General features: G+C 72.5%; 51 protein-coding genes and 1 pseudogene (1 of these 52 cut by a window edge). 24 read left to right on the top strand and 28 right to left on the bottom strand.

What is annotated here, in order from left to right:
• The 3 genes from ACZ6ZR_RS14405 to ACZ6ZR_RS14395 all read left to right on the top strand — a co-directional run.
• Positions 1-495: the final stretch of an LCP family protein gene (locus ACZ6ZR_RS14405; RefSeq protein WP_465642400.1), read on the top strand. 786 nt of this gene lie to the left of the window's left edge; 495 of the gene's 1281 nt are visible here — the last part of the coding sequence; its start codon lies off the left edge, out of view; it ends in the stop codon at positions 493-495.
• A gap of 135 nt (positions 496-630) precedes the next feature.
• Positions 631-2283, top strand: a complete 1653-nt coding sequence (locus ACZ6ZR_RS14400; protein ID WP_465642399.1) for an LCP family protein — start codon at positions 631-633, stop codon at positions 2281-2283.
• 134 nt (positions 2284-2417) lie between these two features.
• Entirely contained in the window at positions 2418-3968 is a 1551-nt protein-coding gene (locus ACZ6ZR_RS14395; RefSeq protein ID WP_465642398.1) for an LCP family protein, read from the top strand.
• Here ACZ6ZR_RS14395 and ACZ6ZR_RS14390 read toward each other — a convergent pair.
• Positions 3956-4567, bottom strand: coding sequence for an acyltransferase (locus ACZ6ZR_RS14390; protein ID WP_465642397.1), 612 nt, complete (start codon positions 4565-4567; stop codon positions 3956-3958). The genes ACZ6ZR_RS14395 and ACZ6ZR_RS14390 overlap by 13 nt on opposite strands.
• Positions 4568-4738: 171 nt before the next feature.
• On the opposite strand from ACZ6ZR_RS14390, the gene ACZ6ZR_RS14385 reads away from it, so the two are divergent.
• Positions 4739-6202: an LCP family protein gene (locus tag ACZ6ZR_RS14385; protein WP_465642396.1), complete on the top strand. Its 1464-nt coding sequence runs from the start codon at positions 4739-4741 to the stop codon at positions 6200-6202.
• Positions 6203-6334: 132 nt separating this feature from the next.
• Here ACZ6ZR_RS14385 and ACZ6ZR_RS14380 read toward each other — a convergent pair whose 3' ends face one another.
• From ACZ6ZR_RS14380 to ACZ6ZR_RS14365, 4 genes are all read right to left on the bottom strand, one after another.
• Positions 6335-8116 carry a hypothetical protein gene (locus ACZ6ZR_RS14380; RefSeq protein WP_465642395.1) on the bottom strand — a complete coding sequence of 594 codons (1782 nt, stop codon included), beginning with the start codon at positions 8114-8116 and terminating at the stop codon, positions 6335-6337.
• Between the two features lie 59 nt (positions 8117-8175).
• A complete protein-coding gene (locus ACZ6ZR_RS14375; protein WP_465642394.1) occupies positions 8176-8634 on the bottom strand; it encodes a serine O-acetyltransferase in 459 nt (152 codons plus the stop codon).
• A gap of 64 nt (positions 8635-8698) precedes the next feature.
• Entirely contained in the window at positions 8699-9664 is a 966-nt protein-coding gene (locus ACZ6ZR_RS14370) for an LCP family protein (protein WP_465642393.1), read from the bottom strand.
• 73 nt (positions 9665-9737) lie between these two features.
• A complete protein-coding gene (locus ACZ6ZR_RS14365) occupies positions 9738-11156 on the bottom strand; it encodes an LCP family protein (protein ID WP_465642392.1) in 1419 nt (472 codons plus the stop codon).
• Positions 11157-11328: 172 nt separating this feature from the next.
• Here ACZ6ZR_RS14365 and ACZ6ZR_RS14360 point away from each other — a divergent pair, with 172 nt between their 5' ends.
• The 4 genes from ACZ6ZR_RS14360 (at position 11329) to ACZ6ZR_RS14345 (ending at position 15627) form a co-directional block, all read left to right on the top strand.
• Positions 11329-11415 carry a putative leader peptide gene (locus tag ACZ6ZR_RS14360; protein WP_465642421.1) on the top strand — a complete coding sequence of 29 codons (87 nt, stop codon included), beginning with the start codon at positions 11329-11331 and terminating at the stop codon, positions 11413-11415.
• An 83-nt stretch (positions 11416-11498) separates the two neighbouring features.
• The gene (gene ssuE / locus ACZ6ZR_RS14355; RefSeq protein ID WP_465642391.1) at positions 11499-12056 is read left to right on the top strand and encodes an NADPH-dependent FMN reductase; all 558 of its coding nucleotides are present in this window, start codon (positions 11499-11501) and stop codon (positions 12054-12056) included.
• A gap of 257 nt (positions 12057-12313) precedes the next feature.
• Positions 12314-13045 (top strand): ABC transporter ATP-binding protein, encoded by a 732-nt coding sequence (locus ACZ6ZR_RS14350; RefSeq protein WP_465642420.1) that lies wholly within the window; start codon positions 12314-12316, stop codon positions 13043-13045.
• A 17-nt stretch (positions 13046-13062) separates the two neighbouring features.
• Positions 13063-15627: an ABC transporter permease gene (locus ACZ6ZR_RS14345; RefSeq protein ID WP_465642390.1), complete on the top strand. Its 2565-nt coding sequence runs from the start codon at positions 13063-13065 to the stop codon at positions 15625-15627.
• 60 nt (positions 15628-15687) lie between these two features.
• Here the strand turns inward: ACZ6ZR_RS14345 and ACZ6ZR_RS14340 are convergent, their stop codons facing one another.
• Complete coding sequence (locus tag ACZ6ZR_RS14340) at positions 15688-16251, bottom strand: EF-hand domain-containing protein (protein WP_465642389.1); 564 nt, start codon at positions 16249-16251, stop codon at positions 15688-15690.
• Between the two features lie 137 nt (positions 16252-16388).
• On the opposite strand from ACZ6ZR_RS14340, the gene ACZ6ZR_RS14335 reads away from it, so the two are divergent.
• Complete coding sequence (locus ACZ6ZR_RS14335) at positions 16389-17420, top strand: hypothetical protein (protein WP_465642388.1); 1032 nt, start codon at positions 16389-16391, stop codon at positions 17418-17420.
• Positions 17421-17461: 41 nt separating this feature from the next.
• Positions 17462-18007, top strand: a complete 546-nt coding sequence (locus ACZ6ZR_RS14330) for a Uma2 family endonuclease (protein WP_465642387.1) — start codon at positions 17462-17464, stop codon at positions 18005-18007.
• Between the two features lie 7 nt (positions 18008-18014).
• Here ACZ6ZR_RS14330 and ACZ6ZR_RS14325 read toward each other — a convergent pair whose 3' ends face one another.
• A complete protein-coding gene (locus ACZ6ZR_RS14325; RefSeq protein ID WP_465642386.1) occupies positions 18015-18887 on the bottom strand; it encodes a DMT family transporter in 873 nt (290 codons plus the stop codon).
• Positions 18888-19325: 438 nt separating this feature from the next.
• The gene (locus ACZ6ZR_RS14320) at positions 19326-20108 is read right to left on the bottom strand and encodes an XRE family transcriptional regulator (protein ID WP_465642385.1); all 783 of its coding nucleotides are present in this window, start codon (positions 20106-20108) and stop codon (positions 19326-19328) included.
• Between the two features lie 160 nt (positions 20109-20268).
• Between ACZ6ZR_RS14320 and ACZ6ZR_RS14315 the strand changes: the two genes are divergently transcribed.
• The 3 genes from ACZ6ZR_RS14315 to ACZ6ZR_RS14305 all read left to right on the top strand — a co-directional run bounded on the left by ACZ6ZR_RS14315 (position 20269) and on the right by ACZ6ZR_RS14305 (position 22320).
• On the top strand, positions 20269-20523 hold the full coding sequence (locus ACZ6ZR_RS14315; protein WP_465642384.1) for a hypothetical protein: 255 nt from the start codon (positions 20269-20271) through the stop codon (positions 20521-20523).
• A 583-nt stretch (positions 20524-21106) separates the two neighbouring features.
• A complete protein-coding gene (locus tag ACZ6ZR_RS14310; protein ID WP_465642383.1) occupies positions 21107-21562 on the top strand; it encodes a glycine-rich domain-containing protein in 456 nt (151 codons plus the stop codon).
• 74 nt (positions 21563-21636) lie between these two features.
• Positions 21637-22320 carry a class I SAM-dependent methyltransferase gene (locus ACZ6ZR_RS14305; protein WP_465642382.1) on the top strand — a complete coding sequence of 228 codons (684 nt, stop codon included), beginning with the start codon at positions 21637-21639 and terminating at the stop codon, positions 22318-22320.
• Here the strand turns inward: ACZ6ZR_RS14305 and ACZ6ZR_RS14300 are convergent.
• Complete coding sequence (locus ACZ6ZR_RS14300) at positions 22215-22754, bottom strand: hypothetical protein (RefSeq protein WP_465642381.1); 540 nt, start codon at positions 22752-22754, stop codon at positions 22215-22217. The two genes, ACZ6ZR_RS14305 and ACZ6ZR_RS14300, sit on opposite strands and share 106 nt — an antisense overlap.
• Positions 22755-22837: 83 nt before the next feature.
• Between ACZ6ZR_RS14300 and ACZ6ZR_RS14295 the strand changes: the two genes are divergently transcribed.
• Positions 22838-23158: a tyrosine-type recombinase/integrase gene (locus tag ACZ6ZR_RS14295; RefSeq protein WP_465642419.1), complete on the top strand. Its 321-nt coding sequence runs from the start codon at positions 22838-22840 to the stop codon at positions 23156-23158.
• Positions 23159-23355: 197 nt separating this feature from the next.
• On the opposite strand, the gene ACZ6ZR_RS14290 is transcribed toward ACZ6ZR_RS14295, so the two are convergent.
• Both ACZ6ZR_RS14290 and ACZ6ZR_RS14285 read right to left on the bottom strand, forming a co-directional pair.
• The gene (locus ACZ6ZR_RS14290; protein ID WP_465642380.1) at positions 23356-24519 is read right to left on the bottom strand and encodes an acyl-CoA dehydrogenase family protein; all 1164 of its coding nucleotides are present in this window, start codon (positions 24517-24519) and stop codon (positions 23356-23358) included.
• 102 nt (positions 24520-24621) lie between these two features.
• Positions 24622-25725 (bottom strand): LCP family protein, encoded by a 1104-nt coding sequence (locus ACZ6ZR_RS14285; RefSeq protein ID WP_465642379.1) that lies wholly within the window; start codon positions 25723-25725, stop codon positions 24622-24624.
• A gap of 139 nt (positions 25726-25864) precedes the next feature.
• Here ACZ6ZR_RS14285 and ACZ6ZR_RS14280 point away from each other — a divergent pair, with 139 nt between their 5' ends.
• Entirely contained in the window at positions 25865-27208 is a 1344-nt protein-coding gene (locus tag ACZ6ZR_RS14280; RefSeq protein WP_465642378.1) for a UDP-glucose dehydrogenase family protein, read from the top strand.
• Positions 27209-27237: 29 nt separating this feature from the next.
• The gene (locus ACZ6ZR_RS14275) at positions 27238-27639 is read left to right on the top strand and encodes a CoA-binding protein (protein ID WP_465642377.1); all 402 of its coding nucleotides are present in this window, start codon (positions 27238-27240) and stop codon (positions 27637-27639) included.
• An 11-nt stretch (positions 27640-27650) separates the two neighbouring features.
• Here ACZ6ZR_RS14275 and ACZ6ZR_RS14270 read toward each other — a convergent pair whose 3' ends face one another.
• Positions 27651-28463, bottom strand: a complete 813-nt coding sequence (locus tag ACZ6ZR_RS14270) for a DUF1028 domain-containing protein (RefSeq protein WP_465642376.1) — start codon at positions 28461-28463, stop codon at positions 27651-27653.
• Positions 28464-28673: 210 nt separating this feature from the next.
• Positions 28674-29873, bottom strand: a complete 1200-nt coding sequence (locus tag ACZ6ZR_RS14265) for a dipeptidase (protein WP_465642375.1) — start codon at positions 29871-29873, stop codon at positions 28674-28676.
• Positions 29874-30064: 191 nt separating this feature from the next.
• Between ACZ6ZR_RS14265 and ACZ6ZR_RS14260 the strand changes: the two genes are divergently transcribed.
• From ACZ6ZR_RS14260 to ACZ6ZR_RS14250, 3 genes are all read left to right on the top strand, one after another.
• Positions 30065-31306 (top strand): MFS transporter, encoded by a 1242-nt coding sequence (locus ACZ6ZR_RS14260; RefSeq protein WP_465642418.1) that lies wholly within the window; start codon positions 30065-30067, stop codon positions 31304-31306.
• 48 nt (positions 31307-31354) lie between these two features.
• A complete protein-coding gene (locus ACZ6ZR_RS14255; RefSeq protein ID WP_465642374.1) occupies positions 31355-32023 on the top strand; it encodes a response regulator in 669 nt (222 codons plus the stop codon).
• A gap of 262 nt (positions 32024-32285) precedes the next feature.
• Positions 32286-33602: a sensor histidine kinase gene (locus ACZ6ZR_RS14250; protein WP_465642373.1), complete on the top strand. Its 1317-nt coding sequence runs from the start codon at positions 32286-32288 to the stop codon at positions 33600-33602.
• On the opposite strand, the gene ACZ6ZR_RS14245 is transcribed toward ACZ6ZR_RS14250, so the two are convergent.
• The 3 genes from ACZ6ZR_RS14245 to ACZ6ZR_RS14235 are packed head-to-tail and all read right to left on the bottom strand — an operon-like array spanning position 33584 to position 36213.
• Positions 33584-34513 (bottom strand): TAXI family TRAP transporter solute-binding subunit, encoded by a 930-nt coding sequence (locus ACZ6ZR_RS14245; protein ID WP_465642372.1) that lies wholly within the window; start codon positions 34511-34513, stop codon positions 33584-33586. The two genes, ACZ6ZR_RS14250 and ACZ6ZR_RS14245, sit on opposite strands and share 19 nt — an antisense overlap.
• A 21-nt stretch (positions 34514-34534) precedes the next feature.
• The gene (gene purE, locus ACZ6ZR_RS14240) at positions 34535-35059 is read right to left on the bottom strand and encodes a 5-(carboxyamino)imidazole ribonucleotide mutase (RefSeq protein ID WP_396296634.1); all 525 of its coding nucleotides are present in this window, start codon (positions 35057-35059) and stop codon (positions 34535-34537) included.
• Positions 35056-36213: a 5-(carboxyamino)imidazole ribonucleotide synthase gene (locus tag ACZ6ZR_RS14235; protein ID WP_465642371.1), complete on the bottom strand. Its 1158-nt coding sequence runs from the start codon at positions 36211-36213 to the stop codon at positions 35056-35058. Before ACZ6ZR_RS14235 ends, purE begins: the two co-directional genes overlap by 4 nt.
• A gap of 203 nt (positions 36214-36416) precedes the next feature.
• On the opposite strand from ACZ6ZR_RS14235, the gene ACZ6ZR_RS14230 reads away from it, so the two are divergent.
• On the top strand, positions 36417-36923 hold the full coding sequence (locus tag ACZ6ZR_RS14230; protein WP_465642370.1) for a GtrA family protein: 507 nt from the start codon (positions 36417-36419) through the stop codon (positions 36921-36923).
• Positions 36924-36958: 35 nt separating this feature from the next.
• On the opposite strand, the gene ACZ6ZR_RS14225 is transcribed toward ACZ6ZR_RS14230, so the two are convergent.
• Together ACZ6ZR_RS14225 and ACZ6ZR_RS14220 are read right to left on the bottom strand one after the other, a co-directional pair.
• Positions 36959-38206: an ATP-binding protein gene (locus ACZ6ZR_RS14225; protein WP_465642369.1), complete on the bottom strand. Its 1248-nt coding sequence runs from the start codon at positions 38204-38206 to the stop codon at positions 36959-36961.
• Between the two features lie 62 nt (positions 38207-38268).
• Positions 38269-38943: a response regulator transcription factor gene (locus ACZ6ZR_RS14220; protein ID WP_345289390.1), complete on the bottom strand. Its 675-nt coding sequence runs from the start codon at positions 38941-38943 to the stop codon at positions 38269-38271.
• 317 nt (positions 38944-39260) lie between these two features.
• On the opposite strand from ACZ6ZR_RS14220, the gene ACZ6ZR_RS14215 reads away from it, so the two are divergent.
• Positions 39261-40769, top strand: a complete 1509-nt coding sequence (locus tag ACZ6ZR_RS14215) for a peptide MFS transporter (RefSeq protein WP_465642368.1) — start codon at positions 39261-39263, stop codon at positions 40767-40769.
• 82 nt (positions 40770-40851) lie between these two features.
• Here the strand turns inward: ACZ6ZR_RS14215 and hutI are convergent, their stop codons facing one another.
• The 6 genes from hutI to fdhD form a co-directional block, all read right to left on the bottom strand.
• Positions 40852-42018: an imidazolonepropionase gene (gene hutI, locus ACZ6ZR_RS14210; RefSeq protein ID WP_465642367.1), complete on the bottom strand. Its 1167-nt coding sequence runs from the start codon at positions 42016-42018 to the stop codon at positions 40852-40854.
• Positions 42019-42105: 87 nt separating this feature from the next.
• The gene (locus tag ACZ6ZR_RS14205; protein WP_465642366.1) at positions 42106-43467 is read right to left on the bottom strand and encodes a formimidoylglutamate deiminase; all 1362 of its coding nucleotides are present in this window, start codon (positions 43465-43467) and stop codon (positions 42106-42108) included.
• Positions 43458-44642 carry an allantoate amidohydrolase gene (locus ACZ6ZR_RS14200; protein WP_465642417.1) on the bottom strand — a complete coding sequence of 395 codons (1185 nt, stop codon included), beginning with the start codon at positions 44640-44642 and terminating at the stop codon, positions 43458-43460. Before ACZ6ZR_RS14200 ends, ACZ6ZR_RS14205 begins: the two co-directional genes overlap by 10 nt.
• A gap of 17 nt (positions 44643-44659) precedes the next feature.
• Positions 44660-46333, bottom strand: coding sequence for a urocanate hydratase (hutU, locus tag ACZ6ZR_RS14195; protein WP_465642416.1), 1674 nt, complete (start codon positions 46331-46333; stop codon positions 44660-44662).
• Positions 46334-46465: 132 nt separating this feature from the next.
• On the bottom strand, positions 46466-46804 hold the full coding sequence (locus ACZ6ZR_RS14190; RefSeq protein WP_465642365.1) for a hypothetical protein: 339 nt from the start codon (positions 46802-46804) through the stop codon (positions 46466-46468).
• A 96-nt stretch (positions 46805-46900) separates the two neighbouring features.
• Positions 46901-47719, bottom strand: coding sequence for a formate dehydrogenase accessory sulfurtransferase FdhD (gene fdhD / locus ACZ6ZR_RS14185; RefSeq protein WP_465642364.1), 819 nt, complete (start codon positions 47717-47719; stop codon positions 46901-46903).
• Between the two features lie 100 nt (positions 47720-47819).
• Here fdhD and hutH point away from each other — a divergent pair, with 100 nt between their 5' ends.
• Positions 47820-49394, top strand: coding sequence for a histidine ammonia-lyase (gene hutH, locus ACZ6ZR_RS14180; RefSeq protein ID WP_465642363.1), 1575 nt, complete (start codon positions 47820-47822; stop codon positions 49392-49394).
• A 132-nt stretch (positions 49395-49526) separates the two neighbouring features.
• On the opposite strand, the gene ACZ6ZR_RS14175 is transcribed toward hutH, so the two are convergent.
• Positions 49527-49901: a hypothetical protein gene (locus ACZ6ZR_RS14175; protein ID WP_465642362.1), complete on the bottom strand. Its 375-nt coding sequence runs from the start codon at positions 49899-49901 to the stop codon at positions 49527-49529.
• A gap of 198 nt (positions 49902-50099) precedes the next feature.
• Here ACZ6ZR_RS14175 and ACZ6ZR_RS14170 point away from each other — a divergent pair, with 198 nt between their 5' ends.
• Complete coding sequence (locus ACZ6ZR_RS14170) at positions 50100-50969, top strand: MurR/RpiR family transcriptional regulator (protein ID WP_465642361.1); 870 nt, start codon at positions 50100-50102, stop codon at positions 50967-50969.
• A gap of 35 nt (positions 50970-51004) precedes the next feature.
• Here ACZ6ZR_RS14170 and ACZ6ZR_RS14165 read toward each other — a convergent pair whose 3' ends face one another.
• A complete protein-coding gene (locus ACZ6ZR_RS14165) occupies positions 51005-52195 on the bottom strand; it encodes a macrolide family glycosyltransferase (protein WP_465642360.1) in 1191 nt (396 codons plus the stop codon).
• A 123-nt stretch (positions 52196-52318) separates the two neighbouring features.
• Between ACZ6ZR_RS14165 and ACZ6ZR_RS14160 the strand changes: the two genes are divergently transcribed.
• The gene (locus ACZ6ZR_RS14160) at positions 52319-52912 is read left to right on the top strand and encodes a TetR/AcrR family transcriptional regulator (protein ID WP_465642359.1); all 594 of its coding nucleotides are present in this window, start codon (positions 52319-52321) and stop codon (positions 52910-52912) included.
• Positions 52913-52930: 18 nt separating this feature from the next.
• Here the strand turns inward: ACZ6ZR_RS14160 and ACZ6ZR_RS14155 are convergent, their stop codons facing one another.
• Positions 52931-53275, bottom strand: a complete 345-nt coding sequence (locus tag ACZ6ZR_RS14155) for a hypothetical protein (RefSeq protein WP_465642358.1) — start codon at positions 53273-53275, stop codon at positions 52931-52933.
• A gap of 719 nt (positions 53276-53994) precedes the next feature.
• A pseudogene (locus ACZ6ZR_RS14150) lies at positions 53995-55179 on the bottom strand (GGDEF domain-containing protein); the annotation flags it as partial.
• Positions 55180-55495 lie beyond the last annotated feature (316 nt).

The following is a 55495-nucleotide window of genomic DNA, read 5'->3' as shown; positions in this document are numbered from 1 at the left end:
CTCAACCCGACCCGGCTCTGGCCGCTGCTGAACGCCGCCACCGGGGCGGTCACCGCCGACGAGGGGCTGAGCCGGCTGGGCGCGCTGTACGACCTGGCCCAGGACCTGCGCTCGATGCCGACCTCGAACGTGGTCTTCCTGACCACCCCGCGCCGCCCGTACCCGGGGAACTGGGACCGGGACCAGCTGGTCCAGCCGGACACCGACCAGCTGTTCGCCGCCCTGCGCTCCGACCGCTCGGTGAGCGTGCGGGCCTACCAGGTGAGCGCCTCGCCGTCGGCCACCCTGCTGGCCGACGGGGCGCCCTCGGCGCTGCTCCGCGACCCCTCGGTGGACGGCTCCGCGGCGCACGAGCCCCCGCCGGGCGCCTCCGCGAGCCCCTCCCCGGACGACCTCGGCGGCTGGACGCCGTCGGCCGGTCCGACCACCCTGCCGACCGCCGAACCGACCCTGGAGGGCCGGACCGCCGACCAGGAGGCCTGCGCGATGCACTGACCGCGGGCGGGCCGGCGAGTGGCCGGTCCGGGCCCGACGGGGCGTGAACTTTGCCCGTTTTCATGGCGTTTGACCGCCGTGTCAACGGTCACAGTACGACCGGATCATGGCCGGAGCTCGTCTAGGGTGTCCGGGGTGAACAGCGGAAACCGGCACGACGGACACCTCGCGGACCAGACCCCGGCCGCGGTGGACCCGGCCGACCAGTGGGTGCTCGACCCGGCCACCGGGGAGTTCCGTCTGGACCTGGACGCCACCCCTCCCCCGGCCACCGTGCCGCGCCCCCGGGCCCGGACCGCCCGGCCGGAGGCCGCCGCACCGCCGCCCGGCGGGCGGGCCTCGCGCCGCCAGACGGGCGGCGGCGGGCGCCGACGGGCCGTCAAGTGGACCGCCGGGGTGGCCGCGCTGGTGCTGGTGGCCGGCTGCGGCGGCGCGCTCTACGCGTACCAGCGGATCAACGGGAACATCACCGCGGTGAACGTCCAGGTCGGCCCGGACTCCGAACGGCCGCAGGCCGCCACCGGGGCGATGAACATCCTGGTGATCGGCACCGACAGCCGGCAGGGGCTGGGCCGCTCGTACGGTGACGAGGGCAGCCCCGGCCACGCCGACACCACGCTGGTGGTGCACGTCGCCAAGGACCGCAGCAACGCGACGGTGATGAGCATCCCGCGCGACCTGATGGTCACCGTCCCGGAGTGCGAGGCCAACGGGAAGAAGATCCCCGGCACGGCCCGGACGCTGTTCAACGAGAGCCTGGGCCAGGAGGGCCGCGACCCGGGCTGCACCTGGCGGACCGTCGAGAAGATGACCGGCATCCGGATCGACCACTTCCTGATGGTCAACTTCGAGGCGGTGAAGAGCCTCTCCACCGCCGTCGGCGGCGTGGAGGTCTGCGTGGCCAAGGACATCAACGACTCCGGCTCGCACCTGAAGCTGACCAAGGGCCGGCACGTGGTGCAGGGCGAGGACGCGCTGGCCTTCGTCCGCACCCGGCACGCCGTCGGCCAGGGCAGCGACCTGTCCCGGATCGAGCTCCAGCAGCAGTTCCTGGGCTCGATGATCCGCAAGATGAAGAGCAGCGACACCCTGACCAGCCCGACCAAGCTGTTCAACCTCGCGGACGCCGCCACCAAGGCGCTCACCGTGGACCCGGGCCTGAAGAGCGTGGACAAGCTCAAGGACCTGGCGCTGGACCTCTCCAAGGTGGACACCAAGCACATCACCTTCGCCACCGTGCCGGTGCTGGACGACCCGAAGAACAAGGGCCGGGTCATCCTCAACGACAAGCCCGCCGAGCAGCTGTTCGCGATGCTCGCGGCCGACCGCTCGCTGACCGAGGTGGCCGGCGCCGCCGCCGACCCCTCGCCGGCCCAGGCTTCCGCCGCACCCTCCGCCCCGCCCGCGCCCACGGTGGACGCGGCCGCCGTCCGGGTCACCGTCCGGAACGGGTCCGGCACCCCCGGGCAGGCCGGAAAGGCCGTCACCGCCCTGAAGGGGAAGGGCTTCGCGCAGGCCGGCACCGGCAAGGACACCGCCACCGCCCCGGCCACCACCGTCTCCTACCCGAAGGGCAGGGCCGACCAGGGCGTCGCGCTGGCCGCCGCGCTCGGGCTGCCCGCCGAGGCCGCCAAGGAGAGCGGCGCGATCGCCGCCGGGGAGCCGCTGCTGCTGGTGCTGGGCAAGGACTTCGGCGAGCTCGGCAAGCCCGCGGTGCCGGTGCCGACCGAGGCGCCCAAGGACCTCCAGCGGGTACAGGCGGACGACGCCGACGTGTGCGCGAAGTGAGCAGAGATGGTCAAACTCACAGTCATACGATCGTTCTGACTGTGTAACAGATCCGCGATCTCGTCCGTGGTGTCGGGTAGGTTCCGAACAGGTGGCCTACGGGGGGCTGCTCACGACGAGTGGTGGTGCTACCGATGACGAACGTCCAAACGCGGCCGTCCGGGGGGCGCGCCGCCGCCCGGCAGGCGGCGAAACAGCAGCGGGGCGGACCACGGCGGGTACTGCGGCGGCTGGCCCTCGGCCTGGCCCTGCTGCTGCTGGCGGCCTGCGGCGGCGGCTACTGGTACTACCAGCACCTGAACGGCAACTTCGATTCGGGCGAGCGGAACCTGAGCGACGCCTCCGGGGCGAAGACCGCGCCCAACGCGGCCGGCCAGACGCCGATCAACATCCTGATGATCGGCACCGACAACCGCGGCTCGGCCAAGAACATCGCCCTCGGCGGCTCGGCCGACGACGCCGGGCGGCCCGGCCTGGCCGACGTCCAGATGCTGCTGCACGTCTCCGCCGACCGCTCCAACGCCTCGCTGATATCCATACCCCGGGACACCCTGGTGACCATCCCGGCCTGCCGCAGCGAGGACGGCAAGTCCACCAAGCCCTCGGTCCGCAAGGCGATGATCAACGAGGCGCTGGCCCGGGGCGGCCCCGGCTGCCTGCTCGGCACCTGGCAGGCCATCACCGGCCTGTACGTCGACCACTACATGATGATCGACTTCGCCGGCGTGGTGGACATGGCCGACGCCGTCGGCGGCGTACCGGTCTGCGTCAACATGAACCTCTACGACCGGTACCGCAAGGGCCACGGCGGCACCGACCTCAAGCTGGCCAAGGGCACCCACCGGGTCCAGGGCGAGCAGGCGCTGCAGTGGCTGCGCACCCGCGACGCCTGGGGCGACGACATCGGCCGGACCAAGGCCCAGCACATGTACCTCTCGTCGATGATCCGGGAGCTCAAGTCCAAGGGGACGCTCACCGACCCGGCCGGGCTGCTGAAGCTGGCCGAGACCGCCTCGAAGTCGATCAGCCTCGACAAGGACCTGGCCGACGTGAAGGCACTGATCGACCTCGGCACCGACCTGCGCAAGGTCCCGACCGAGCGGATCACCACCCTCACCGTGCCGACCGTGACGGCCGCCAGCGACGAGAACCGGCTGGAGCTCAAGGAGCCGGACACCAAGCAGATCTGGGACATGCTGCTGGCCGACCGCCCGCTGGACGACAAGGGCCCGGCCCCCGCCGCCGCCCCCGCCCCGTCGCCGACGCCCTCCCCGTCGGCGAGCACCGCGGCGCCGGCCACCGTGGAGGTCACCGTGCAGAACTCCTCCGGGGTGGAGCGCCGGGCCGGTGACATCAAGGCGGCGCTGGCCGCCAAGGGCTTCGCCAAGGCCTCGACCACGGCCAACGGCGCGGCCCGCAAGACCACCCAACTCGAGTACGCCCCCGAGCAGTCGGCCGAGGCCCAGGCGGTGGCCGCCGCCCTCGGACTGCCCCGCACCGCCCTGCACGAGGGCACCGCCAAGAGCGACCTGCTGCTGGCCGTCGGCGCCGACTGGCCGAGCGGCACCACCTTCCCGGTGACCGCCGCGCCGACCCAGCTGCCCAAGTCGGCCGAGGCCGTCACCGCGGACAACGACAAGAACTGCATGGACGTCAACCCGCAGGGCGGGCTCTACACCTTCTGAACCGTGCCCTCCGTGAGCACGCCGTCGGTCTCGGTGTAGTGCTCGCCGGTCCTGGGGCACTGCCAGCGGCCGGGGGCGGTCTCGGTGAGCGGCTCGCCGGCCCGGCCGACCCACTTGAGGCGGCGGGCCGGGACGCCGGCCACCAGGGCGAAGTCCGGGACGTCGCGGTGCACCACGGCACCGGCCGCGACCAGGGCCCAGCGGCCGACCGTCACCCCCGGGGTGATCACCGCGCGGGCGCCGATCGAGCAGCCCTGACGGAGCGTCACCCCCTGGGCGTGCCAGTCGTCCCCGCGCTTGAGCTTGCCGTCCGGATCCACCGAGCGCGGGTACACGTCGTTGGTCAGCACCGCCGCCGGGCCGACGAAGACGCCGTCCTCCAGGACGGCCGGCTCGTAGACCAGGGCGTGGTTCTGCAGCTTCACCCGGTCCCCGATCACCACGCCGGGGCCGACGTACGCGCCGCGCCCGATGATGCACTCGGCCCCGATCACCGCGTCCTCGCGGACCTGGGCCAGGTGCCAGACCGTACTGCCCTCGCCGATCCGCGCCCGCTCGTCGACGTCGGCGCTCTCCACCACTCGCACTGGGTTCCCCATGGCGCCGAACATAGCGTCACCGGGGCCGCGCGCGGGGCCGGTTGGCGGTTGCCGGTCCGACCCGGCCGGACCGAACGGGTGCATGAACGTTTCGGCGACCGGGCCCGCGTACGGCGTACCCGCCCGGCGCGTCCTGCTCCGGTGCTCCTGCGGCGCGCCTACCATCCGAGGGTGCCGCCGACTGCCACCCGTCACGGGACCGACCCCCAGCGCACCCCGCCGGTGCGCCGGTGGGGCCGGTGGCTGGCGGCCGCCGTCTCGCTCGCCGTGCTGGCCACCGCCTGCGGCGGACGGACCCTGCTGGCCGGGGTCGGGGACGCGATCGGCCGGGTGGACGCCTTCGGCTCCGCCGGGGACCGGCCGCCCGACGACGGGGTGACCACCTTCCTGGTGGCCGGCACCGACGACCGGGAGGGCATCCCGGCCGACACCCTCAAGGGCCTGCTGCACGCCGGCGGCGAATCCTGCCACTGCACCGACACCCTGATGATCGTTCAGCTGGCCGAGCACGGCGGCCGGGCCAGCGTGGTCTCGATCCCCCGCGACTCCTACGTGGTGATCCCCGCCCACCGCGACCTGGCCACCGGCCGGGAGGTCCCCGAGGGCCACGGCAAGGTCAACGCCGCCCACGGGATGGGCGGCCCCGCCCTCACCGTCCGCACCGTGGAGCGCAACACCGGCCTGCGGATCGACCACTACCTCCAGGTCGACTTCCTCTCCTTCGTCTCCACCGTGGACGCGCTCGGCGGCGTCGAGGTCTGCACCGCCAAGCCGTTGAAGGACCAGTACTCCGGACTCGACCTGCCCGCCGGCACCACCCGGCTGGACGGGGCCGGGGCGCTCAAGTACGTCCGGGCGCGGCACGTGGACGGCAGCTCCGACCTGGGGCGGATGCAGCGTCAGCAGAAGTTCCTGGCCCAGCTGTTGAGGCAGGCCACCGGGAGCGGGACCCTGCTCAACCCGGTGAAGCTCTCCCGGGTGACGGAGACGGTGCTGCGGTCGGTCAAGGCCGACCAGGAGCTGTCCAGCGCCGATCTCGTGGCGCTGGCCACCCAGTTGAAGGACCTCTCGCCCGCCACGGCGGACTTCGCGACCGTCCCGCTCAAGGACGTCAACCACCAGGTGGAGGGCTGGGGTTCGACGGTGCTGTGGGACCCGTCGGGGGCGAAGGCGCTCTTCGACGCCGTCCGGAACGGGCAGCCGCTGACCGAGCGGGCCCCCGCTCCCGCGGCCGCGGCCGCCGTCGCGCCCGGGGCGGTGCCGCCGGGGCAGATCCGGGTCCAGGTGCTGAACGGGGCCGGGACGGCGGGGCTCGGGGCGCGGGTGGACGGGGACCTGCGGAAGGCCGGGTTCGCGACGACGGGGGCGCCCTCGAACGCGGGTGGGGGGAACGCGGCGCGGACGGTGGTGCGGTACGACCCCCGGTGGGACGAGTCGGTGAAGACGCTGGCCGCCGCGCTCCCGTACGCGGAACTGGTCCAGGCCCCGGGGCTGGGCGCCACCATGCAGGTGATCGCCGGCTCCGACTACACGGGCGCCCTCCCCGGCCAGGCCTCCCCCACCCCGGCCGCCACCCCGTCTGCGTCGGCACCGGCCGTGACGGCCAACACGGGAGCGGACATCAGCTGCCCGTGACCTAGGGGAGCGGCAGCACGTGCAACTGGCTCGCCTGCCCCGATCTAGCGCTGGGCCGCCTTCCGTACTCGCGCCCACGCGGCGGAGCCGCAATCAGCAGAGCCTCGCGCCCCAAGGGCGTAGCCACTTTCGTCAGGTGAGCCAGAAGACGGTGATCGTGGTGAGGAGGTAGGCCGTCAGGGAGAGGCGGTTGACCAAGAGTTCGGGGAAGTGGTCAGGGATGTCGGTGGTGGGGCGGTGGGCGGGTTCGTGGGCGGCGCGGGTGACGGCGGTGGCGAGGGCGTGGGGGTCGTAGCCGCCGAGGCCCAGCCAGGCGGCGGCGCGGTGGCCGATGTGGAGTTCCTGGTCGTCGTGGGTGCGGACGGTGACGCGGCCGTTCTCCGCCGTGGCCGCGGTGATCTCCGGCCAGGCGGTCCGACGCCGGGTCAGGCCGGTGCTGGTCACCAGGCCGTTGCGGTCGAAGCGGGCCTGCCAGCCGAGGGCGGCCACCGCTCCGGTGATGCCGAAGCCGCCGAGGAGCAGGGGCTGGACCAGGCCCGTCCACCAGCCGTCGGCGGAGCGGGAGACCACCAGCGCGCCGAGGACGAGTGCGGCGGCCGGGCCGACGGCCAGCCGCAGGCGGGCCGGCATGCCCTGGTCCTCGGTCGGGCGCGGGGCGGTGGGCCGCGGCCGGCGGAGCACCTTGACCTGCGGGGTGCAGACCACCGCGACCCAGTCGAGTTCGAGCACGCCGTCCCGGTCGTCCTGCTCCGTCCAGCGCCGCACCAGGACGGGGGCGGACGCACCGTCAGGCCCCTGGTAGAGCAGGGCGGTCCGCAGGCCGGGCGGGCGCTCGGCCTCGCCCTCCCAGTGGAGGGGGAAGTCGCCGAGCGGCGCCCAGGCGGTGCCGTTCCAGCCGAGGTACTGCCGGGTGGAGAGCCGCCAGAGCGGGCCGCCGCCCTCGGGGCCGACGATCTCCTCCTCGCCGTCCGGGTGGTGCACCACCGTCAGGACGGGGGCGCCCGGCCCGGCCAGGTCGCGGATCAGTCCGACGCTGCGGGCGGCGGAGCCGAGGACGACCAGGCCGAGCGCGCCCAGGACGGTGGCGGCCATCAGCCAGGGGGTGGGGTCGTACGCGTCACCGGCGAGGCGGACCCAGCCGTCGCGGTCGGCCAGCAGCGGGAGGGTGTCGCCCGCCTTGGGGTACGCGTCCCACCAGACCGTCACCTCGGCGGTGCGGTGGCGGTCCTCGCCGGGCAGTCGGTACTCGACCTCGGTGTCGCCGAGCTCGTCCGAGGAGAGCACCCGGCCGGAGACGGTCTCGGCCCGGGCGGCCCGTCCGTCCGCGTCCTCCTGGTGCTCCAGGCCGGTGAGTGCCGAGACGGTGGCCAGGCCGATCAGCAGGCCGCCGATGACCAGCCGGACGACCGGCTTCGGCGGGGCCGGGGCCGGGGTGCCGGCCAGGGTCCAGGGGTAGGGCTGCTGACCGCCCATCAGGTCGGCCAGCCGCTGCCGGGCGGCCCGGCGGCCGGCGCCGGCCCGGGCGAGCACCGCCAGGAGCGCGGCCTGGGCGGCCAGGGCGGTCCAGCGGCTGACCTCGTCCGGCAGGCCGTCCGGCAGGTACCAGAGCAGCGGCAGCAGGGCGGCCGGGATCAGCACCAGGCCGCGCGGCCGGAAGAGCAGGGCGACGGCCTCGGCCAGCAGTGCGGCGGCCACCGCCGTCTCCGCCCAGCTCTGCCCGCACGGGTGGGCCGGGCCGCAGGACAGCTGGGTCCGGGCGGCCTGACCCATCGCCACCACGCAGACCAGCAGCGGCACCACGCACAGCCAGCGGCTGTCCCACCGCTGCGCGGTGCGGTCGGCCAGCCACTGCTCGGCGAGCTCGTCGGTCAGGGGCGGCGGTGCGGCGGGCAGCGGCGGTGCGGGATGGAACATGCGCCTGATGGTCCCATCCGCCCCCCGGCGGGCCGCCGCCCGGGTCCCGCGCACAGGACCTAGGGCTGCGGGACGCGGGGCGCCGGGGTGCGCGTGCCGATGCGGCGGGCCGGGGCGCCGGCCCAGATCTCGTTCGGGCCGGTGGAGGTGGTGAGGACCGCGTTGGCGCCGATGATGGTGCCCGCGCCGACGGTGAGCACGCCGCGTTTGCAGACGATCTTCGCTCCGGCGCAGACCATCACGCCGTCCTCCAGCACCACCCGCTCCATCGCGCTCCGCTCCTGCGGCACCCAGGGGTCGGCCCGGCCGATGGTGACGCCGTTGTAGAGCGTGACGTCGGCGCCGAGGGTGGTGTACGGGTGCAGCACGGTGCCGAAGCCCCGGTGGTAGACCTTCAGGCCCGGGCCGATCTCGACGGGGGCGGGGACCTCGACGCCGTACAGCGCCAGGGCCTCCTGGACCAGGCGGCCGAGGAGCCGGTTGCGGCGGTGGGCGATGAGGGTGGTCACCAGTGACATGCAGCCCATTGTGGACCAGTGGTGACGGAGCGTGAGATGACGCGCGGTCAGGAGTTCGACGTGGTCAGGAGTTCGGAACGGGCCGGTCGTTCTGGATCGCCTCGAACAGGCGCTTGGAGGCCTGCGGGGCCCAGAGGATCGAGGAGCCGGCCGGGGTCTGGTAGTTCTGGTCGGCGATCGGGACGGTGAGCGTGGTGCCGCCGGAGCCGGAGACCTGGTCCATCTGCCGGGCGAAGCGGGTCAGCGTCCAGAGCGAGGAGTCCCGGTCCACCGTCAGGGTGTCCAGGGTGGCGGCCAGGAACGGGTAGAGGACGAAGGGGTTGAGCAGGGTTCCGGGGCTGAGCACCTCGGAGGCCAGGGCCTTGAGGAAGGCCTGCTGGTTGCCGATCCGGCTGAGGTCGGAGTCGGGCAGCGAGTAGCGGGTGCGGACCAGGGCCAGGGCCCGGGTGCCGTCGAGGTTCTGACAGCCCGCCGGGAGGTCGGCCCCCGACTTGGCGTCCTTCACCGGCTTGTCCAGGCACATCTCGACCCCGCCGAGGGAGTCCACGATGGTCACGATGCCGGTGAAGCCGACCTCCACGTAGTGGTCGATCCGGATGCCGGTGTTCGACTCCACCGTGCGCACCAGCAGGGTGGGGCCGCCCAGGGCGAAGGCCGCGTTGATCTTGTTCTTGCCGTGCCCGGGAATGCTCACGTAGCTGTCGCGCGGGATGCTCATCAGCACCGGGCCGTTGTCGCCCTGGTGCAGCACCATGATGGTGTCGGTGTTGGTTCCGGACTCCCCGCCGACGTGCAGCTCGCGCTGCTGCTGGGGCGTCAGGCCGGCCCGGCTGTCCGAGCCGACCAGCAGCCAGTTGGTGCCCGGGCCGTCGCCCGGGCGGCCGTCCCAGTCGGTGACGGCGTCCACGTGCCGCAGCCGGTCGTCGGCCCAGACGTACGTCCCCAGGACGACGGAGACCAGGGCGAGCAGCAGCAGGCCCGCCGTCCACCGGACGACGCGCCACCAATTCCGTCCACCACCGCCGCTCATCCCCCGAGTGTGTCGGGGGGGGGGGGGGCCCCCCCCCCCCCCCCCCCCCCCCCCCCCACACCCCCGAGCCGGACTACTTGAACTCGGGGACCTTGCTGTCGTTCTTGAAGGCGTCGAAGAGCTGCTTCGACTTGGCGTCGTCCCACTTCACTGCGGACTCACCGGTCTTGGTCCGGAAGTCCGGGTTGGAGATCGGCACGGTGATCGACTGGCCGTCACCGCCGGTCACCGCGCGCATGGCCAGGAAGAGCGAGCCGATGTCACCGAGGCCGGCGTCCTCGTCCACGATCAGGGTGCCCAGGCCGGCGCTGACCATCGGGTAGAAGGTGAACGGGTTGAGCACGGTGCCGGGCGAGGCGGCCTGGTGGGCCAGCGCGGCCAGGAACTTCTGCTGGTTGCGCATCCGGCCCAGGTCCTGGTCGGCCATCTGGTGGCGCTGGCGGACGAAGGCCAGGGCCTGACTGCCCGTCAGGGTCTGGGTGCCGGCCTTGAGGTCGAGGCCGGAGTCGCGGTCCTTGACGTCCTTGTCGATCTTCATCTCGACCCCGCCGACCGCGTCCACCAGGCCGACGAAGCCGGCGAAGCCGATCTCGGCGTAGTGGTCGATCCGCAGGCCGGTGTTGGCCTCCACGGTCTGCACCAGCAGGCGGCCGCCGCCGCCGTTGAAGGCCGCGTTGATCTTCGAGGTGGCGGCCGGGACCGTCTTGCCGTTGCCGTTGGTGTTGGGGTGCTCGGGGATGTTGACCCAGGAGTCGCGCGGGATGCTCATCAGGGTGTTCCCGTTGTCCCCGATGTGCAGCAGCATCATCGAGTCGCTGCGCTTGCCGACCGCGGAGCCGGTGTGCAGCGCGTCCTCGTCGGCGTCGCTCAGGCCCTGGCGGCTGTCGGAGCCGACGATCAGCCAGTTGGTGCCCTTGCCGGCCGCCGGGCGGCCCTTGTAGTCGGCCAGCACGTTTTCGTGGTTGAGCTTGGAGTCGGCCCAGAAGTAGGTGCCGGTCGCGGTCAGCAGCAGCGCGGCCAGGGTGGCGTAGACGCCGACCTTGATCTTGCGCTTGCGCGGCCAGGCGGAGTTGGACGGGCGCGGCGGCCTGGGTGCACCGGGGGTGCCGGGCGGTATCGGCGCGCCGGGCCCCTGTGGCGGGGCGGCGGGCGCCTCCGGGGCGGGCGGGGTGAAGGCGGGGGCGGGAGCGCCGGGGCCGCGCGGGTTGAGCGCGGCCGGGAGCGGCGCGCGGTCGGCCTGCCGGGGCACCGGCTGCGGTGCCGGGCGGGCCTGGCCCGGCTTGAGCGGCTTCGGCGCGTTCGGACCGCGCGGGTTCAGCCCGGCGGGGAGCGTCGGCTCCTCGGGGTACGGGGCGCTCTCGCCCGGGGTGCTCCCGTTCTGGGCGTTCCCGTTCTGGGCGCGGTACGGGTTCGGCTCGCCCTCGGAGCCGTAGCCGCCCGGCGAGCCGCCGTACCCGTCGCCGCCCTGGCGGCCCTCCTGCCACGTGTTCATGGGGGGAAGGATGCCCGAAACCGGAGCCGGTCAGTACGGCGGGGGCACCCCCAGGGCCCCTTGTAGCCGTTTTGATGCACGCCGCGGACGGCCCCGGCGCATGGTCACCGACCGGACGGAGCCCGGCCACGGACCGGACCGACCTTGACCCCTTCGAAGGGGCCGTGGTCCCATGAAACGCATGGAGCAGCAGAAGATCCTCACGCGGAGGCGGCACGTCGATCTGCTGCGCGTGGCCTGCTCCCTGTGTAGTGGCTGACGGCTCGCCACCCCCTCCCCACACTTCTCCCGCGCACCGCCGCGCGGTCAGCCCTGCCGCTTCCACGCCTCCGAGGTGCCCCCATGGCCACTGTCCTGTCCGTCTCCGGCTCCCCGTCGCCGACCTCCCGCACCACCCGGCTGCTCCGCCACGTGGTGGACGCCCGGCTCACCGCGCACGGCCACCGGGTGGTCGAGCTGGACGCCCGCGCGCTGCCGGCCGCCGCGCTGCTCTCCGCCGACTTCTCCGACCCCCAACTCATCGAGGCGGCAAGGCTGTTCGCCGAGGCGGACGGCGTGGTGATAGGCACCCCGGTCTACAAGGCGGCCTACTCCGGGCTGCTCAAGGCCCTGCTGGACGTACTGCCGCAGCACGGGCTGGCCGGCAAGACCGTGCTGCCGCTGGCCACCGGCGGCTCCACCGCCCACGTGCTCGCGGTGGACTACGCCCTGCGGCCGGTACTCTCCTCCATGGGGGCGGGCCACATCACCCAGGGCTGGTTCCTGCTGGACCGTCAGGTCGGCACCGCCGCCGACGGGTCCACCGTGCTCGAACCGGACGCCGCCGCCCAGCTCACCCCGGTGGTGGACGCCTTCGCGGCCGCCCTGGAGCGGCACCGGGTGCCCGCACTGGCGGGCTGACCCTGACCCCGCGCCCCTGAGGGACTGCCCGAAAACCCCTAGGGGAACCGGGGGGTAGCCCGTACATCGAGAGTTGGTCGGCTTCCTCCCGGCGGATGACGATCCGTTCGGACGCCACTCCTAACGTGGTTCTTACCTCGCCGGTCGCCCCTGGGCCCCTTGAGCGGGGACACGGGTGGACCACGATCGAGGAGAATCCAGTGACGACGGCAGCGAACGCCGTGCAGGACCCGCAGCTCTCGGGCGGCAACGCCGCCATCGCCGCGGCAGCGCGGCAGGTGACCAAGGCGTACGGGGACGGGGAGACCCGGGTCACCGCGCTCGACGCCGTCGACGTGGACATTCACCGTGGCCGGTTCACCGCGATCATGGGCCCCTCGGGCTCCGGCAAGTCGACCCTGATGCACTGCCTGGCCGGGCTGGACACCGTCTCCGAGGGCCGGATCTGGATCGGCGACAACGAGATCACCGGCCTGAAGGACAAGCACCTCACCCGGCTCCGCCGGGACAAGATCGGCTTCATCTTCCAGGCCTTCAACCTGCTCCCCACGCTCAACGCGCTGGAGAACATCACGCTGCCGATGGACATCGCTGGCCGCAAGCCCGACAAGGCCTGGCTGGACCAGGTGGTCTCCACCGTCGGCCTGGCCGACCGGCTGAAGCACCGCCCGACCCAGCTCTCCGGCGGCCAGCAGCAGCGCGTCGCGGTGGCCCGCGCGCTGGCCGCGCGCCCCGAGATCATCTTCGGTGACGAGCCGACCGGAAACCTCGACTCCCGCTCCGGCGCCGAGGTGCTCACCTTCCTGCGCCGCTCGGTGGACGAGCTGGGCCAGACCATCGTCATGGTGACCCACGACCCGGTCGCCGCCTCCTACGCGGACCGGGTGCTCTTCCTCGCCGACGGCCGGATCGTCGACGAGATGTACGCCCCGACCGCCGACTCCGTCCTCGAGCGCATGCGCCGCTTCGACGGCAAGCGCACCAGCTGAGACGGGATCAGAATCCGATGCTGCTCAAGACCTCACTACGGAGCTTCTTCGCCCACAAGGGCCGGATGGCGCTCTCCCTCATCGCTGTGGTCCTCTCGGTCGCGTTCATCTCCGGAACCATGGTGTTCTCCAACACCGCGACCGCCACCTTCGACAAGCTCTTCGCCACCACCGCCTCCAGCCTCTCCGTCCGCCCGGCCGTGCCGGACCGCGATGGCGAGGAGATGGAGGCCGGCGAGAAGGCCCGCACCGTCCCGGTCGACACCCTGGCCAAGGTCGCCGCCCTGCCGGGCGTCAAGTCGGCTCGCGGCGAGGTCAATTCGCAGAGCGCGGTGCTGGTCGACCCGGCCACCAACAAGCTGGTCGGCCCGACCTCGGGCGCCCCGACCATCACCGGCTCCTGGCACGACGACCAGGTGATGCTGAAGATCACCTCGGGCAAGGCCCCGGTCGGCCCCGACCAGATCGTGCTGGACGCCGACACCGCCGCCAAGGCCAAGCTCGGCCTCGGCTCCAAGCTCCGGCTGATCGCCGACAGCGGCAACCACGACTTCACCATCTCCGCCATCGCCACCTTCCAGACCACCAACCCCGGTGCGGCGCTGGCCTTCATGGAGGGGCCCACCGCGCAGAAGGTGCTGCTCGGCACCACCGCCTACACCTCGGTCGAGGTGACCGGTGACGGTTCGAAGACCGACGAGCAGCTGAAGACCGCCGCCCTCGGCGTGCTCGGCCAGGGCTACCAGGCCCTCACCGCCGAGGAGCAGAAGGCGGAGGGTAAGAAGGACATGGGCTTCCTGGACTTCATGAAGTACGCCATGTACGGCTTCGGCGGGATCTCCCTGTTCGTCGGCGGCTTCCTGATCATCAACACCTTCTCCATGCTGGTCGCCCAGCGCACCCGCGAGATCGGCCTGCTGCGGGCCATCGGCGGGAGCCGCAGCCAGGTCAACCGCTCGGTGCTGGTCGAGGCACTGATCCTCGGTGTGGTCGGCTCCACCCTCGGCATACTGGCGGGCGTCGGCCTGGCGATGGGCCTGATCCAGCTGATGAAGGCGGCCGGGATGAACCTGTCGTCCGCCGAGCTGGAGATCGGCCCCAGCGTGCCGATCGCCTCCTACCTGGTCGGCGTCGTGGTCACCCTGGTGGCCGCCTGGTTCCCGGCCCGCCGGGCCTCGAAGATCTCCCCGATGGCCGCGCTGCGCGACCACGGCACTCCGGCCGAGGCCAAGGCCAACCGGATCCGGGCCGCGATCGGCATCGTGCTCACCGCCGGCGGCGCGGCCCTACTGGCCGCGGCGGCGGGTGCCTCCTCGGCCGGGACCGGCGGCATGCTGCTGGGCGGCGGTGTGGTGCTGACCCTGGTCGGCCTGGTGGTGGTCGGCCCCCTGCTCTCCACCTTCGTGGTCCGGGTGCTCGGTGCGGCGCTGCCCAAGCTGTTCGGTCCCTCCGGCAAGCTGGCCCAGCGCAACGCCACCCGCAACCCGCGCCGCACCGGTGCCACCGCCGCCGCGCTGATGATCGGTCTCGCGCTGGTCACCGGGGCCTCAGTGGTCACCTCCTCGATGGTCACCTCGGCCAACGACCAGCTGGACAGCTCGGTCGGCGCCGACTACATCGTGGGCGGTGCGCGGTCCGGGCTCACCCCGGAGATGGTCAAGGCGATCGAGAAGACGCCCGGGCTCAAGGACCTGACGTTCCAGAAGAACGTCGACGCCAAGCTCACCACCCCGGACGGCGGGGAGACCAAGACCGGGATCGCCGCGGCCTCTCCGTCCTTCATCAGGAACTTCAAGTTCGAGGCCAAGGCCGGTACACCGGAAGCCGGCTTCGCCGTGGGCGGGCTCGTGGTCGGCGAGGACTTCGCCAAGGAGCGGGGCCTCTCGGTCGGCTCGAAGATCAAGGCCGACTACGGCCAGGGCCACACCCAGGAGCTCACCGTCGGCCTGATCGCCAAGGGCGGCAACGACATCCTGGCCGGCATCTTCGTCAACACCGAGACCGTCGCCAAGGCGATCCCGGCCGCCGACCTCCCCGGCGACCGGATGGCCTTCGCCAAGGCCGCCGACGGCGCCGACCCGGCCAAGTCGCTGGCCGCGCTGCAGGACTCCCTCAAGGACTACCCGCAGCTGACCATCACCGACAAGGCCGGCTACAAGGACCTCGTGCAGAGCCAGGTCAACACCCTGCTCTACATGGTCTACGGCCTGCTCGGCCTGGCCATCGTGATCGCTGTCCTCGGTGTGGTGAACACCCTGGCCCTCTCGGTGGTCGAGCGCACCCGGGAGATCGGCCTGCTGCGCGCCATCGGCCTGTCGCGCCGTCAGCTCCGCCGGATGATCCGGCTGGAGTCCGTGGTGATCGCCGTCTTCGGCGCCCTCCTCGGCACCGGCCTCGGCCTCGGCTGGGGCATCACCTCCCAGCAGGTGCTCGCCGGGCAGGGTCTCAACCTGCTGGACGTCCCGGTCGGCACGATCGTGGGCATCCTGGTCGCCTCGGCGGTCATCGGCCTGCTGGCCGCGCTCTTCCCGGCCTTCCGGGCCGGGCGGATGAACGTCCTGGCGGCCATCGCCACCGACTGACCGGACGTCAGAACGCCTGGGGGCCGCCACGGGGGTGCGGCCCCTCAGGCGTTCCCCCGTTCAGTTCAGCGCGTCGCCGAACAGGAAGTTGCCGACGTGATCCGGGTCGACGGAGGTGTAGAAGCCGCGGAAGGCGGAGAGCACCTCGGCCTCCGAGAGCACCCCGTCCCGGTCGGTGTCCAGCCGCTCGAAGGCGAACCGGGCGGCCGGCTCGCTCGACCCGAAGGCGCGCTGGAAGTCCCAGAACTCCGCCGCCGAGATCCGGCCGTCGCCGTCCCGGTCCATCAGCTGGAAGACCGCGTGGGCGGCCGGCGCCAGCACGTCGTCGAAGGCCCCCGGCGCCTGCGCCAGCAGCCGCATCCCGGCCCGGTACTCGTGCTCCTGGATCTTGCGGTCCTTGTTGGTGTCCAGGTCCGCCACCAGCGCCTTCCACCAGCCCTGAGCAGCCGTCAGCATCGCGGTGGCCTTGGGCGAGTCGAACGCCACCCCGGAGGCGTCCACCATCCGCGAGGCCAGCCCCAGCACGTCCGTCGCGTCGATCACCCCGTCCTTGTCCAGGTCGGCCTGGGCGAAGCAGAGGTCGATCTTCCGGTCCAACAGGTCCCGGCTGGCGGCGACGGTCATGACGGTTCCTCGTTCCGTGGGCGCTCGATGCCCGGCGAGCCTAGGGAGCCCCCGCCGCAGGGCGCAACAACGGGCCCACGAACGCGTGACTGGAAATCTCATCGCACCGGTTCCGGCCCGGTGGGAGCATCGACGCCATGCCGCACCGCGAACCGCCGCTGCCCGCAGCACCCCACTTCACCCCCGAGGCCGCCGACCGCTGGCGAGCCGCCCGCACCGCCCGGCGCTGGGAATCGGGCCGGCTCGGGCTGATTCCGCTCGCGCTGGTCGTCCTGCTGGCCGCGCTGCCGGCCGGCCCGGACATCGACAAAACACCGCAGTGGTACGTGTCGGTGGACGCCGCGGTCGCCGCCCTGCTGCTCCAGGCACTGGCGCTGAAGGCCCGGCCGCGCGGGCTCCCGCTCACGGCCTACGCCCTGCTCCCGGTGCTCTGGTACTCCCCCCGCACCCTGGACGGGGCCGTCCGCTGGACCATGCTGCTGACCGAAGCGGCGCTCGCCGTCCTGCTCACCGTCACCGCCCTCGGCCGGCGCCGGGCCCGGCAGCAGCTGGACGACCTGATGGGCCCCGAGGTCCCGTATCCCTGGACCCTGGCCGGACAGCCCTCACCGTTCGCCGGGTACGGCACCCCTCCCCTCGGGCGCGTGGTCCTCGGCACGGCGCTGCTCGCCGGGGCCGCGGCACTCCAACTCGGCGACCCGACCTTCCTGGTGCTCAGCGCCCCGTCGGCCGGTCTCGGTCTCGTCGCGCTGGGCTCCGCCGCCAAGGAGGTCCGCGCCCGCCGCGCGCTCGTCCGCGACTCCGGGGCACCAGCCCTGCGCGTCCTCTTCCGGCCGGGGTCCGAGCCGACGGCCGGCCCGGTCTCCGGTGGCCCGCTCTGGAAACTGACGCTCCGTGAAGAGCGCCTCTGGGAGGACAGCCGCTGGCTCCACTGGACCGAAGCCCGCGCCGTGGAGGAGCCCGCCCCGGAGGAGGAACGGGAAGAGGAGGACGAGCAGGAGGACTACGACGAGGACGAGGACTACGACGAGGCGCTGGACGACTCGCCGCCCCTTCCCGCCCTCCTCTACCGCGGCCCGGACACCCGCTACCCCCAGCTCCTGGTCACCTGCTACTCCGCCCCCGACGACCCCGACCCCGAGTGGTCGGCGTGGCGGGCCGACGCCTAGTGCCGTGCCCGGCGGCGCCCGGCCGGGCTAGGTTGGCCGCCATGAATCCCGAGCACTACGCGCTCCTGGAGGAGGCCCGCCGCAGCCTGCCCGACGGATTCAAGGTCGAGCTCTCCGGCGACACCATCGTGATGACGGTCAGCCCGTCCGGCATCCACCAGCGCAACCTGCTGACGGTCCGTCGCCAGTTCGACGCCCACACCCCGGACGGCCTGCTGCCCAGCGAGAACACCGACCTGGTCTCGCCGAACGTCGGCAAGAGCCGGAACCCGGACCTGACCTACCTGCCCGACGAGGCCCTGGCCACCACCGACAACCAGGTCCCCGCCGAGCTCGCCGCCATCGCCGTCGAACTGGTCTCACCGTCCAACCCCGAGAACGACTGGGTCGGCAAGGTCCGCGACTACCCGCTGATGGGCATCCCGCTCTACCTCTTGGTCGACGCCCGCCAGAAGACCGTCACCCTCTTCAGCCGCCCCGACGGGACGCGGTACCACCGCCGGGAGGACGTCGACTTCGCCGAGACCCTCTGGCTGCCGGAGCCCTTCGGCTTCGAGCTCACCACTGCCGGGCTGCTGCCGTACTGACAACGGGTCAGTCGGCGGGCCTCCGGAGAGCTCCCAGGTAGACGCCCGCGAGGATCAGCGGGGCGCCGAGGAGGAGGGCGGTGGTCAGGGGTTCGTCGTCGAGCCAGGCGGAGAGGACGATCGTCACCACCGGGATCAGGACGAAGACGTAGGCGGCGCGGGCCGCGCCCCAGCCCTTGATGACCAGTAGGTAGAGGACGAAGGTCAGCACCGAGCCGACCAGGACCAGGTAGCCGAGCGCCCACCAGGTGGCGGGGCGGGTGGGGAGGTTCCAGGTCTCGCCGGCCAGACGGGAGGCGGGGATGAGGACGGCGGCCGCGGCGGTCATGCCGATGGCGTTGGTGGTGACGGGGTGGAGCGGGGGGAGGCGGTCGGCGAGGACGGCGGCCTCGGAGAAGGAGAGGACGGCGCCGAGGATCGCGAGCAGCGAGAGCACGGGGACGGACCGGGCCAGCGAGGCCTGCGAGACCACCGCGACGCCCGCTGCGGCGAGCAGGGTGCCGAGCACGGCCCGCCCGCGCAGCCGCTCCCGGCCCTGAACCGCCGTCAGCAGCAGGGTGACCAGCGGGACCAGCGCCAGCACGGTCTGGCCCAGCCCGGCGTGGATGCGCTGCAGCGCGTAGTAGGCGAGCCCGAAGGTGACCCCGAAGTTGAGCACCCCGAACAGGGCCGCCCCGGCCAGCGCCCGTCCGCGCGGCAGCGGCAGCCGGAGCACCGCCATCACGGTCAGCAGCACCACCGCCGCCGCCCCGAACCGGACCGCCGCTCCCCAGAGCGGCTCCAACTCCCGGTTGCTGAACCGGATGCCCACCGCGTTCCCCCCGGCGAACACGGAGCACCCCAGGAAGCAGAGGAGCGGCACCCGCTCGGCAACACGCACCAGCCCACGCTAGGCCATGACGGGCCGTCAGCCGTGGACGCCACGGAGCGCGGACGGCGAAGTGCCGGAGCCGGGTGTCGACGAGAGGGAGCGGATCGAGATCGTCGCGCAGGGATCACGCAGGCGGCGCTCCTCCGCCCCTCCGGCATGATCGAAGCCCCCTCCCCCGCCGACGCGGAGAAGGGGGCTTCCAACTGCCCGGCCTGCGGCAGCGCCTGACGTTACGGCAGGTTGCGCGACATGACGATGGGCTGGATCTGGTTCGTGCCCTCGTATATCTGGGTGCTTCAAGGATGCTGGCGCTCTGGCCTGCACGAACTGTGCTTCTACTGGCTCGCACCCAGCATTCCCCCAGGGTGCCCCGGGGCTTGCTAGACCGCCCCGAACTCGCCGCGCTTGACGCCTTCCACGAAGGCGGCGAAGACGGGCCTTGGTTCGTTAGTCCGGAACACGGCTGTACCGCTCCACCGCTGCACGGGAGGTGCTGGACTCCTTCAGCAACAGCTCCCAGGGGCCGGTGTTCACGTCGAAGTCCTGTCCGAAGCCGACCCACTTCCCGGCCATCCGTCGGCCTGTCGGCTCGATCAGGAGCTGAATGGCACCGTGGTATCGAGCTCCCTGGTAGTACCCATCAGCGGCCGTCTGCTCCGTCCAGGTGCCCGTCGCTGTGTGCCGGTCGAGAGTCAGGTCAAGGGTCAGCGGCGAGTCCGGATTGGTGGATGCCCCGGGGAGGGACCGACCCGTCAAGCGGTTCCCGTGCTGAACCAGGACGACGTAGTGGCAGGCCGTGAATGTGCTCTCCCGGCTGGAGCTGTAGTACTCGTACCGGGACAGCCACACCCCGGAGTAGTTGTCACCCGATACAGGCGTGGTAGCCGGTGCAGGAGTCCCGTCAGGGGCGGCAGTACCGATCTCCCCAGACTCAAGGTCATGCCCGCCGGCGCCGTCGTCACGCACGCGGGCCACAGGCACAGGGAGGATGAACCCCAGAGCTTCTACCGGAAGCCCAGTCACCTTTTCCAGGGCGCGGGCGTAAACCGGCCGTGGCGTTCGGCTGGTCCCAGCTTCCCAGCGCTGCACCAGTCGCTTGCTGGCATCGTTGGGCTCTCCGGTCTCATCACCCGCCCGGCGCAGCTCTCGGGCGAGGTCGTCTTGGCTGAGTCGGAGCCCGATTCGGACCGACCGAAGTACGTCGTTGGGTACACCCTCGGCGGTAGTCATGCCATAGACGGTAGACCCAACTTGGCTTCAATGACACCGGTTTGACGCCCCCTAATGTCGCCCGTCTGACGCCCTCTCTGTCGTCGCAATGGTCGGATACGCACAGGTACACCTGTGTCCTGACCAACCGAGGACGTGTGAGGGACGGGAGCAGGGTCCAGTGAGCGAGCAGCGGAAGTGCCCGGAACGGGACTGGTTCGACGCCCTTGAGACGCAGGGGTCCATGGAACCGGAGAAGCTGGCCAAGCTCCGTGCGAACCACACGTGCATGTTCGGCGTCTGCACCCCGGCCGACTCGGCCCGAAACTCCGCCGATGTGATCGACGCTGAGAATGAGCGCTTCACCGCCGACCTTCGCCACCGGGCCGAACAGCTGAGCCAGCGCGTCCGCACCCACCTGCGGCGGGCATCGTGAGCACCTACCCGTTTCCGGTTTCGGCCCCGCCCCGTCGCGAGCTGATCCCGCCGTCCGAACGGGTGGGCGCGGGGGACCATGCGGCCATGCGTCGGGAGTACAACGAAGCCGACTACGGCCGCCGAATGAACGGCTGGCGAATGCGATGCACGGACCCCATGGTTCCCGGCTCCGGAAGCGACTCCCGATGAACATGGACCCTGGGGCGGGCCCCATGCCTCCGCCCGTTCTGCTGACGCCCTGGAGCGCCGAAGCAGCCTCTGGAGAGGGTGAGCCCCTGGGCGATGTGTCCGACCGGGAGACAGTTCTCTCGCTGGCCTTCGGAGCAGCGCTGACGGAGCGGCGGCGAACGGATCTTCTATGGCGCACCTAGAGCGGTGGACGGGTCTGCCTGGTCGCGCAAGGGCGTAGGGCCCGAAGCCCTGCCGGCGGAATGGAGACAGTCCTACCGCGGCGCTGTTTCGACGCCCTCCCGCATAAGCCCGGCTCCTACGCCGGGCCATCAACTCCCGCCGTCTGTACGGCGGGTGCACCACAGCACGGGTCAACCATTCACGCACCATCCGAACAGGAAGGAACAGACGTGACGACCACGTACGAGGACCAGACCGAGGTGTCGAACCTCATCAGCCACGACCTGCGGGACCTGCTGATCGAGGACGTGCGGAAGGTCTGGCCGGACCTCACGGACGAGATGGGTCAGCGCGGGGTGCAGCAGATGACGGCCTTCCTGGCCACCAGCACCCGCACCAAGGAGACCCTGACCCCGTCCCTGCGGGTGGACGAGTTCTGGCACCGGTTCATCCTCCGCACCGTGCCGTACGCGGCGTTCTGCGGGGCCATCGGCCAGTTCGTCCACCACGTCCCCGAGGCTGGAGGCTCGGCCACCCCGGCCGCGAGCCGGAAGGCGATGGAGACGACGAAGGCCGCGATCAGGGCGGCCGGGTTCGAGATCGACCCGGAGTTCTGGCCCGGCATCGGCGTGGCGGACTGCACCCAGTGCCACGCTGGTTGCAGCGACAGCCCCGTCAGCAAGTAGCAGCCTCGGCGGCGGCCCGGCCTTCGTGGTCGGGCCGCTGTGCCAGCCAGCCACACAGAACGGAACGCCCCTTGATGGACACCCGAGTTGAGGCGTGGAACACCTACGCCGGGACGAAGCCGCAACGGCGGCTGACCAACGCCAAGGGTGAGACCACCTGGTTCAACTGGACCCAGCACCCTGACCACGGGCCCGGCGTCGAACTGCTCAGCCTCACAGCCGGTGACACTGTCGTGGACATTGGATGCGGGTCGGGCGGGAACCTGGCCCACCTGGCCACGATCGGCATGAAGGCCACAGGCGTGGACCTCTCGACGGCCCAGCTCACCAAGGCACGGGAGCGCTGGCCGGACGTGCCCGGAATGGAACTCCACCAGGGGGAGGCGCTGGCGTTCCTGACCGAACCGGGCAGTCTCTTCGATGCCGTCTACTCGGTGTTCGGGGCAGTCTTCTTCACCGACCCCGATCTGATGCTTCCCGCCATCCTGAACCGGCTCAGGCCGGGCGGAGTATTCGCCGCGTCGCAGTACCCGGCGGTAGAGGGTTGCTACGGCTGCCAGGCGTCGTACATCCCGCGCGGCCCCGACGAGGACCCCGCCGTGGTCAAGCGGTGGGACTACTCACCAGAGGCGTGGACAACGATGCTCACCGGTCACGGCTTCGAGAACGTGACCACTACCGTGCTCCCGGCCCCGGTGGCTGGGAAGCGTCGGATCGGCACCCTGCTTGTCACCGCGAAGCGGCAGCCATTGGCGTGAGTACAGAGCGGCCAGACCACGGGGCGGCCGGCGGAATGGGCGTGCACAGTTCCCTTGGGCAGTTCTTCCCTTTCGGCCGGCTGTGGTACCGCCTGGGTGTCGGCCAGGGTGTAGACGGTGGTGGGGCGGCCGACTTTGGAACGCTCCAGGGTGACCTTGAACTCCGGCAGTGCCTTGACCTCGTCCGCGCTGGCGTTCACGTAGGGCAGGATCTGTGAGGCAGTAGCGCGACCGCCGTGCATGGCGATCCGGGCCCGGACCTTCTCCGCCAGTGTCAGCACCCGCCGCACGGCCTTCGGGGTGTCCGCCCCGGCCGTGATGCCGACCGCGCTGCGGACGCTGTAGCGCACCAGGGAGAACGCGGCCGACTGCTCGGAGGCGGCCAGACAGGCCGCCACACGCAGGGTCTGTTCGGCGGTCCGCTCGATGAACACGGCCTGCCCCTCCGGCAGGGTCTCCGCGATGATCCGCGCGTAGCGGCGGATGATGTGCCACAACGACGTGGGGTCCGGAGTCCCTGCTGTTCCCGAACGTGAGCAAGACCGGCTACCTCTACGCGTCGTACTTCTACTCGAAGGTGTGGCTGGCTGCTCTGACCGCAGGCGGCTTGACCTACTGCAAGCCGCATGAGTTCCGGCACTACTACGGCTCCCGGCTTCTCTACGCCGGTGTGCCCGAGAACGATGTGGCCGACTGGATGGGTCACAGCAGTACTGACGTGTTGCGAGGGCATTACCACTACATCTTCGAAGGAGCCGAGCAGCGTGGGCGGGCGGCCATCGCCTCCATGCTGACGCCGGGCGCTGATGATCCCGGCGAGGAGACCAACGCGGCCTAGCCGCCCAGCAGGACGGCCCCCGGCATTGATGCCGGGAGCCGCCTGTTTTGCCTGCTCAGAGCCTGTTTTTCGGCCTCAGCTCCCCAGGTTTTCCCCAGGATGTCAGGCAGAAACGGGCCTCAACAGGCCCAACCAGACCGAAAGCTCCGCGCGCCTGATCTGACTACCGCCAGGTGCTCTGAGCTGCGCAAACGGCTCTACGGCAGGTTGCGGGACATCACGATGCGCTGGATCTGGTTGGTGCCCTCGTAGATCTGGGTGATCTTGGCGTCGCGCATCATGCGCTCCAGCGGGTAGTCACGGGTGTAGCCGTAGCCGCCGAGCAGCTGGACGGCGTCGACGGTGATCTCCATCGCGGCGTCCGAGGCGAAGCACTTGGCGGCCGCGCCGAAGAAGGTCAGGTCGGAGTCGACCCGCTGGGACTTGGCGGCGGCGGCGTAGGTGAGCTGACGCGCGGCCTCCAGCTTCATCGCCATGTCGGCCAGCATGAACTGGACGCCCTGGAAGTCGCCGATCGGCTTGCCGAACTGCTTGCGCTCCTGGACGTAGCCCTTGGCGTAGTCCAGAGCGCCCTGGGCGATGCCGACCGCCTGGGCCGCGATGGTGACCCGGGTGTGGTCCAGGGTCTTCATCGCGGTGGCGAAGCCGGTGCCCTCGGCGCCGATCATGCGGTCGGCCGGGATGCGCACGTTGTCGAAGTAGACCTCGCGGGTCGGCGAACCCTTGATGCCGAGCTTCTTCTCCGGGGCGCCGAAGGAGACGCCCGCGTCGCTCTTCTCCACCACGAACGCCGAGATGCCCTTGGAGCGCTTCTCGGGGTCGGTCACCGCGAGCACCGTGTAGAACTCGGAGACGCCCGCGTTGGTGATCCAGCGCTTCACGCCGTTGAGCACCCAGAAGTCGCCGTCCCGCACCGCGCGGGTCTTCATGCCCGCCGCGTCCGAACCGGCGTCCGGCTCGGAGAGGCAGTAGGAGAACATGCCCTCGCCCCGGGCCAGCGCACCCAGGTACTTGGCCTTCAGCTCCTCGGAGCCGGAGAGCTGCACCGGCAGCGAGCCGAGCTTGTTGACCGCCGGGATCAGCGAGGAGGAGGCGCAGACGCGCGCGATCTCCTCGATCACGATGACGGTCGCCAGTGCGTCGGCGCCCGCGCCGCCGTACTCCTCGGGGACGTGCACCGCGTGCAGGTCGTTGGTCTGGAGGGCGTCCAGCGCCTCCTGCGGGAAGCGGCCCTGCTCGTCCACCTCGGCCGCGTACGGGGCGATCTTCGCCTCCGCGAGCGACCGCACCGCCTCACGGAGCATCTCGTGCTCCTCGCTGAGCCGGAAGAGGTCGAAATCCGCCCCGGAGTTGCCCGCCATGTGCCTCGCCCCTTGAATCGGACCACGTTAATTACCGTTAAGTAAGCGTAATTCTAGGCTCGCGCCCTGCCTACCCCGTACGTGACATGCGCGACACCGCCGTCAGCGGACTACGTCACCCAGTTCGCCCGAGCCCGGGTGCTCGGCCAGGTACTCCGTCATCCGGTCGTTGCGCATCGCCTCCCAGAGCGGCTCGGCGGCCCGCCTGTCCAGGTAGACCACCGACTGCCCGCCCTCGTCGCCGAAGCCGCCGAACGGCGCGTTCATGAAGCGGACGCCGTCCCCGCGCAGGCCGCGCAGGCTCCAGGCCAGCTCGTAGAGGTCGGAGTTGGAGAGCCGGTCGTCCACGCTGACCACCTCGCCGACCGCGCCGAGCAGGCCGCGCAGCTTGCCGGGGTTGCCGAGGGTGCCGGACTCCAGGGTCTGCTGCATCAGGGCGCGCAGGAAGTACTGCTGACGGCGCGTCCGGTCCAGGTCGCCGCCGGGCAGGCCGTACCGCTCGCGGACGTAGAGCAGGGCGGTGGCCCCGTCCATGTGGTGGGTGCCGGCGTCCCACTGGCGGGCCTCGCCCTTGCCCTCGATGGTCTGCGGGATGGTGATGTCCACCCCGCCGACCGCGTCGGTGAGGGAGCGGAAGCCGTTCCAGTCGATCACCGCGAGGTGGTCGATCCGGATGTCGGTGAGGTTCTGGATCGTCTGCACCATCAGGGCAGGGCCGCCGTACGAGTAGGCCGCGTTGAGCTTGGCCTTGCCGTGGCCGGGGACGTCCACCCAGGTGTCGCGGGCCAGTGAGACCAGCGAGGCGCTCTTCCGGTCGTCGGCGATGTGCAGCAGCATCATGGTGTCACTGCGGGCCGCGCCCGCCTTCCAGACCGGGGCCTTGGCCTTGGCGGTGGAGTCGGTGCGGGCGTCCAGGCCGACCAGCAGGAAGGTCTGGCCGCCGCCGGGCACCGGCTTCGGCTGAGCGGATTCGGCCACCGTCGGGAAGGCGCCGGGGATCCGGGCCACCGAGGAGGCGTAGTGCTCGGCCGTCCAGTACACCGTGCCGGCGCAACCGCCCGCGACCAGCAGCAGTGCCACCAGGGCACCGAGCAGCACCCGCCGGCCACGGCGCCGGCGGGGTTTCCCGGCCGGCCGCCGCTCGTCCTCCGGCGCCCCGTCGAAGATGCTCAGCCCGTCCGGATCCGGCCCGTTCTCGGTGGTCATGCGGGCATTCTGGCGGTGCCCCCGGGGTGGCCGGAACGGAACGGTCGGGACTAGGGCGAACTCGTTACACGGCCCTCCGGCGAGCGACTAGCATCGGGGACTGTCCAGCGCCCGCGCAGCACGACCAAAGGGGACCCGCGTGACCCTCCGCATCACGGTGATCGGCACCGGTTACCTCGGCGCGACGCACGCCGCCTGCATGGCGGAGCTCGGCTTCGAGGTGCTCGGCCTGGACATCGACCCGGAGAAGATCGCCATGCTGGCGGCCGGTCAGGTGCCGATGTACGAGCCCGGCCTGGCCGAGCTGCTCGTCAAGCACGTGCCCGGGCACCCCGGTTCGACCGGGCGGCTGCGCTTCACCACCTCGTACGAGGAGGTGGCCGAGTTCGGCGACGTGCACTTCATCTGCACCAACACCCCTCAGCGCAAGGGCGAGTTCGCGGCCGACATGTCCTACGTGGACGCCGCGATGGACGCGCTGGCCCCGCTGCTGACCCGCCCGGTGCTGGTGGTCGGCAAGTCCACCGTGCCGGTGGGCAGCGCCAACCGACTGGCCGTCAGGCTGGCCGAGCTGGCCCCCGTCGGCGAGGCCGCCGAGCTGGCCTGGAACCCGGAGTTCCTGCGCGAGGGCTACGCCGTCGGCGACACCCTGCACCCGGACCGCCTGGTGGTCGGCGTGCGCAGCGAGCGGGCCGAACAGCTGCTGCGCGAGGTCTACGCGACCCCGGTCTCCGAGGGCGTGCCCTTCGTGGTCACCGACTTCGCCACCTCGGAGCTGGTGAAGGCGGCCGCCAACTCCTTCCTGGCCACCAAGATCTCCTTCATCAACGCGATGGCCGAGGTCTGCGAGAGCGCCGGCGCCGACGTGGTGCAGCTCTCCAAGGCGCTCTCCTTCGACGAGCGGATCGGCGGCAAGTTCCTCAACGCCGGCGTCGGCTTCGGCGGCGGCTGCCTGCCCAAGGACATCCGGGCCTTCATGGCCCGGGCCGGGGAGCTCGGCGCCGACCAGGCGCTCACCTTCCTGCGCGAGGTGGACTCGATCAACATGCGGCGCCGCTCCCGGATGGTGGAGCTGGCCCGCGAGCAGGTCGGCGGCGGGTTCCTGGGCCGCCGGGTCGCCGTGCTCGGCGCCGCCTTCAAGCCCAACTCGGACGACATCCGGGACTCCCCCGCGCTGAACGTCGCCGCCCAGATCCAGCTCCAGGGCGCCCAGGTCACCGTCTACGACCCGAAGGCCATGGACAACGCCCGGAAGATGTTCCCCGGCATCACCTACGCCGACTCCGTGCTGGAGGCCGTCGAAGGGGCGCACGTGGTGCTCCATCTGACGGAGTGGCAGGAGTTCCGCGAGCTCGACCCGGCCGAGCTGGGCGCCGTGGTCGCCGAGCGCCGCCTGGTCGACGGCCGCAACGTGCTGGACGGCGCCGCCTGGCGCGCGGCCGGCTGGACCTACCGCGCGATGGGCCGCCCGACGGTGGAATAGCCCTCCGGGCGGGCGGGGTTGCAGCCGGTATGAGCGTGGAACCGGTGGTGCGGAAGATCCTGACCGAGAGCGGCGACACCTGGGCGGTGGTCGGCCTCTCCAACAACACGGCGCGGGCCGCGTACGGCGTGGCCCGGGTGCTGCAGCGCACGGGCAAGCGGATCGTGCCGGTGCACCCGAAGGCCGAGACGGTGCTCGGCGAGCAGGGCTACGCCTCGCTCGCCGAGATCCCCTTCGAGGTGGACGTGGTGGACGTCTTCGTGAACTCCTCGCTGGCCGGCGAGGTCGCCGACCAGGCGGTGGCCAAGGGCGCCAAGGCGGTCTGGTTCCAGCTGGACGTCATCGACCCCGAGGCCTACGCCCGCACGACGGAGGCCGGTGTCGACATGGTGATGGACCGCTGCCCGGCGATCGAGCTGCCGCGGCTCTAGGCGCTCTTGCTCTAGGCGCTCTTGGTGACGGCCCGGAGGTGGTCGAGGACCAAGGGGTCGATGCGGCCGGGGACGAGGCGGGCTTCGAGGTTCTCGACGCCCGCCCACTGGTCGAGGGTTGGGTGGCCGGTGGTGGCGACCAGGGCGGACACCTCCTCGGCGAGCTCGCCGGTGAGGTCGAGCAGGGCGGTCGGGTCCGGGGTGCCGAAGAGGGTGCCGTGGATGGACAGCAGGCGGCGCAGTTCGGTGACCGGGGCCGGGTGGTCGTCCACCCGCAGGTCGTGGCTGATCCCGCCCGGGGCACCGAGGCCGGCACCCTCCTCGGCGATCCAGAGTGCGGCGCTCTGCCGGCCCCGGCTGTCGCCGCCGGCCTCGTCGCCGGCCACCAGGGTGGCCACCAGCCGGTCGGCGAACGGGAGTTCGCCCCCGGCCAGCCAGGCGCGCTCCATCGCCTCGACCACCTCGGGCCCGGTCAGGATGTTGCCCTGGATCGCGTAGCCGGGGCCGCTCACCCCGCCCGCCCAGTCGAGGCACTCCGCACCGGTGTAGGTGGCGCCGTCGCCCTCCGGGCCGACCACGCCGAGCTGACGGTACGCCCGCTCCGGGTCGGCGGCCGTCAGCCCGGCCACCACGTCCGCCGCGGCGACGCCGGTGCGCAGCAGGGCCATGCCCTGCGGGCGGTAGGCGAGGTTGACGTGTGCCTGGGTGGCCAGCGCCCCGACGCCCGCCTCGGCCGCAGGGACGGCCGCGCCGACGCCGAGGAACTTGCTGGCCACCGCGATGCCGTAGGCGCCGCCGGAGCGGGCCGCCACAGAGAATGTCATGGGCACGGACCCTAGCCCACCCGCTGACGCGCCGTCAGCCCCGCAGGAAGCGGCGTGGTGAGACCGCGGGCGCGGGGAACTGCGCGCGGGGGAACGGCAGCACGTGCAACTGGCTCGCCTGCCCCGACCTCACGCCGGTCCGCCTTCCGGACTCGCGCAGTTCCTCGCGCCCCTGGGCCGCTGCCCTACCGGGCGCCCCCGTTGTCGGACTCAGGAGCGCGGGCCGTCCAGTTGCTCGATGGTGGCGATGGACGGGCGGCGCTCGCCCTGGAGCCGGGCGGCCACCGTCTCGGCCTCGCGCAGCACGCGGACGGCGTTGTGCCAGGTGAGCTTGGCGAGGTCGGCCTCGGACCAGCCGCGGCCGAGCAGTTCGGCGATCAGGTTGGGGTAGCCGGAGACGTCGTCCAGGCCGGCCGGGGTGAAGGCGGTGCCGTCGAAGTCACCGCCGATGCCGACGTGGTCGACGCCGGCCACCTCGCGCATGTGGTCCAGGTGGTCGGCCACCGTGGCGGCGGTGGCGGTCGGCCTCGGGTGGGCGGCCTCGTACGCGCGCTGCACCGCCATCGCCTCGGGCGTGGTCTCCAGCGGGTGGAGGCCGTGGTCACGCATGTTGGCGTCGGCTGCCAAGGTCCACTCGATGGCGGCGGGCAGGATGAACTTGGGGACGAAGGTGGCCATCGCGAGGCCGCCGTTGGCCGGGAGCTGGGCCAGCACGTCGTCCGGCACGTTGCGCGGGTGGTCGCAGACCGCGCGGGCGGAGGAGTGCGAGAAGACCACCGGTGCCTCGGAGACCCGCAGCGCGTCGCGCATGGTGTCCGGCGAGACGTGCGAGAGGTCGACCAGCATCCCGACCCGGTTCATCTCACGGACCACCTCCTCGCCGAAGGCGGTCAGCCCGCCGTGCTCCGGCTTGTCGGTGGCCGAGTCGGCCCACGGCAGGTTGTCGTTGTGGGTGAGCGTCATGTACCGCACGCCCAGCTGGTGCAGGGCCCGCAGGGTGGCCAGCGAGCAGTCGATCGAGTGCCCGCCCTCGGCCCCCATCAGCGAGGCGATCCGGCCCTCGGCCCGGGCCGCCTCCATCTCGTCGGCGGTGAGCGCCAGCCGGAACACCTCGGGGTGGCGGGCCGTCATCTCCCGGACGAAGTCCACCTGCTCCAGGGTCGCGCTCACCGCGTGGTCACCGGCGAAGTCCGAGCGGACGTAGACCGACCAGAACTGCGCGCCGACCCCGCCGCTGCGGAGCCGGCCGAAGTCGGTGTGCAGCCGGCCGCTCTGGTCGGCCGTCAGGTCGATGGCGTCCAGGTCGTAGCCGGCCTGGGCGCGCATCGCCCAGGGCAGGTCGTTGTGACCGTCCACCACGGGGGCGGTGCGGAGCAGGGCACGGGCGCGGTCCACCAGCTCAGAAGTCATACGAACATTTCTACCGCTTCTGTTAACCGGAGGTTAGGTCTTGGCCCGGTCGCTGTCGCCGGGCGGCGGGGCGCGGGAGCCTTCCTGGCACGGCGGCCCCCACCCGGCCGCCGACCGTCTGGTACCGGGAGGCACTCGTGAGCTCAGCCCGTACACCCTGGAAGGCCGTCATCGGCGGCTCGGTCGGGAACATGGTCGAGTGGTACGACTGGTTCGTCTACGCCAGCTTCGCCACCTACTTCGCCGCCGCCTTCTTCCCGCACGGCAACCCGACCGCCCAACTCCTCAACACGGCGGGCATCTTCGCGGTCGGCTTCTTCATGCGCCCGGTCGGCGGCTGGCTGCTCGGCCGCTACGCCGACCGGCGCGGCCGGAAGGCGGCGCTCACCCTGACCGTCACCATGATGTCGGCCAGCGCCCTGCTGATCGCTGTGGCGCCGACGTACTCGCAGGTCGGGTACTTCGGGGCGGTGGTGCTGCTGGTCGCCCGGCTGCTCCAGGGCCTGTCGGTGGGCGGTGAGTACGCGGCCAGCGCGACGTACCTGACCGAGGCCTCGGTGCCCGGGCGGCGCGGCTTCGTCTCCAGCTTCCAGTACGTCTCGATGACCTTCGGTCAGCTGATCGGGCTGGGGCTGCAGATCGTGCTCCAGCGGACCATGGACCCGGCGGACCTGCACTCCTGGGGGTGGCGGATCCCGTTCGTGGTGGGCGCCGTGGGAGCGGCGGTGGTCTTCTGGCTGCGGCGCAACCTGCCGGAGACCGAGGCGTACGAGCAGGCCTCGGCGGCCGACGGGCGCGGCACGCTGCGCCGACTGCTGGAGCACAAGCGGGAGTTCGCGCTGGTGATGGCGCTCACCATGGGCGGCACGGTGGCGTACTACACCTACACGACGTACCTCACGAAGTACCTGTCGAACACGGTCGGCCTGAGCAAGAGCGACGCGGCGCTGGTCAGCTTCTGCGCGCTGACGGTCTTCATGCTGCTCCAGCCCCTGGCCGGGGCGCTCTCCGACCGGATCGGGCGGCGGCCGCTGCTGATCACCTTCGGCGTCGGGGCCACCTTCGGGACGGTGCCGCTGATGACCACCCTCTCGCACGCGGGCGGCTTCGGCGAGGCCCTGGTGCTGGCGCTCGCCGCCCTGGTCATCGTCACCGGGTACACCTCGATCAACGCGGTGGTGAAGGCCGAGCTCTTCCCGACCCAGATCCGGGCGCTCGGGGTGGCGCTGCCGTACGCGCTGGCCAACGCGCTGTTCGGGGGGACGGCGGAGTACGTGGCGCTCTGGTTCAAGGACGCGGGGGTCGAGTCCGGGTACTACTGGTACGTCTCGGCGCTGGCGGCGGTCTCGCTGGTGGTCTACCTGACGATGCGTGAGACCCGCGGCGCGGCGCTCACGGCGGAGGCGGCCCCAGTGGAGGCAGTACGCGTCTAGTGCCGTGCCCGGCAAGGTTTGCCGGGCACGGCACTAGGGTGTGGGGCCATGCGGGTGCTTCTGGTCGAGGACGACGACCGGCTGGCGGCGGCGCTGATCCCGGCGCTGGCGCGGCACGGCCATCAGGTGGTGCGGGCGGCGCGGGCGGACGACGCGCTGCGGCTCAAGGACACCTGCGAGTTCGTGCTGCTCGACCTCGGGCTGCCGGACCTCGACGGGCTGGAGGTGCTGCGGCGGCTGCGGCGGGTGTCGTCGGTGCCGGTGATCGTGCTGACCGCCCGGACGGAGGAGCGGGACGTGCTGCGCGGTCTGCGGTCGGGGGCCGACGACTACCTGGCGAAGCCGTTCCGGACGGCGGAGTTGGCGGCCCGGATGGCGGCGGTGGTACGGCGCGGCAGCCGCCCGCTGGCCGGGGGCGGGGCCGGGCCGGTGGTGGAGGTCGGCGACGTGCGGATCGACCTGACGGCGCGTCGGGTGCTGGTGGCGGGGGTGGAGGTCGTGCTCGCCCGCCGGGAGTTCGACGTGCTGGCGCTGCTGGCCCGCGAACCGGGGGTGGTGCGCAGCCGGGAGGAGATCCTCGACGAACTCTGGGGCGACGTCCAGCTCTCGGCCTCCCGCTCCCTCGACGTGCACGTGGCCGGCATCCGCGCCAAGACCGCCCGGCCGCAGCTGATCCAGACCCTCCGCGCCACCGGCTACCGCCTGGCCACCGAGTGAGGACGGAGGGGCGCCTGCGGCGGGCTCCGAGGACGAGGGACAGCCGCCTGCGGCGAGCTCGGGCGACGGGGGGCGAGCGCCTGCGGCGGGCTCGGGCGACGGGGGGCGAGCGCCTGCGGCGGGCTCGGGCGACGGGGGGCGAGCGCCTGCGGCGGGCGGGCGCGGCGGAGCCGGAACGCCGGCGGCGGGGCGCCGGGGCGGTCGGTGGGCTCCGCTCCGTCCCTCCGCTCGCCGGGCCGGGGGCCTGATGCAGCGTCGGTTGTTGCTGCTGCAGGGGTTGCTGATCGTGTGTCTGGTGGCGGCGTTGGCGGTGCCGCTCGCGTATGCGTATGCCTCGCACCGGACGGGGCAGTTGCTGTTGGCGCGGCGGGCGGATGCGACGCGGTTCGCGGAGTTGGCGGACCGGGCGTTGCGGGAGGGCGGGCCTTCGGGGTTGGGGGCGGAGGTGGACCGGTACGCGGAGGTGTACGGGACGGCGGTGGAGGTGCGGGACCGGGACGGGGTGCTGATCGCGGGGCGGCCGGTCGGCGGCGGGGCGGCGCTGCGGCGGGCGCTTTCGGGGCGGACCACCGGGGAGCTGCCGCTGCTGACGCCGGGCGGGCCGGAGAGCGTGCTGGTGGCGGAGCCGGCCGGGCGGGACGGGCAGGTGTCGGGGGCGGTGGTGCTCCGGGTGCCGACCGCGTCGGCACGGCGGGCGGTGGCCCTGGTGTGGGGTGCGCTGGCGGTGGGGGCGGTGCTGGCGCTGCTGGGGTCGCTGGCGGCGGCGCGCCGGCTGGCGGGCTGGGTGCTCCGTCCGGTGGCCGAACTGGACGCCACCACACGGGAGATCGCCGTCGGAAGACTGGGCGCGCGGGTATCGACCGCCCGGGGGCCGGTGGAGCTGCGCCGCCTGGAGGAGCGGTTCAACGCCATGGCGGACGCCATCTCGGCGGCTCTGGAGCGCCAGCGCGCCTTCGTCGCCGACGCCTCGCACGAGCTCCGCACCCCGCTCACCGTGCTCTCCCTCCGGCTGGAGAACCTGGAGCCGTACCTGACCGCCGACGGGCAGCCCGAGCACGCCGAGGCGATGGCCGAACTCGACCGGCTGGCGGCCCTGTTGGAGGACCTGCTGACGCTGGCCCGGGTGGAGGCGGACGCGGGGCTGCCGGAGGCCGTCCCGGCCGGCGGGCTGCCGCCCCGGCTGACGGGGTGGCAGGAGGTGTACGCGGCGCAGGGGCTGGCCCTGGAGGCGGGCGTGGTGGAGACGGCCCCGCTGCCCGCCGCCGTCGGCCGGATCGCGGACATCGCGCTCGACAACGCGGCCAAGTTCGTCCCGCCCGGCGGCCGGGTGGTGGTCTCGCTGGCCGGCGGGGTGCTGCGGATCGCCGACGACGGCCCGGGCCTGACGGATGAGGAGCGCGCCTCGGCCCTCGGCCGGTTCTGGCGCGCCCCGGACCGCGGCAACGTCCCCGGCAGCGGCCTGGGCCTGGCCATCGCCGCCGAACTGGCCCGCGGCTGCGGCGCCGAGCTGTCCCTGACCCCGAACCAACCCCAAGGCCTGGTCGTCGAGTTGAGGACGGGTCAGTACACCGAGCGGTAGTACGCGGCCGCGCCCGGGTGCAGCGGTACGGCGCCCGTCCCGATCGCGTAGCGCTCGTCCAGCCGGCTGCCGGGCGCGTCGGGGGCCAGCAGGTCGTCCCGGCGGCGGAACAGCACCTCCGTGACGGCCCGCACCACACCGGTGTCCAGCCCGGCGGCACAGAGCAGGTGGCTGGGGGTGCCGACGGTCGGAGTGGGGGCGGGCTGGCGGTAGCTGCCGGCCGGGATCGACACGCTCTCGTAGACCGGCCCGTACGCCCGGCGCAGCGCGACCGCCGCCGCCTCCAGCGGTACCAGCCGGACGGGCGTGCGCTCGGCGAGTTCGGCGATGGCCGGGGTGGGCACCCCGCCGGACCAGAAGAAGGCGTCCAACTCCCCCGCCCGCAACGCCGCGACGGATTCGGCGGTGCCGAGCAGCCGCACCTCGGCGCGTACCCCGGCGGCGGCCAGCGCCCGTTCGGCGACCACCGAGGTGCCGGACTCCTCGGCGCCCAACGAGACCCGCAGACCAGCGAGTTGGCCGACGTGAAGGACCGGGGCGGCCGAAGGGACCACCAGGTGCAGGTGGTTGAGGTAGAGCCGGGCGAGGGCGGCCACCGCCACCGGCCGGGTGAAGGCGCCGTGGCCGGCCACCGCGTCGGTGGCGCTGTCGGCCAGGGCCAGGCCCAGTTCGGCGCCGCCGGTGTCGATCAGCCGCAGGTTCCGCACGCTGGCGGGGGTGGAGAGCACCTCGACGGTCAGCCCGGGGTGGGCCCGGTGGACCTCCTCGGCCAGGCGCCGCCCAAAGGTCCGGTACGGCCCGCCCTCGGGCCCGGCGGCCAGCCGCAGCGCGCCCCGCGGCCCGGAGACGGAACAGCCCGCCGCCAGCGCCGCGGCTCCCAGCAGGAGCGCGCGGCGCGGGACGGCGGGCAAGGGCCTGTCTCCTCGGCCGGGCTACTTGCCGAAGCCGAAGGAGGTGGAGCCCGCGACCTTGGCGCGGAGCTTCTGGCCCTTCTCGGTGGCCTGGCGGTTCAGGTCGGCCTGGAACTCGGTCATCTTCTCGGTGAGTTCCTGGTCGAAGGCGGCCAGCATCCGGACCGCCAGCAGGCCCGCGTTGCGCGCCCCGGCGATCGAGACGGTGGCGACCGGGACGCCGGCCGGCATCTGGACGATGGACATCAGGCTGTCCATGCCGTCCAGGTAGCGCAGCGGCACCGGGACGCCGATGACCGGCAGCGGGGTGACCGAGGCCAGCATGCCCGGCAGGTGCGCGGCGCCGCCGGCGCCCGCGATGATCGCCTTCAGGCCGCGGGCCTGCGCCTGCTCGCCGTAGGTGACCATCTCGCGCGGCATCCGGTGCGCGGAGACCACGTCGACCTCGTAGGGGATCTCGAACTCGTCGAGCGCCTGGGCGGCGGCCTCCATCACGGGCCAGTCGGAGTCCGAACCCATCACGATGCCGACAAGGGGGCTGGTCATTCGGTGATCGTTCCTCGCAGGTAGGCGGCCGCGTGGCGGGCGCGCTCGCGGACGTCCTCGAGGTCGTCCCCGAAGACGTTGACGTGGCCGACCTTGCGGCCGGGCTTCACGTCCTTCCCGTACATGTGGATCCGCAGGCCCGGGTCACGGGCCATACAGTGCAGGAAGGCGTGGTACATGTCGGGGTAGTCGCCGCCGAGCACGTTGACCATGACGGTCCACTTGGCACGCGGGCGCGGGTCCCCGAGCGGGAGGTCGAGCACCGCGCGCAGGTGGTTCTCGAACTGCGAGGTGACGGACCCGTCCTGGGTCCAGTGGCCGGAGTTGTGCGGGCGCATGGCCAGCTCGTTGACCAGGATGCGGCCGTCCCGGGTCTGGAACAGCTCGACCGCCAGGTGGCCGGTGATGCCGAGCTCGCCGGCGATCCGCAGCGCGAGCTGCTGGGCCTCGTCGGAGAGCGACGGGTCCAGGCCGGGGGCGGGGGCGGTCACCTCGGCGCAGACGCCGTTCTCCTGGACGCTCTCCACCACCGGGTAGGCGACGGCCTGGCCGCTGGGCGAGCGGACCACGTTGGCGGCCAGCTCGCGGACGAAGTCGACCTTCTCCTCGGCCAGCACCGGCACGCCGGCGAGGAACGGGGCGGCGGCCTCGGTCTCGTCGTCGACCACCCAGACGCCCTTGCCGTCGTAGCCGCCGCGGACGGTCTTGAGGACCACCGGGTAGCCGTCGCCCTCGTTGGCGAAGGCGGTCACGTCGGCCGGGTCGGCGACCAGGCGGTGGCGCGGGCAGGGGGCGCCGATCGAGTCCAGCTTGGCCCGCATCACACCCTTGTCCTGGGCGTTCACCAGCGCGGACGGGTCCGGGCGGACGGCGATGCCCTCCGCCTGCAGCGCGCGCAGGTGCTCGGTCGGCACGTGCTCGTGGTCAAAGGTCACCACGTCGCAGTCGGCGGCGAAGCGGCGCAGGGTCTCCAGGTCACGGTGGTCACCGAGGACCACGTCGGAGACCACCTGGGAGGCGGAGTCCTGCGGGGTGTCCGCCAGGAGCTTGAACCGGATGCCGAGCGGGATCCCCGCCTGGTGCATCATCCGGGCCAGCTGGCCGCCACCGATCACGCCCACCACTGGAAAATTCGCCTTGCCCGCAGAAGTCACCCGCCCAGGATATCCGGGCCGGTCACGGGGGTCGGCACCGGCTGCCCCCGGTGTGGGGAGGCGGGCGGCGGCGGTGTACCGGACGGGAGCGAGTAGCCTAGATGGCCGGGCCCGAAGCACACTGTCGGATGATGTGCATGCAGAGCGGCCTTCGACAGCCGCGCCGGCGTGCGCCCCTCCTCCGCAGACCCTGGAGACCCTGGATGACGAACACCACCGCCCCCAAGCCTTCGCTGGTGCAGAGACTGCGCGGCCTCTCGGTCGAGGTGATCGGCTTCGCGGTGATCGGCGTGGTGGGCGTCGTGGTGAACGCCGTGGTGTTCTGGGTCTGCCTGAAGGCACCGGGCCTGGTCCACTCGCTGGCCGGTTTCATCGCGACCGCCGTGGCGATCGGCACCAACTACCTGGGCTACCGGTTCTGGCTGTACAAGGACCGTGACGCGGCCTCCCGCAAGCGTGAGATCACGCTCTTCCTGATCTTCAGCGGCATCGGCATGCTGATCGAGAACGGCATCCTCGCCTTCTCGGTGCACGTGCTGCACTACACCACCGCGACCCAGCAGCTGATAGCCAAGAACGTGGTCGGCCTGGTGGCGGGCACGGTCTTCCGCTTCTTCTCCTACCGCACCTGGGTCTTCAAGGCGATGCCCGAGCTGGCCGAGCCGGAGACGGTCACCGAGGCCGAGCCGGTGCTGGTGGCCGCCAAGTAGGCGCGAACGCCCGGAAGGGGCCGTCTGACCACGGGTCAGACGGCCCCTTCCTCGTTCCTGGTCAAGAACAGCGCGAAGACCGGGGGCTGGAGCGAGAGCAGCTCCAGGCGGGCGCCGTCGGCCTCGGCGAGGTCGCGGGCGACGGCCAGGCCGATGCCGGTGGAGTTGCGGCCGCTGACGGAGCGTTCGAAGACCCGGTTGCCGAGTTCGGTCGGCACGCCCGGGCCCTCGTCCTGGACCTCGGCGACCACCGAGCGGCCGGAGGGGCGGACCCGGACGGTGACGGTGCCGGCGCCGTGCATCAGGGAGTTCTCGATCAGGGTGGCCAGCACCTGGGCCACCATGCCCGGGGTGCCGAGCACCGCGACGTCCCGCAGGCCCTCGACCCGCAGGGTGCGGCCGCTGCCGCGCATCGCCGGGCTCCACTCGGCCAGTTGCTGGGTGATCACGTCGTCCAGCCGGAAGACCACGGCGGTGGGGCTGCGCGGGTCGCGCTGGTTGGTGAGCAGCCGCTGCACCACGTCGGTGAGCCGCTCCACCTGCTGGAGCGCGATGGTGGACTCCTCCTTGACCGTCTCCGGCTCACCGGCCAGCGCGTTGATCTCCTCCAGCCGCATGGAGAGCGCGGTCAGCGGGGTGCGCAGCTGGTGCGAGGCGTCGGCGGAGAGCCGGCGCTCGGCGGTGAGCATCCGGGCGATCCGCTCGGCGCTGGCGTCCAGCACCTCGGCCACCCGGTCCAGCTCGGGCACCCCGTAGCGGCGGTCGCGCGGGCGCGGGTCGCCGGAGCCGAGGCGCTCGGCGGTCTCGGCCAGGTCGGTGAGCGGGCGGGCCAGCCGCTTGGCCTGCCAGACCGCGAGGGCCACCGCCGCCTGGACGGCGAGCAGCGCGACCACGCCGAGCAGCAGCAGCATGTTGGCGATCTCGTGGTCCACCGGGCCGCGGGACTGCACCACGGTGACCGACTCGCCGTTGGCCCCGTACTCGGTGGCGCTGATCACCGCGCCCTCGGGCGCGGTGCCCGCGGAGAGGGTCTCCTGGCCGGGGACGGAGATGGAGACGTGGCCGCCCTCGGTGAGCTGGGAGGTGAACTTCTCCCCCGTGACCGGCTCTCCGGCGGCCAGCCGGCTCTCCACCAGGCCGAGCACCCGGACGGCCTGGGCGTCCACCCGGGCGTCGGCGGCGTTGACGATGTTCTGCTTCTCGACCAGGGCGATCGGGACGCAGAACACCACCACCATCACCAGCACCACGCCGAGCAGGGAGTTGATCATCCGGCGCTTCACGCGGGCTGACTCCACATCAGTTCATCCGGAGGGGCAGGTCTGGCAGGAGGTCTGGCAGGGGATCAGTTCTTCTCGAAGCGGAAGCCGACGCCCCGGACGGTGGAGATGTAGCGCGGGTTGGCCGCGTCGTCGCCGAGCTTCTTGCGCAGCCAGGAGATGTGCATGTCCAGGGTCTTGGTCGAGGTCCACCAGGTGGTGTCCCAGACCTGGCGCATGATCTCCTCGCGGGTGACCACCCGCCCGGCGTCCCGGACCAGCACCCGGAGCAGCTCGAACTCCTTGGCGGAGAGGGTCAGCTCCTCCTCGCCCAGCCAGGCGCGGTGCGACTCGACGTCGATCTTCACGCCGTGCGCGCCGGTGGTCAGCTGGTCCACGTTGCCGCGGCGGAGCAGGGCCCGGACCCGGGCGAGCAGCTCGGCCAGGCGGAACGGCTTGGTGACGTAGTCGTCGGCACCGGCGTCCAGGCCGACCACGGTGTCCACCTCGTCGGCGCGGGCGGTGAGCACCAGCACCGGGCAGGTGCGGCCCTCGGCGCGCAGGCGGCGGGCCACCTCCAGGCCGTCCATCTCGGGCAGGCCCAGGTCCAGCACGATCAGGTCGACGTCCTCGGTCAGGCCGGCGGCGAGGGCGCCGGGGCCCTCCTCACGGACCAGGACCTCGTAGCCCTCCCGCCGCAACGCTCGGGCCAGCGGTTCGGAGATCGCCGGGTCGTCCTCGGCCAGCAGCACACAGGTCATGACGCAGATGGTAGTCCGAGCCGGACCCGGAGATCAGGGCCTGCGCCCGGGCGGCCCGGGCCGATTCGTGACCCGGCGGGGGCTGTGAAGTAGTTCACAGAGGGTGATCATCGGAACCGAACCGCCGATCCGCTGTTTCGGCGAAGGATCCGTCGGTTCACCTTGGATTCAGTTGAGGTTTTCCGTTGCTAGCATGGATTTGCCGCCCCTTCTCAATTCGGGCATGAGGTTCATCCGGCATCTTCTCGTCTGATAGTGGGAGAAACCGCCACGTACAGTGGCCTGGTCCATCGCACGGTCAGCAAGGAATCCCACTCATGGCGTCAAGCACTCTGGCTGTCGGCACCACACCGAACCCCACCAGCAGCGGCAAGACCTTCTTCGGGCACCCCCGCGGACTCGCCACCCTCTTCATGACGGAGATGTGGGAGCGGTTCAGCTTCTACGGGATGCGCGCCCTGCTCGTGCTCTACATGGGCGCGGAGGTCGCCGACGGCGGTCTCGGCATGAAGGCGGCCGTGGCCGGCGCGGTCTACAGCGTCTACAACGCCATGGTCTACCTGCTCGCGCTGCCGGGCGGCTGGATCGCCGACCGCTTCCTGGGCGCCCGCAAGACCGTCGCGGTCGGCGGGGCGATCATCATGGCCGGCCACTTCGCGCTGGCGCTGCCCTCCAAGGCGGTCTTCTTCGCCGGTCTCGGCCTGATAGCCATCGGCTCCGGCCTGCTCAAGGCCAACATCTCGACCATGGTCGGCCACCTCTACGACGGGCCCAACGACCCGCGCCGGGACGGCGGCTTCACCATCTTCTACATGGGCATCAACCTCGGTGCCTTCATCGCCCCGCTGGTGATCGGCACCGTCGGCCAGAAGGTCGACTGGCACCTGGGCTTCGCGCTGGCCGGCGTCGGCATGGCACTGGGCCTGCTCCAGTACCTGCTGGGCAGCCGTCACCTGAGCGGCAGGAGCAGCGTGGTGGCCTCCCCGATGCCCGCCGCCGAGAAGCACGCCGTGCTGCGCAAGGCCGGCTTCTGGGCCGCCCTCGCGGTGGTGTTCTACGCCGTGGTCGCGATCACCGGTCACCTGACCGTCAACTGGGTCACCTGGCCGCTGTCGATCGCCGGCATCGCCGTCCCGGTGGTCTACTTCTCCAGGATCCGCCGGGACAAGGACCTCAGCTCGGACGAGAAGTCCAAGATGAGCGGCTACGTCTGGTTCTTCGTGGCGGCCGCGATCTTCTGGATGATCTACGACCAGTCCGGCTCCACGCTGAACCTGTTCGCCGAGAAGAACACCTCGCTGAACGTCCTCGGCTGGGGCTTCCCGTCCAGCTGGTTCCAGTCGCTGAACCCGCTCTACATCATGGCGCTGGCCCCGGTCTTCGCCTGGCTCTGGGTCTGGCTGGACCGCCGTCGGCGCAACCCCTCCACCACCGCGAAGTTCGCCTTCGGCCTGCTGATGATCGGCGGCTCCTTCCTGGTGATGATGCTGGCGATGGCCGCCGCCAACGGCGGTGCCAAGGTCACCCCGCTCTGGCTGGCCACCGTCTACCTGATCCAGACCGTCGGCGAGCTCACCCTCTCCCCGGTCGGACTCTCCGTCACCACCAAGCTGGCGCCCGCCAAGTACGCCAGCCAGATGATGGGCATCTGGTTCCTCGCCGTCACGGCCGGCGACTGCACCGCCGCCGTCGTTCAGCTGATGGTCGGTGACTCCACCGGCTCCACCTGGTACTTCGCCTCCCAGGGCCTGCTGGCCGTGCTGGCCGGCGTGGCGCTGATGATGTACCGCAAGAAGGTCAACCGGCTGATGGGCGACATCCGCTGACCCGCCCTCACATGCGGGAGACCCCCGGAAGGCCGCGCGCCTCCGGGGGTCTCGTGCATCCCTGTACCCGTTCCGGGCCGGCTCAGACCGCGCGGACGCCGTCCCGCCAGACCGCGGCGGTGAGCGGCACGCCCGGGCGGTAGGCCAGGTGGACGTGCGAGGGGGCGTCCAGCAGCAGCAGGTCGGCCCGGGCACCCGGGGCGATCAGGCCGACGTCGGTGCGGCGCAGCGCCCGGGCGCCGCCCGCGGTGGCGGCCCAGACCGCCTGATCCGGCGTCATGCCCATCTCGCGGACCGCGACGGCGATGCAGAAGGCCATCGAACTGGTGAAGCTGGAGCCCGGGTTGCAGTCCGTCGAGAGCGCGACGGTGGCGCCCGCGTCGAGCAGCCGGCGCGCGTCCGGGTAGGGGGCGCGGGTGGAGAACTCCGCGCCGGGGAGCAGGGTGGCCACCGTGTCGCCGCTCGCCAGCGCGTCCACGTCCGCGTCGGTCAGGTGGGTGCAGTGGTCGGCCGAGGCCGCGCCGAGCTCCACCGCGAGCTGCACGCCGGGGCCGTGGTGCAGCTGGTTGGCGTGCACCCGGGGGGTCAGGCCGCGGGCCATGCCGGCGGTGAGGATCTCCCGCGCCTGGTCACCGTCGAAGGCGCCCTGCTCGCAGAAGACGTCCACCCAACGGGCGTGCGGGGCACAGGCGTCCAGCATCTCGCCGGTGACCAGCGCCACGTACCCGGCCGGGTCGTCCTTGAACTCCGGGGCGACCACGTGCGCGCCCAGGTAGGTGGTCTCGGTGGTGTGCTTGGCCGCGATCCGCAGTGCGCGGGCCTCGTCCTCCACGGTGAGTCCGTAGCCGGACTTGCACTCGACCGTGGTGGTGCCCTGGCGCAGCGCCTCGGTCAGGAAGCGGGTGAGGTTGGCCTCCAGCTCCGCGTCGGTGGCGGCCCGGGTGGCGGCCACCGTGGTGCGGATCCCGCCGGCGGTGTAGGGCTGGCCGCTCATCCGGGCGTCGAACTCGGCGGTGCGGTCCCCGGCGAAGACCAGGTGGGCGTGCGAGTCCACGAAGCCGGGCAGCAGCGCCCGGCCCTGGGCGTCCACGTGCCCGTCGGCGGCGGGCGCCTCCGCAGCCGGGCCGACCCAGGCGATCCGGCCGTCCTCGATCAGCACGGCGGCGTCGGTGAGCAGGCCGAGCGGGCCGTTGCCGTGGGACGGGTCGTTGGTGACGAGCGAGCCGACGTTGCCGATCAGGGTGCTCAAGTCGCTGGGCCTTTCGGGGAGTTGGGGTGAACACCGAAAGGCGCGGGCCCGAGAGGATCAGCCCCTCTCGGACCCGCGCCGTCGAGTTTATCGCCGTAGGGCGGCGATTGTCGTGCTCAGCGCACGGGGGACGTCCGGGACCAGTTGGTGGAGCCCGTCCTTGACCACGTGCCGGCCGCCGACCACCAGGTGGCGGACGTCGGCGGCGGAGGCGGCGAAGACCGCCGTCTCGGCGCCCAGTTCGGGCGGCGGCCCGGCGGTGCGGACCGAGTCCAGCGCGACCACGGTGAAGTCCGCGAGCGCCCCGGCCTCGATCCGGCCGGCCTCCGGCCAGCCGAGTGAGGCGTGGCCGTCCTCGCCGCCCGCGCGCAGCAGCGCGTCGGCGGTCCAGTGGCCCCGGGTGCGGGTGCGCAGGCGCTCGTCCAGCTCCAGCGCCCGGGCCTCCTCCCACGGGTCGATCACCGCGTGGCTGTCGCTGCCCAGGGTCACCGGGCAGCCGGCATCGGCCAGTTGGCGGGCCGGGCCGATGCCGTCGGCCAGGTCCCGTTCGGTGGTCGGGCACATGCAGATGTTGGTGGAGGAGTCCGAGAGCAGCCGGATGTCCTCCTCCGTCAGATGGGTGGCGTGCACGGCCGAGGTGCGCGGGCCGAGCACCCCGTGGTCGGCCAGCAGCCTGGTCGGGGTGACGCCGTGCGCGGCGAGGCAGGCCTCGTTCTCCGCGGTCTGCTCCGAGAGGTGGACATGTAGCGGCGCCTGCGCCCGCTCGCCCCACTGCGCCACGGTGCCCAACTGCCCGGCCGGAACGGCCCGGACGGAGTGCACCGCGGCGCCGATCCGGGCGTGCGCGCTCGGCTTGAGCGCGTCCACCCGCTCGGCCCAGGCCTCCGCGTCACCGTCGCTGAACCGCAGCTGCGGGGCGGTCGGCTCGGCGCCGAATCCCGAGGAGAGGTAGCAGGTGTCCAGCAGGGTGATCCGGATGCCGGCCCGCCCGGCGGCCTCGATCAGCGCGTGGCCCATCGCGTTCGGGTCCTCGTACCGGGCGCCGCCGGGGGCGTGGTGCAGGTAGTGGAACTCGCCCACCGAGCTGATCCCGGCCAGCGCCATCTCGGCGTAGACGGCGGTGGCCAGCTCCAGGTAGCTGTCCGGGTCCAGCGCGCCGGCGAACCGGTACATGGTGTCCCGCCAGGTCCAGAAGGTGCCCGAGCCGATCTGCACGCTGCCGCGCAGCGCGCGGTGGAAGGCGTGCGAGTGGGCGTTGGCCTGGCCCGGCAGCAGCAGCCCGGCGAGCCGGACCGCCCCGGCCGGGCAGGGCCCGCTGTCCGGGGTGACCGCCGCGAACCGGCCGTCGGCCACCGTGATCAGCACGTCCGGCTCCACGGCGGGGCCGTTGGGGCCGGGCAGCCAGGCGTGCTCGGCCCAGTACGTCGTCGGGCCCTCGGTCACTGACACGCCAGGTCCTCCAGTACGTCGGCGAGCGCGGCCACGCCGGTCAGGCAGTCCGCCTCCTCGGCGTGCTCGGCCGGGGAGTGCGAGACGCCGCTCGGGTTCCGCACGAACAGCATGGCGGTCGGGATCTCGGACGCCAGGATCCCGGCGTCGTGTCCCGCGCCGGTGGGCAGCACCGGGACTCCGCCAAGGCGCTTGGCCAGGCGGTCACGGAGCGGGCCGTCGAAGTCCACCACCGGGGTGTACGACTCCCGGGTCAGCTCGACCCGGACGCCGTCCAGCCCGCCGCGCCGGTACGCAGCCGCCCGGATCTCCTCGACCAGCGCGGTCAGGGTCTCCTCGTCGGCGGCCCGGGAGTCCAGCCAGCCCCGGATCAGCGAGGCGATGGCATTCGTCCCATTGGGCTCCACCGCGACCTTGCCGAAGGTGGCCAACGCGCCTGCCAACTGCGCCTTCTGACGTGCCGTCAGCACGGTGTCGGCGAAGGTCAGCATCGGGTCGCGGCGGTCCTCGATCCGGGTGGTCCCGGCGTGGTTGGCCTCGCCGTGGAAGTCGAAGCGCCAACGGCCGTGCGGCCAGATCGCGCTGGCCACGCCGACCGGCTGGTCCGCCGTCAGGTACCGGCCCTGCTCGACGTGGAGCTCGACGAAGGCCCCGATCCGGCTCAGCCGGTCGCGGTCCGCGCCGATCAGCGCCGGGTCGTACCCGGCCCGCTCCATCGCGTCGGGCAGCCGGACGCCGTCCGCGTCGCGCAGCTCGTACGCCTGCTCGCGGCCGAGCACCCCGGCGGTCAGCCGGGAGCCGATGCAGGCCACGCCGAACCGGGCGCCCTCCTCGTCACCGAAGTTGACGATCGCCAGCGGCTTGGTGAACTCGGCCTTGCGGGAACGGAGTTCGTCCAGGGCGGCGAAGGAGGAGACCACCCCGAGCGGGCCGTCGTAGGCGCCGCCGTCCGGGACGGAGTCCAGGTGCGAGCCGGTGACGACCGCACCCTCCCCCTGCGGATCGCCCAGCCAGGCCCACTGGTTGCCGTTGCGGTCCAGCTCGTAGTGCAGGCCGCGGCTGCGGGCCTGCTGCTCGAACCAGGACCGGCACTCGGCGTCGGCGGAGTTCCACGCGAAGCGGCGGTAGCCGCCGGAGGAGGCGGAGCGGCCCACGGGGAGCAGCTCCGCCCACATCTCCAGGAAGGAGTCGGTCACAGCTCGCCCATCGGGCTGTGCTCGCTCATGGGGATCCGAACGCCGCGCTCGTCGGCGACCTCCACCGCGCGGTCGTAGCCGGCGTCCACGTGGCGGATGACGCCCATGCCCGGGTCGTTGGTGAGCACCCGGCGGATCTTCTCGCCCGCCAGCGCGGTCCCGTCGGCCACCGTGACCTGGCCGGCGTGGATCGAGCGGCCGATGCCGACGCCGCCGCCGTGGTGGATGGAGACCCAGGAGGCGCCGGAGGCGACGTTCACCATGGCGTTCAGCAGCGGCCAGTCGGCGATCGCGTCCGAGCCGTCCAGCATGGCCTCGGTCTCGCGGTACGGGGAGGCCACCGAGCCGCAGTCCAGGTGGTCGCGGCCGATCACGATCGGGGCGCTCAACTCCCCGGACGCCACCATGTCGTTGAAGCGCTCGCCGGCCTTGTCACGCTCGCCGTAGCCGAGCCAGCAGATGCGCGCCGGGAGGCCCTGGAAGTGCACCTTCTCCTGGGCCATCTTGATCCAGCGGTGCAGCGACTCGTTCTCCGGAAAGAGGTCGAGCACGGCCTTGTCGGTCTTGTAGATGTCCTGCGGGTCGCCGGACAGCGCCGCCCAGCGGAACGGGCCCTTGCCCTCGCAGAACAGCGGCCGGATGTACGCCGGGACGAAGCCGGGGAACGCGAACGCCCGGTCGTACCCAGCGAGTTGGGCCTCGCCGCGGATCGAGTTGCCGTAGTCGAAGACCTCGGCGCCGCGGTCCTGGAAGCCGACCATCGCCTCCACGTGACGGGCCATCGACTCCCGCGAGCGCTGGGTGAACTCGGCCGGCTTCTCGGCCGCGTAGCTCGCCATGTCGTCGAAGGCGACGCCGATCGGCAGGTAGGCCAGCGGGTCGTGCGCGCTGGTCTGGTCGGTGACGATGTCGATCGGCGCGTCCATCGCGAGCAGCTGCGGGAACATCTCCGCCGCGTTGCCCAGCACGCCGATGGAGAGCGGCTGCCGCTTGTCGCGGGCCTCGGTGGCCAGCTGGAGCGCGTGGTCCAGGTTCTTGGCCTCGACGTCCAAGTAGCGGTGCTCGATCCGGCGGGCGATCCGGGACGGGTCGCAGTCGATGCAGATCGCCACGCCGCCGTTCATGGTGACGGCCAGCGGCTGGGCGCCGCCCATGCCGCCGAGACCGGCGGTGAGGGTGATCGTCCCTTCCAGGGTGTCGTTGAAACGCTTCGCCGCGACCGCGCCGAAGGTCTCGTAGGTGCCCTGGAGGATGCCCTGGGTCCCGATGTAGATCCACGAACCGGCGGTCATCTGCCCGTACATGGTGAGCCCGAGGCTCTCCAGCCGGCGGAACTCCTCCCAGTTCGCCCAGTCGCCGACCAGGTTGGAGTTGGCGATCAGCACCCGAGGCGCCCACTCGTGCGTCTGCATCACGCCGACCGGCCGGCCGGACTGGACCAGCATGGTCTCGTCCTGCTTGAGGGTCTCCAGCGTGCGCACCATCGCGTCGAAGGAGCGCCAGTCACGGGCCGCCTTGCCGGTGCCGCCGTAGACGACCAGCTTGGACGGGTGCTCCGCCACCTCCGGGTCCAGGTTGTTCATCAGCATCCGCAGGGCGGCCTCCTGCTGCCACCCCTGCGTCGTCAGCTTGGTCCCGCGCGCCGCGCGCACCTCGCGCGGACCGCTCACCGTCTGCTGCTGCACCATGTCCCGGACTCCTTGCGGATGGATTCATTCAGACTCTGTTCGACTGAATATATCCAATCACTCGAATGGCGGCCAGAGCCCGGGCCCGGTGATTCCCGGTCACTTGCGGACCTCTCAGGCCGCCTCGCCGTCGTCGCCCCAGGCGATGCCGAGGGCGGCGAGCCAGGCGCGGTCGGCCTCGTCGGGGGTCTGGGCGGGGCGGTCGGGCTGCTGCTTCGGGGGGCGGGGGATCTCCTGGACGGGGCCGAGGCCGTACTTCTCGGCGGTGGTGGCGGCGGCGCCCGGTTCGATGACGCCGACGTGGACGGCGGACTCGTCGCCCGGTTCGAGGATGGTGAGGTCGGGGTCGGGTGGTTGGCGGAGGGCGATCCGGCGGCCGCAGGTGGGGCAGGTCCACTCGTCGGCGCCCGAGGCGAGCCGGCCGACCAGTTTCATCTCGTGGATGACGCGCATGGCTGAGCAGCACCCCCGTTCGGCCCCGGCGTGGGGCCTTGCTGACGGGATGCCCGCTGGCGCGACGTCAGCAACCAGGCGTGACCGAGCCGTTGTTCAGGCGACCCGGGCCGGATTGGTGTAGACGTTGGCCCCCTCGCCGCGCAGGAAGCCGACCAGGGTCAGGCCCAGCTCCTCGGCCAGGTCCACCGCGAGCGAGGACGGCGCGGAGACGGCGGCCAGCAGCGGGATCCCCGCCAGCGCCGCCTTCTGGGTCAGCTCGAAGGAGGCCCGCCCGCTGACCATCAGCAGATGCCCCGTCAGCGGCAGCAGCCCCTCGCGCAGCGCCCAGCCCACCACCTTGTCCACCGCGTTGTGCCGCCCGACGTCCTCCCGGGCGCAGAGCAGCTCGCCCTCGGCGGTGAACAGCCCCGCCGCGTGCAGCCCCCCGGTGGAGTCAAAGGTCTTCTGCGCCTCCCGCAGCGTCCCCGGCAGCCCGTACAGCACCTCCGGCGCCACCCGTACCGGGTCCGCGGCGAGCGGCCAGCGGACGTGGGTGCGGACGGCGTCCACGGTGTCGCGGCCGCAGAGGCCGCAGGCGCTGGTGGTGAGCAGGTTCCGGTGCGCCGTCAGGGCGGGCCGTGCACCACCGCGCACGGTCGCGTCCACCACGTTGTAGGTGTTCAGCCCGTCGGCGTCCGTCCCGGCGCAGTACCGCAACGCGGCCAGCTGCTCCGCCTCGTGCAGCATCCCCTCCCCCACCAGGAACCCGGCCACCAGGTCGAAGTCCTGCCCGGGGGTGCGCATCGTCACCGTCAGCGCCTCGCCCCCGACCCGGATCTCCAGCGGCTCCTCCCCCGCCAGCACGTCCGCCCGCTCGGACCGCTCCGCCCCGCGCAGCCGCACCACCCGCCGCCGCACCGTCGCCCGCGCCATGACCGACCCCTTCCGTCCCGGCCAGGTTACGTCGGACGACCTGTTCGGCCGGACCTGGTTGTCATATCTTCATTCAGCTGCTGTGATGGTGTATATGGATATGCACACTGCTGTGGACCCTGCCGCTCCGGTGATCGTCGTCGGCAAGGCCGACGTCAGCGCCGAGGACGTCATCGCCGTCGCGCGGGGGAACGCGCGGGTCGAGATCGGCCCGGACGCGCTGGAGGAGATGGCGGCCGCGCGGGCGCGGATCGAGGCGCTGGCGGCCGAGCCGCGGCCGGTCTACGGGGTGTCCACCGGTTTCGGTGCGCTCGCGGTGCGGCACATCAGCCCGGAGCTGCGGGCTCAGCTGCAGCGTTCGCTGGTGCGTTCGCACGCCGCCGGGATGGGCCCCGTGGTGGAGCGCGAGGTGGTCCGCGCGCTGGTCTTCCTGCGGATGAAGACCCTGGCCTCCGGCCGCACCGGCGTACGCCCGCTGGTCGCGCAGACCATGGCCGCCATGCTGAACGCCGGAATCACCCCCCTGGTCCGGGAGTTCGGCTCGCTCGGCTGCTCCGGCGACCTCGCGCCGCTCTCGCACTGCGCGCTCGCCCTGATGGGCGAGGGCACCGCGTACGACGCCAAGGGCGTCGAGCGCCCGGCCGGCGAGTTGCTCGCCGAGGCCGGGATCGAGCCGGTCGAGCTGCTGGAGAAGGAGGGCCTGGCCCTCATCAACGGCACCGACGGCATGCTCGGCATGCTGGTGATGGCGCTGGCCGACCTGGCCCGCCTGTTCACCACCGCCGACATCACCGCCGCCATGTCGCTGGAGGCGCTGCTCGGCACCGACAAGGTGCTGGCCCCGGAGCTGCACGGCCCGATCCGCCCGCACCCCGGCCAGGCCCTCTCGGCCGCCAACATGCTGGCCGTGCTGGCCGGTTCGGCCCTGACGGGCCATCACCAGGACGACGCCCCGCGGGTCCAGGACGCCTACTCCATCCGCTGCGCCCCGCAGGTGGCCGGCGCCGGCCGCGACACCCTGGCCCACGCCCAGCTGGTCGCCTCCCGCGAGCTGGCCGCCTCGGTCGACAACCCGGTGGTCCTCCCCGACGGCCGGGTCGAGTCCAACGGCAACTTCCACGGTGCCCCGGTCGCGTACGTGCTCGACTTCCTGGCGATCGCCGCCGCCGACCTCGGCTCGATCTCCGAGCGCCGCACCGACCGGCTGCTCGACAAGGCCCGCTCGCACGGCCTGCCGGCCTTCCTGGCCGACGACCCGGGCGTGGACTCCGGCCTGATGATCGCCCAGTACACCCAGGCCGCCCTGGTCAGCGAGAACAAGCGGCTCGCCGTCCCGGCCTCGGTGGACTCCATCCCCTCCTCCGCGATGCAGGAGGACCACGTCTCGATGGGCTGGTCCGCCGCGCGCAAGCTCCGCCAGTCGGTGGACAACCTGGCCCGCATCCTGGCCGTCGAACTGACCGCCTCCGCACGGGCGTTGGAGATCCGCACCGACAACGGCAGCGGGCCGCTGGCGCCGGCCACGGCCGCCGCGGTCGCCGCCGCGCGGGCGGCGGGGGTCGGCGGGGCGGGCCGCGACCGCTTCCTGTCGCCGGACCTGGAGGCGGCGGCGACGCTGGTCGCCTCCGGCGGCCTGCTCAAGGCCGTCGAAGCGGTCACCGGTCCGCTGGCGTAACGAAAGCGGCTGCGCCGGGGGCGCGAGGAACTGTGCGGGTCGGAAGGCGGCTCACCTGCAACTGAAGCACCATCAGCCAGTTGCAGGTGCTGCCTTCCCACCGCGCGCCCCCGGCTTCGCTGCCTGCGGCAGCTACCACTCGTCGCGGCGCTGCTTGAAGGACGGCTTGTGGCCCGCGAGGGCGTTGGCCATGTTGACGCCGACGATGCCGATCCAGCAGACCATCAGGCCCCAGATACCGGCCGTGCCGCCCGCGATGCCGGAGAGCGGGATGCCGAGGGCGAGGGAGACGACCGGGAGCTTGGGGCCGCCGTCACCGCCGCCGCGGCGGCGGCGCCCGCCGTCGAGCTGTTCGGAGACCCGCTGCTCGACCCGGGCGTCCAGCCGCGAGTCGAGGCGGGCCAGGAAGGAGTCGACGATCTCCGCCTCGTACTCCTTGCCGAGCTCCTTGCGGGTCTGCACGGCCGCGTCGAGGTCGCGCTTGAGTTCGTCCTGCCGAGAGTTCATGGGCATCAGCCTCCTCCTCCCCCCGATCCCCGGTCCACCACTGCACGCCGGTTTCGGGGGCGGCTCAGGGGTAAATCAGGGACACCCCGGAGTCGGACGCCCGATCCCACTGTTCGATACTTCGTTGCCCGGCGTTCGGTACTGCCGCACACTCACTGCCGTCCCGACAGCCGCCGTTCCGATCCGGAGGAAACGCCGATGACCAGCACCGAGGACAACGGTCCCGTCGGCCCCTCCGCCAGGCTGCTCCAGCTCTTCGAGCGCCACCGGCTGACGCCCACTCAGCGGCGGATCGCCCACTCCCTGGTGCGGCACGCGGCCGAGGCGCCGTTCCTGTCCAGCGTCGAGGTGGCCGAACTGGCCGGGGTGAGCCAGCCCTCCGTCACCCGCTTCGCGGTGGCGCTCGGCTTCGACGGGTACCCGGCGCTGCGCAAGCAGCTGCGCGAGCTCGGCGCGGGCGAGGCGGGCGCGCCGGAGTCGCCGTCCGACGTGGTGCGCAACGAGCACCAGCAGGCGGTGCTCGCCGAGATCGAGCACCTGCGGCACCTGGCGGAGCTGCTGGCCGATCCGGAGCCGATCGTCCGGGCGGCCCGGCTGCTGGCCGCCTCCCGGCCGCTGCCGGTGCTCGGCCTGCGGGCGGCCTCCGCCCAGGCCCGGGGCTTCGCGTACTTCGCGGCCAAGGTACACCCGGACGTCCGACTGCTGGACGAGGGCGGCTCGATGCTCGCCGACCGGCTGGAGCAGGCCGCCGCGGCCGGGGCCAGCGCCCTGCTCTGCTTCGCCCTCCCCCGCTACCCGCGCGAGCTGATGGACGCCCTGGTGGTCGCCCGCGACTGCGGCCTGACCGTGCTCACCGTCGCCGACAGCGCCTTCGCCCCGGTCGCCAAGCTCTCCGACCTGATGCTCCCCGCCGCCGTCGGCACCGGCCTGGTCTTCGACACCGCCTGCGCCCCGATGATGCTCGGCCGCGTCCTGCTCCAGACCATGTGCGACGACATCCCCGGCGCCGAGGCCCGGCTGGAGTCCATCGAGCAGTCGGCCGCCGCCCGGGGCCTGTTCCTGGACTGACGCCACCTCGACTGACGCCACCTCAGATCGCCGCCTCAGATCGCCGCCTCGATCAGGTCGGCGGTGTACGCGGTTCCGCCCGTGGTGCGCAGCTCGGTGCGGACGGCGGCGAGCCGGGCCGCCACCGCGGGGTCGGCGGTGAGGGTGAGCAGGGCCGAGCGGAGGGCCTCGGGGGTGGCGTCGGCGGTGTCGAGGCGGTGGCCGACACCGAGTTCCACCAGGCGGTCGGCGTTGGCGTACTGGTCGGCGCCCTGCGGGACGGCGATCATCGGGACGCCGCAGTACAGGCCCTCGGTGGTGCCGCCCATGCCGGCGTGGGTGACGAAGGCGTCGGCCTGCTCCAGGACGGCGAGTTGGGGCACCCAGGGGTGGATCTCGACGTTGGCCGGGACCGGGCCGAGGGCGGCCGGGTCGACGTGCCTGCCGATCTGGAGGACCACGTGCCAGCCGGGCAGGTCGCCGAAGGCGCGCAGGCAGGCGCGATAGAAGTCGGGCTGGTCGGTGTAGGCGGAGCCCAGGGAGACCAACAGGACCTTCCCGGCCCCGGCCGGGCGGGTCCAACTCCCCTGGTGCGAGCGGTCGCCGAAGGCGGGGCCGACGAAGGTGTACCGCTCGGGGTCGACCCGGTCGGCGTGCGGCTGGAGGGCGCGCGGGATGAGGGCGAGGGCGCGGGCGGGCCGGCCGAGGAAGTCCAGCGGGTCGATGCCGGTGATGCCGTTCTCCGCGAGCCAGGCGGTGAAGCCGGCGGTGTACTCGCCGCCGTCCCGCCGGATCGCCTCGGACATCTCCGGGACGTCCTCCTCGAAGCCCTCCCAGGCGACGAAGGTCGGCGAGAGCTGGAGTACCGGGAGGTCCCAGTTCTCGGCCAGCACCCGGGCCGGGCAGCCCGCGATGTCGTAGAGGAAGAGGTCCGGCCGGTCCTGGTCGAAGGCCGCCCGCAGGACCGGGAGCATCGCCTGCGCGTCCCGTAGGAAGAGCTGCTGCACGGCGACCGGATCCTCCGGCCAGTCGCCCTGCCCGGCGGCCTCCCCGGTGAGCGGGAGCGTGGTGCGGTACGGGACGAGGGTGGCGCCGGTGCCCTCGATCACCTCGGCGAAGGCGGGGTCGTTGGCGTAGCTGACCCGGTGCCCCCGGGCGACCAGCTCGCGGATGACCTCCAGGCTGGGGTTCACGTGGCCGTGGGCCGGGATCGAGACCATGGCGATGTGGGCGGGTCGGCGGGTCATGCGGACTCCCTGGCTGATCAGTGAGACGAGACGGTCCGTCTCGGACAGTCCTCAGCATGGCGCCGGACCGACGATCCGTCAAGACGAGACGTTGCGTTCCGCCTGGCTGATAACATCACCGGCATGACGCCCAGGACCCCGGACCCGGCCCGCCGCAGCGAGCGCTCGCGGCAGGCCATCCTCACCGCCGCCGCCGAGCTCACCACCGAGCTCGGCTACGCCAAGCTGACCATCGAGGCGATCGCCGCCCGGGCCGGGGTCGGCAAGCAGACCATCTACCGCTGGTGGCCCTCCAAGGGCGCGGTGGTCTTCGACGCCCTGCTGGCCACCAACGAGGACGAGGCCGGCAGCCTGGCCCTCCCGGACACCGGGGACCTGGCGGCCGACCTGCGGGTGGTGGTGCGCGGCACCGCCGAGGAGATGTCCACCCCGTTCTACGACCAGGCCGGACGAGCGCTCACCGCCGAGGTGCTGACCGACCGCCAGCTGCTCGGCGAGTACCGCGAGCGGCTGCTCGGCCCGCTGCTGGAGGTCACCAAGGAGCGGCTGCGCACCGCCCGCGCGGCCGGGCAGGTGGCCGAGGAGGCCGACCTGGACGTGGCCGTCGAGCTGCTCTACGGCCCGATGTACTACCGCTGGCTGCACCGCCTCGGACCGCTCGACCAGGCGTACGCCGACGCCCTGGTCGAGCAGGTGGTCCGGGCACTGCGCCCCTGACCGGCCGCTGAGGCCGCGTCAGTTCCGGTTGCCGCGCCGCCGGAGCAGGGCCCAGACGACCACCGCGACCAGCAGGCCGACCAGCACCAGGATCAGCAGGATCGCGAAGAAGGAGACGCCCTTCTTCTTCTTGGACTTGGTCTTGCTCTTGGCGGTCTTGCTCTTGGCCAGCTCGCGGACCGCCTCGGTCCGGACGGCCGGACCGCCCAGCGTCACCACGGCCTCGCCGGGCGCCGTGCCCTGAACGGCCGTCAGGGTGATCGATCCGCGCGGCGTGGCCGCGACGGCGCTGGCGGTGGTGGTGGAGAGCCCGCCGAGGGCGAGCACCAGCGTGAGCATGGTGGCGGCGATACGTCTGTGCATGTCCCCCGGTACCCCGTTCCCGCCCGGCCCCGACGGCTGGCGTCGCCCCCACTCTGGCACGGGGACGGGTGCGGGCGACAGAGAGCGGACGGGGGCGTGACAGAGCCGGGACGAAGCGCCTACGGCGGCGGGGAGGCCGGGCCGGAGAGCGCCACCGCGACCAGCGAGCGCAGGGCGGGGGCGATCTGGCCGAACGGCAGGGTCGCGTCGTCCGCGAACAGCTCCACCAGCCAGCCCCCGGCGGCGTTCTGACCGCCCGCCACCACCATCGCCCGGTAGCCGCTGACCATCATCATCGCCTCCTCGGCCGGGTCGTTCCCGGCCGCCCCGGCCCGCAGCGCGAAGCCGCCGCCCCGCACCGCCCGCCTGGTCAGCGGGTAGTGGCCGAGGTCGAAGACGGCGTCGGGGGCCTCGATCCGGGCCCGCTGGGTCTCCGCGCCCGAGCTGGTCGGTCCGCTGGTCATCCGGTAGACGGCGTGCCGGGCGGTGCGCATGAACTGCGAACCGGGCGCCACGTACGAGATCCACCAGCCGACCGCGTCCAGCAGCCGGGAGGAGTTCTCGGCCACCACCGCGAGCCGGCTGATGGTGTCGGCCGGGTGGCTGGCCCGGCCCGCGCCGGTGCGGTCGAGGGCGCCGAGCACCACGTTGAGGAGCTGGCCCGGGTCGGCGCTGTGCGCGGCGCCCCGGAAGCGGCGGCGGTCCACCGCGCCGAGCCGGCTGCCGGGCCGGCGCCCGTCGGCCCGGTGGTGCGGGTCGGCCGCGTCGGCCAGCAGGACGGTCGGGTCGGGCGAGAAGCCGGGCCCGTGGCTGCGCCCGGCCACCACCGGGTGGGCCGCCCGGGCCGCCTTGGCCCGGTACTGGGCCGCGTCGGCCAGCCGGAACAGCCGGTCCGGGGTGGTCACCGGCCCGATCGAGTCCCCGGTGGAGGCCACCCCGCAGGCCACCCCCTCGCCGTCGGCCAGCTGCAGCGCCCGGGCGCAGAGCTCCTCGGCCACCGCGACCACCTCGTCCGCCTTCTGACCCTCCGCCAGCAGACAGAACTCGTCCCCGCCGAGCCGGGCCGCCAGCGCCCCCGGCAACTTGGCCGCGGCGAGCGAGAGTTGGTGGGCGAAGCGCTCCAGCAGGCGGTCGCCGACCTCGTGGCCGAGGCGGTCGTTGACGCTCTTCAGCCCGTTGACGTCACAGACCACCAGGGAGACCACCGCACCGCTGCGGTTGTGCTCCTCCAGCGCCGCCTCCAGCCGGGCGTCCACCGCACGGCGGTTGGCCAGGCCGGTGAGCGGGTCGGTGAAGGCCAGGCGGCGCAGGTCCGCCAGCCGCTCGGTCTGGGCCAGGCCCGCCGAGATCTGGGCGGCCAGCAGGGTGGCGTACTCGGCGTCGGAGTCGGAGAAGACAGCGAGGCCGGCCGTGCGGGCCAGGTACAGCTCGCCCCAGGCCTGGCCGTGCAGCACGATCGGGGCCACCAGGCAGCACTCGCGGCCGCGGCGGCGCAGGCCGGCGGCGCGCTGCTGGCAGAACGCACCGGCACCCGGGTGGGCGTGGGGGGCGTGCGGCTCGTCGCTCTCCGCCGTCTGGACCCAGGCGCGGGGGAGCCGGCCGGTGGTCCAGTGCTCTTCCAGGTAGGTGACGATCTCCGGGAAGTCGGCCACCGGGTAGGACTCGTCCTCGGGCTGCTCCTCCTCTCCCGGGGCCAGGTCGCCGTGGTTCACCAGCACCCGGAGGCGGCCGGACTCGCGGTCCCAGACCGAGACGGCGGCCATGGTCGCGCCGAGGGCGGCGGTGGCGCGGACGGCCGCCGCCCGGACCGCTTCCAGCGGGGTGAGGGCGCCGGCCATGTCCTGGGCGAGTTCGACCACCGCGCGCAGCCGCAGGTCCGACGGTGCATGTACGCACTCGGTCATGGTCGCCTCGCTCACCGGCTCGCCTCGTCCTGGGTGGTGGTGGATCTGCCCGTTCTGCACCCAGGTTATGGCGACCTGCGGCAACTTTGTCCGATTTGTCGTGAAGGAAATGTGTGACTGCCGCGCCGGTCGGTGAGGCCGGGGGCGCGAGGCTCTGCTGATGTGCGGCTCCGCCGCGCGGGCGCGAGTACGGAAGGCGGCCCAGAGCCAGGTCGGGGCAGGCGAGCCAGTTGCACGTGCTGCCGTTCCCCTGCGCGCCCCGCGGCGGAGCCGCAGATCAGCAGAGCCCCGCGCCCCTGCGGGGCGCAGCCACAAG

Source organism: Kitasatospora sp. NPDC088742 (assembly GCF_055584905.1).
Note: the sequence above shows the minus strand (reverse complement) of the source record. Positions and strands in the feature narration are given on the sequence as shown.

Excerpts from the sequence above, each read along its gene's own strand:
- ACZ6ZR_RS14395 (WP_465642398.1), top strand. The coding sequence starts at position 2,418 with ATGACGAACGTCCAAACGCGGCCGTCCGGGGGGCGCGCCGCCGCCCGG.
- ACZ6ZR_RS14390 (WP_465642397.1), bottom strand. The coding sequence starts at position 4,567 with ATGGGGAACCCAGTGCGAGTGGTGGAGAGCGCCGACGTCGACGAGCGG.
- ACZ6ZR_RS14380 (WP_465642395.1), bottom strand. The coding sequence starts at position 8,116 with ATGTTCCATCCCGCACCGCCGCTGCCCGCCGCACCGCCGCCCCTGACC.
- ACZ6ZR_RS14375 (WP_465642394.1), bottom strand. The coding sequence starts at position 8,634 with ATGTCACTGGTGACCACCCTCATCGCCCACCGCCGCAACCGGCTCCTC.
- ACZ6ZR_RS14370 (WP_465642393.1), bottom strand. The coding sequence starts at position 9,664 with ATGAGCGGCGGTGGTGGACGGAATTGGTGGCGCGTCGTCCGGTGGACG.
- ACZ6ZR_RS14365 (WP_465642392.1), bottom strand. The coding sequence starts at position 11,156 with ATGAACACGTGGCAGGAGGGCCGCCAGGGCGGCGACGGGTACGGCGGC.
- ACZ6ZR_RS14360 (WP_465642421.1), top strand. The coding sequence starts at position 11,329 with ATGAAACGCATGGAGCAGCAGAAGATCCTCACGCGGAGGCGGCACGTC.
- ssuE (WP_465642391.1), top strand. The coding sequence starts at position 11,499 with ATGGCCACTGTCCTGTCCGTCTCCGGCTCCCCGTCGCCGACCTCCCGC.
- ACZ6ZR_RS14345 (WP_465642390.1), top strand. The coding sequence starts at position 13,063 with ATGCTGCTCAAGACCTCACTACGGAGCTTCTTCGCCCACAAGGGCCGG.
- ACZ6ZR_RS14340 (WP_465642389.1), bottom strand. The coding sequence starts at position 16,251 with ATGACCGTCGCCGCCAGCCGGGACCTGTTGGACCGGAAGATCGACCTC.
- ACZ6ZR_RS14335 (WP_465642388.1), top strand. The coding sequence starts at position 16,389 with ATGCCGCACCGCGAACCGCCGCTGCCCGCAGCACCCCACTTCACCCCC.
- ACZ6ZR_RS14330 (WP_465642387.1), top strand. The coding sequence starts at position 17,462 with ATGAATCCCGAGCACTACGCGCTCCTGGAGGAGGCCCGCCGCAGCCTG.
- ACZ6ZR_RS14320 (WP_465642385.1), bottom strand. The coding sequence starts at position 20,108 with ATGACTACCGCCGAGGGTGTACCCAACGACGTACTTCGGTCGGTCCGA.
- ACZ6ZR_RS14305 (WP_465642382.1), top strand. The coding sequence starts at position 21,637 with ATGGACACCCGAGTTGAGGCGTGGAACACCTACGCCGGGACGAAGCCG.
- ACZ6ZR_RS14290 (WP_465642380.1), bottom strand. The coding sequence starts at position 24,519 with ATGGCGGGCAACTCCGGGGCGGATTTCGACCTCTTCCGGCTCAGCGAG.
- ACZ6ZR_RS14285 (WP_465642379.1), bottom strand. The coding sequence starts at position 25,725 with ATGACCACCGAGAACGGGCCGGATCCGGACGGGCTGAGCATCTTCGAC.
- ACZ6ZR_RS14275 (WP_465642377.1), top strand. The coding sequence starts at position 27,238 with ATGAGCGTGGAACCGGTGGTGCGGAAGATCCTGACCGAGAGCGGCGAC.
- ACZ6ZR_RS14270 (WP_465642376.1), bottom strand. The coding sequence starts at position 28,463 with ATGACATTCTCTGTGGCGGCCCGCTCCGGCGGCGCCTACGGCATCGCG.
- ACZ6ZR_RS14265 (WP_465642375.1), bottom strand. The coding sequence starts at position 29,873 with ATGACTTCTGAGCTGGTGGACCGCGCCCGTGCCCTGCTCCGCACCGCC.
- ACZ6ZR_RS14260 (WP_465642418.1), top strand. The coding sequence starts at position 30,065 with ATGGTCGAGTGGTACGACTGGTTCGTCTACGCCAGCTTCGCCACCTAC.
- ACZ6ZR_RS14255 (WP_465642374.1), top strand. The coding sequence starts at position 31,355 with ATGCGGGTGCTTCTGGTCGAGGACGACGACCGGCTGGCGGCGGCGCTG.
- purE (WP_396296634.1), bottom strand. The coding sequence starts at position 35,059 with ATGACCAGCCCCCTTGTCGGCATCGTGATGGGTTCGGACTCCGACTGG.
- ACZ6ZR_RS14230 (WP_465642370.1), top strand. The coding sequence starts at position 36,417 with ATGACGAACACCACCGCCCCCAAGCCTTCGCTGGTGCAGAGACTGCGC.
- ACZ6ZR_RS14220 (WP_345289390.1), bottom strand. The coding sequence starts at position 38,943 with ATGACCTGTGTGCTGCTGGCCGAGGACGACCCGGCGATCTCCGAACCG.
- ACZ6ZR_RS14215 (WP_465642368.1), top strand. The coding sequence starts at position 39,261 with ATGGCGTCAAGCACTCTGGCTGTCGGCACCACACCGAACCCCACCAGC.
- ACZ6ZR_RS14200 (WP_465642417.1), bottom strand. The coding sequence starts at position 44,642 with ATGTGGGCGGAGCTGCTCCCCGTGGGCCGCTCCGCCTCCTCCGGCGGC.
- ACZ6ZR_RS14190 (WP_465642365.1), bottom strand. The coding sequence starts at position 46,804 with ATGCGCGTCATCCACGAGATGAAACTGGTCGGCCGGCTCGCCTCGGGC.
- fdhD (WP_465642364.1), bottom strand. The coding sequence starts at position 47,719 with ATGGCGCGGGCGACGGTGCGGCGGCGGGTGGTGCGGCTGCGCGGGGCG.
- hutH (WP_465642363.1), top strand. The coding sequence starts at position 47,820 with ATGCACACTGCTGTGGACCCTGCCGCTCCGGTGATCGTCGTCGGCAAG.
- ACZ6ZR_RS14175 (WP_465642362.1), bottom strand. The coding sequence starts at position 49,901 with ATGAACTCTCGGCAGGACGAACTCAAGCGCGACCTCGACGCGGCCGTG.
- ACZ6ZR_RS14170 (WP_465642361.1), top strand. The coding sequence starts at position 50,100 with ATGACCAGCACCGAGGACAACGGTCCCGTCGGCCCCTCCGCCAGGCTG.
- ACZ6ZR_RS14165 (WP_465642360.1), bottom strand. The coding sequence starts at position 52,195 with ATGACCCGCCGACCCGCCCACATCGCCATGGTCTCGATCCCGGCCCAC.
- ACZ6ZR_RS14160 (WP_465642359.1), top strand. The coding sequence starts at position 52,319 with ATGACGCCCAGGACCCCGGACCCGGCCCGCCGCAGCGAGCGCTCGCGG.
- ACZ6ZR_RS14155 (WP_465642358.1), bottom strand. The coding sequence starts at position 53,275 with ATGCACAGACGTATCGCCGCCACCATGCTCACGCTGGTGCTCGCCCTC.